Source organism: Kosakonia sp. MUSA4, from assembly GCF_013085925.1.
GTDB lineage: Bacteria > Pseudomonadota > Gammaproteobacteria > Enterobacterales > Enterobacteriaceae > Kosakonia > Kosakonia sacchari_B.
In genome coordinates, this window is the sequence record NZ_CP025697.1 from 2,483,244 (window position 1) to 2,540,914 (window position 57,671).

The window sequence follows — 57,671 nt, forward strand, 5'->3', positions numbered from 1 at the left end:
TCGCGTAATACGACGGCGACGTTAACCAATGACGTTGCGCTGGGTATCAGCTTCGCGCCGCCTAACTTTTATACCGGCACCGGTTTTATGGTGCGCGCCAATAGCGGGGTGAAGAAAATTGAAGATCTCGACGGCGCAACCGTTTGTGTCACGCCGAGCAGCACCGAGCGTAACGTGGCGCAGATTTTCGGTTCGCGCAATTTGCACTACACCCCGGTAGTTATCGAGAACAACAAAGAGTATGTGGCGGCCTATCTTTCCGGGCGCTGTGACGTGATCGCCCGCGATAAAGTGGCGCTGCCGGGTATTCTGGCGTTTGATACCGACAAACCGCAGGATCACGTGATCCTGCCGGGGATGTACTCAAAAGAGCCGCTGGCGATGGCGGTGCGTAAAGGCGACAGCCAGTGGTACGACATTGTGAAATGGGTGGTTTACGCCACTTTTGATGCCGAAGAGATGGACGTCAACCAGGGCAACGTTGATGAAAAACTGAAGTCCACCGATCCGGATGTTCAGGGTCTGCTGGGCGTGACCGGTGGTTTTGGTCAGAAACTCGGCCTCGATGACAAATGGGTGTACAACATCGTCAAACAGGTGGGCAACTACGGTGATATCTACAACCGTCATTTTGGCCCCAACAGCCCCGAACCGCTGGATCGTGATTTAAATAATCAGTGGAACAAAGGCGGCTTGCTCTACGGTTTGCCGATCCGCTAACCGCAAGGCTGCCCTCATCCGGGGGTAGCCCCTTTCACCCCGCTAAGAACAACGTTTAATGATGAAACAGTCTGACAACTCCGGTACGACGGTGATGGTGTCTGCCACGACGCAACCGGTCTCCGCGTTTCGCCTTTTCACCTTTTTCGGCGGCAAAACCGTACGTAGCTGGTGTTATCAGCTGCTGCTGGCGCTGCTGTTAACGGGTTTTAGCTACTGGCTTTACAGTAATGTGGTGGCGAACCTGCATGCGCAGCGCATTGCTACCGGTTTTGGTTTTTTGCACCAGAGCGCGCAGTTCGCCATTGGCGAAACGCTGATTAACTACACGCCGCAGGACAGTTATGCCCGCGCGCTCGCCGTCGGCCTGCTCAATACCCTGTATGTGACGCTGTGCGGCATTGTGCTGGCAACCGTGCTGGGGTTTATCGTCGGCATTGGCCGCGTCTCGAAAAACTGGCTGCTGGTGAAAATCTCGGTTACCTACGTTGAAATGTTGCGTAATGTGCCGGTGATTTTGCATGTGATTTTCTGGTCGATGGTGATCCGCAACCTGCCCGCACCACGTGATGCAATTGCGCTGCCGGGCGGTTTTTTAACCAACCGTGGATTAACCTTTACCGTGCCAGCCGCTCACAGCGGCTGGATGTGGGCTTTTGTTGCGCTGCTGGTAGCCTGTGCGCTCAGTTTGCTGCTTTCGCTGGTAGCCCGCCGCTGGCGCGAGCGCCACGGCAAAATGCTGCCCACCGGGCGCATTCGGCTGGCGCTGATTATCGGCCTGCCGATGCTGGCGTGGTGGTTGTGCGGCGCACCGCATGAACTGAATCGTCCGGCGCTGCGCGGCTTCAATTTCCGCGGCGGGTTTAATATCACCCCGGAGTTTACCGCCCTGCTGCTTGGCATTGCGCTCTACTCATCCTCCTATATTGCCGAGATCGTTCGCGCGGGCATTCAGTCTGTGCCGAAAGGCCAACTGGAAGCGGCGCGCGCCCTGTCGTTTTCGCCGTGGCATGTAATGCGCCATGTGGTGATCCCGCAGGCGATGCGGGTGATGGTGCCGCCGCTGGCGAGTAAGTATGTCAGCCTGGCGAAGAACAGCTCGATTGCCGTGGTTATCGGCTATCCGGAACTGGCGAATATCAGCAACACCATGATGAGCCAGACCGGCCAGGCGCTGGAGGCGATCGCCATTATGATGGTGGTCTATCTCATCATCAGCGGAACGACCTCACTGCTGATGAACCTGTTTAACCGCTACGTCGCCATTAAAGAGCGCTAAGGAACCGTTATGCAAAATGCCGTGGTTTTCTGGCTGCGCCGTAATCTGTTCAGCAGCCTTGCGCAGACGGTACTGACGCTGCTGCTGTTAACCGTAATGTGGCTGGTCGCTTCGACGCTGATCCGCTGGGGCATTATCGACGCCGTCGGTTTTCACGGCACGGCAGAACAGTGCCGGGCCGCCACCGGCGCCTGCTGGGCGGTGATTGGCGAAAAGTATCGCCCGATCCTGTTTGGTCTTTATCCCTATGATGAGCAGTGGCGCGCAGCGCTGGCGATGCTGGTGTGGTTTGTCACCGTCGGTTTATCGCTCTCGCCGATGTGCTGGCACTCGCGCTTATTGTGGCCGCTGTGGCTGGTGTCGATTGCGCTGATGTCGGTGCTGATGAGCGGCGGTATCTTCGGGCTGAAAGCGGTGCCCTCTTCTGACTGGGGCGGTTTGCCGCTCACCCTGCTGCTCTTTTCCGGCACGGTGATCATTGGTATGCCGGTTTCGGTAATCCTCGCGCTCGGACGCCGTTCGCCACTGCCGTTCTTGCGCGGCCTGTCGGTCATTTTTATTGAAGGTCTGCGCGGCGTGCCGCTGATCACCATTCTGTTTGTCGCGGTGAATGTGTTCCCGCTGTTTTTACCGGCGGGAATGGAGGTCAATAAACTGCTGCGCGTAATTATTGGTATCGCGCTGTTCTTTGCCTGTTACCAGGCGGAAGTGATCCGTGGCGGTTTACAGGCAGTGTCGCGCGGCCAGTATGAAGCCGCTGCCGTGCTGAATCTGGGTTACTGGCACACCACCACCAAAATCGTGCTGCCGCAGGCGCTGCGCATCTGCCTGCCAGCGGTGACTAACCATATTATTGCGGCAATGAAAAACTCGTCATTTGTCATCATCATTGGGTTGTTCGATGTGCTGACTGCTACCACCGCGGCGATGCAGGATCCGCAGTGGCGTCGCTACTACATCGAAACCTACATATTCATTGGCAGTCTCTATTTAGTGTTTGGCTTTTTGCTTTCCCGTTATGCCGTGTGGGTAGAAAAACGCATTGATGCCAGCCGTAATCCTGAAGGAGTTTCCTGATGCAAGCCACTTTGCCCGCGCAAGACGCGATTATTCAATTAACCGGTGTCAGTAAATGGTACGGGAAATTTCAGGTGCTGGATGAGGTGTCGCTCAGCGTGAAAAAAGGAGAACGCGTGGTGATCTGCGGCCCTTCCGGTTCCGGGAAATCAACGCTGATCCGCTGCATTAACCGGCTGGAAGAGCATCAGAAAGGCCAGATTCTGGTGAACGGCATCGAAATGAACGACAACGTGCGCAATATCAGTCGTATCCGTCTGAGTATTGGCATGCTGTTTCAGCAGTTTAATCTGTTTCCGCACTTAAGCGTGCTGGATAACCTGATTATCGGGCCGACGCTGGTGCGCAAGATGAGCCGCGCGCAGGCAACGGAACTGGCGATGCATTATCTGGAAAAAGTGCAGATTGCCAATCAGGCGCATAAGTTCCCGCTGCAACTCTCCGGCGGCCAGCAGCAGCGTGTGGCTATCGCCCGCGCACTCTGTATGCAACCTGAGATTATGCTGTTTGATGAACCCACTTCGGCGCTCGATCCGGAGATGATCAAAGAAGTGCTGGACGTGATGCTCGATCTCGCGGAGAGCGGCATGACGATGATTGTGGTCACCCATGAGATGGGGTTTGCCCGTACCGTCGCGGATAACGTGGTGCTGATGGCCGACGGTCGCATTGTCGAATCCGCCCCGCCAGAAACCTTTTTTACCCAGCCTGCGCATCCGCGTACCCGCCAGTTTCTCGACCAAATCCTTAGCCATTAATTATTGCGCGGCGGTGCTTCCGCCGTGCAGTTTCCCTATTCCCCTATTCGCCGTCTGTGTAATCCCCCTGCAAAATATAATGTTTTTTGACTGTTGTTGAGGCAATATTTAACGAATGCTGCTGTTTTGCTGATATTTGGCTGCGCAAAAAATGTAAACACATTAGCCCGCCATGTTAATGTTTCTATTTTTCGTCGCTTAATTTTAAGGCTTTTATGCATGGCTGGCTGGTAATTTAGCTTAAGGATTTACTTATAGCTGGTGAATTTTCACTTCATCATTTTTCTTTCGCAAAATCATAACAATATTTATCAACGGAACGGTAAGCCTGACTTAAAAAATATTTATCACAGCTACTTTCCGTCGGCCTCAGGTTTGTGGAAAATGCATCGGTAATAACAACAAATCGACTGGCCGGTAAATTATAAAAAAAGCCATTACCGCGTCAGCAATACTTTTTGATCGCGGTATATTGTGGGGAATATTCATGAAGCGTAACACTCCTGTTACACAGAAAGAGTTTTTGCTTAACGATGGCACGACACTGTTGTCGACTACCAACACACACAGCCATATTACTTATGCTAACTCCGCTTTTATCGATGCCAGCGGATATAGCGAAGATCAACTTATGGGTGAAGCGCATAATATAATTCGTCACCCTGATATGCCGCCTGCGGCATTTGGCGATATGTGGTCCACTATTCAGCAGGGAGACAGTTGGACCGGGATTGTTAAAAACCGCCGTCTCAATGGTGATCACTACTGGGTTCGCGCCAACGTCACCCCGGTATATCAGCAAGGGCAGCTCACCGGTTATATCTCGGTGCGAAATATCCCAACCCGTGAAGAAATTGACGCCAGCGCTGAACTTTATCAGCAGGCGAATGAAAACAAACTCCGCGGGCATCGTTTTTATAAAGGTCTGGTTGTTCGCCGAGGTTTATTTTCTTTTTTCTCGATCTTCCAGCGAATCAGTGTTTCAAAACGCATAAACCTTGGCACGATTATTACCGCCGCCCTGCTCGTTGCGCTGCAATTTGTTCCTTTCGGTGCCGCAGAAAAAGCCGGAAGTACAATTATTATATTAGGTTTGCTGTCAGTTTTTTTGCACAGCCAAATATCTCGTCCGCTGAAAATTGTGCTGGAACAAATGCAGAAAGTGGTTTCCGGTCGCGAGGGCGATTATGTGCGTTTTAATCGCGTGGATGAAATCGGTTTATTGATGCGTCTGGTTAACCAGGCCGGGTTAAATCTCAGTTCGCTGGTGGGCGATGTCTCGACACAAATCAACGGCATTCGTGTGATCAGCGGACGCATTTCCAGCGAAGGCGAATCCCTGCAACGCCGCACGGAAGAAACCTCCGGCGAGCTGCATCAGACCGCCGCCGCTGTAGAAGAGATCGCCAGTGCCGTGCGCCAGACAGCGGAAACCGCTGCCGAAGCGATGGTCAGAGCGGATGAAGCCAGCACCAGCGCGATGGAAAGCGGTAATGTGATGAAAAAAACGATCGGCATGATGCAGTCTGTTTCTGCGGACAACAGCAAAATCGTCGATATCATTAGCGTCATCGACAGTATCGCCTTCCAGACCAATATCCTGGCGCTCAATGCAGCGGTGGAAGCGGCGCGCGCCGGGGAGTCCGGCCGTGGTTTTGCCGTGGTTGCCGCCGAAGTGCGCAATCTGGCGCAACATTCGGCCTCCGCCGCGCGCGAGATCCAGACGCTGATCGAGCATAATGTGGCGAACGTCAAGAGCGGTGTTGAGATGGTTGCCAATACGGAAACGCACCTGACAGCGATGATTGACAGCGTGATTAACATGTCCACGATGATCAAAGAGATTAGCACTGCGACCAACGAACAGACGCAGGCGCTGGAGCTGATTAACCAGTCCGTTTCCCGTATCGGAACGATGACCCACAACAACACGTCGATGGTGGAACAGGTGACCAGCGCAGCGGAAGATCTTTCGGAACGCGCAGCCCGCCTGCATCGCGCGGTACATGTGTTCGGCGGTAGCTGATCAACACATGCTATAGTCGCTGCGGGCATTTTTGCGCAAAAGGCGAAGCATGATGTTACTCCGAACTGTACTGATTTTTATCCTGACGGCGGCCACCTGTGCCGCCGCTTCTCTGCGTCCTCCCGCCGGATTTATGCAGCCGCCGGAACAAAAGGCTTCAGGCGATAAAGCGGTAAAGTGCCCGGATGTTCCCGCGCCGTTTACCGATGTGCTCGATTTTCCCAGTAAATATGCAGGCTCCGACAGCGCCCGCGCCACGCTCAATCCGCAGGCCGATGCGGCGTTTCGCCAGCAGACGCAGCCCATCACCGATATGGAGCGCTATATCAGCCGTCAGGTCACCGCCTGGGCGCACAGCAGCAATGCGCAACATGTTGCCTGCGCGGTGGCGGCGCTGGATCAATGGGCCAGCGCGGGCGCGTTAACGGAACGCGCCAATAACCATACCGGCAGGTCAATGCGCAAATGGGCGCTGGCTACCTTCTCCTCCGCCTGGCTGCAACTGGAATACGCGCCGCAGCATCCGCTTAACGCTTATCCGGCACAGCAGCAAACGATTCAACACTGGCTGGGGAGCCTGGGGGATTTGGCCGTGAAGGAGTGGCATGATTTGCCGCTGGATAAGGTTAACAACCATAGTTACTGGGCGGCCTGGGCGATTATCACCACTGCCGTGGTAACGCAGCGACAGGATCTGTTTACCGCCGCGCTGGATATCTATCGCACCGCTATGCAGCAGGTGGATGACGAAGGCTTTTTACCCAATGAGCTGCGCCGCCGCCAGCGCGCCCTTTCCTATCATAATTACGCGCTGCAACCGCTGGTGATGATCGCTCTGTTTGCGCGGGCGAACGGCATTGATGCGCCGGCGGAAAATCACGGCGCATTAAAACGCCTCGGCGTGCGGGTGATTGATGGGCTGGATGATGCCAGCGCATTTACGCAACGTACTGGCGCAGCGCAGGATATGGCGTTTTTGCAACATCCGACAAACCTGGCCTGGCTGGAAGCCTGGTGTTCGCTGTACGCCTGTGACAGTGCGCTGAAACAGCGCCTGGCCAGTTTGCGCCCCTGGCAAAATACGCGTCTGGGCGGCGACCTGAGCCGTCTGGCCGGTGCCGCCAGAGCCGAGTGAATCAATTATTGCCCATTTCCGGCAATCGCCAGGTAGTCCGTATAGAGTTGCGGCGCGCCGGAGAAGGAGGCCATCGTGCGCCATTCGTCATACATGCGTTCTGTATCCTGGTGCGCTTTTACGAAGGAAAGCGCTTTTTCCGTGGAAACATCGAGCCCCGGATGAAATGAATTCAGCGAGTCGAGGCTTTCGATTTCCAGCATCACCGCATATTGCTCCTGTCGGTTGCCGCCCTGACCTTTCAGCAGATGGAACTTCCAGCCGGGATAATCTTCCACGCGGTGAATGTTATCGATAATAAATTGCTCAAAAGTTTGCGGTTTCACGCCAGCACGTAAGGCCAGATTATGAATACCTACCACGCGTGAGCGCGGTTTTTGCCCGGCGACAACCTGATAATTTGGCCCTTCCGCCAGTGAACTGTTGGTGTTCTCGGCGACCAACGAATAGGTGGTGAAAAGGGTCGGCAGTTCCGCAAAAGTGGCGTAGGTTTTCCACTCGGCAATCAACGCAAGCGCCTGCGGGTGCTGTTGCCAGAAATTTTGCGCCTCTGCCGTTTGTTCGCCGTTCTCTGCGACATAACGGGCATAAAGCTGCAAATTCGGGGCTTCGTACAGCATCAGATACTGGTTTTCTCTCTCGCCGCGCAACCCTTTCAGTAGCGTCCAGCGCCATCCAGGATAGGCCGGGATCTGCACGCCGCGCTGGCGGACAAACTCTTCAAAATCAGTCTCAGTAACGCCTTTCTTTAAATTCAGGCCGATGTAATGCAGGCTAAAAATAGCCTGAGATGCATGGTTCATAAAGACTCCTTTCTTTGTGTTATCAATCAATTACCGTGTGATGGTGCGCGCAAGCAGGCTTACCGCGAACAGGATCGCCACCCCGGCGCTGAACACGGTAACCAGGCTGGTATGCTGCGCGAAAACGCCAATTAATGCCGGGCCACTTAACAGCCCGGCATAGCCAAACAGCGTCACCGCGGGCAGCGCAAAGTGCGATGGCACCGGCTGATTCCCCGCGATCGAGAAAAGAACGGGCACGATATTCGCCAGGCCCGCGCCTACCAGCGCAAATCCCGCCAGGGAAACGGCTGCACTATCAACCGACACCACCACCAGCAACCCTGCGGCGGCGCTTATTGCGCTGGCAATCAACATTCGCAGATGGCCATAGTGATTAATCAGGCGATCGCCATACAGCCTCGCCAGCGCAACGGCGATGGAATAAAGCGTGAAACCAAACCCTGCCTGGTGCGTTGCCATCCGCCGCTCGCTGTGGAGAAAAACGGCGGACCAGTCGAGCATCGCGCCTTCGATCAGAAAGATAAAAAAGCACACGATGGCGATAAGCCGCAGACCAGGATGCGCCAGCGCCTGGCATGTGCCGCCTGCCGCGCCGCTCTGCTGCGGGCGTTTTGCTAACAAATGCCCCGATGCCGCGAGGACGATAACCGCCATCGCGAATGCCACCAGAACGCTTGCATACCGTGGCGGCACATTGGCCCACAGCAGCAGGCTGATGCTTCCGGCACCGGCAATACAGCCGAAACTAAAAAAGCTGTGAAATCCGGCCATTCTCGCCTGCCCGGCTTCGCGCTCAACCACGACGGCCTGGCTGTTCATTGACACATCCAGCAGGCCGTTTGCCGCGCCAAAAAGCAGTAAAACCCCGCCCATAACGGCGGGGGAAGTGACAGACAGCAGCAGCGACAAGCAGACGCACAGCAGCAACGCGCAGCACAGGATCAACGCCCGGCAGCCAACGCGGTGGATCAGGCGGCCGCTGAACGGCATCGCCAGCATCGATCCTGCGGCCACACAAAACAGCAGCAAACCGAGCGCGCCATCGTCAAGCTGCAGCCCGCGCTTGACCAACGGGATCAGCGGCGCCCAGGCCGACACGCCCAAACCGGCAACCAGGAAAATCGCTCGCGTCGCGCGTTGTTGACACAGATTATCCGTCGGAAAAGCTCCAGAGAAATGACGCGTCATGGCTCAGGCTCCCCTGTTATCTTCGCCGGGCTGACTTTCAGCAACCGCCAGGTAATCGGTGTAGATCTGCGGCGAGCCGGAAAACGAAGCGAGTTGCTTCCACTCTTCGTACATCTGTTTGATATCCCGGTGCGCTCTGGCAAAAATTGCCGCTTCATCGGTGGCGATATCGGGCTCCGGATAGAACTGATCCAGCGCCGCCAGGCTGGCGATCTCCATCATCACCACATATTGATCGAGCCGGTTACCGCGTTCACCTTTCAGCAAACGAAATTTCCAGTCCGGGTAGTCTTCAATGCGGTGATGATTCTCGGCGATGAAGGTCTCGAAGGTATGCGCTTCAACATCCGGACGCAGCGCCAGATTGTGGATGCCAATAACCCGTGCTTCCGCCTCTTCACCGGGACGCTCGCGATAGCGCGGGCCGTCGGGGACGGTGCTTTTTTTATTTTCTGCCAGCAGACGGTAATCGGTGTAGATCGTCGGCAGCGCGCTAAATGTTCCCAGACGCTGCCATTCACGCAGGATCTCTTGCGCCTGCGGACGATCGCGCCAGAACTGGCGCGCCAGCGGCGTGAGATTGCCGTCGGCGCGCTGATAGCGATCGCGACATTCCGCGCTTTCAATTTCGTACAGCATCATAAATTGCCCGGCGCGCTCACCGCGTAAACCGCGCAGCAATGTCCAGCGCCACCCCGGATAACAAGGGATCTTGCAGCCTTTTTCGCGGACAAACGCCTCAAACTGTGCATTGGTAACACCAGCTTCGGTGTCAATCGCAATGTAATAGAGGCTAAAAACCGGTGCCGATACGTCCGTGTTTGTCACAGGCAACCTCCTGATGTCGCCAGAAGAAAATTGAGTGTTGATGAGTGCTTCAACCAGCGTCACGCCGTTTGGCGTGAGCGTGACGACATCATCGCGCACGGTGAACAGAGTTTTCGGGGTTAACGTCTTCAGCGCGCGGCAGATAAACGGGTTGCTGAAAAAGCTGCGCCCGTCAAAGCGTTTTCTGAATTCGTGATTGCATACCGGACGTAAGGTCGACAGTGCCATTTTGAACGCATTCACTTCACGCTGCAGCGGAGAAAAGCCGTGACTGCTGTCGATGGGCAGTTCTCCTTCGTCAAGCGCGGCCTTGTAACGCCGGTAGTCCGTGATATTAATAGCTTCCGCCAGCGAACATTTGGAGCTGCCGCCGAGACCAATGGCCACTTCCGGGTACTGCTTATCCAGATCGGTAATCAGCCCCTTCCATTTTTCTGCGGGCTGCGTGTTGCGGTGGAAATACATGGTGGGATGCTCGCGGTAATCCGCTGCGAGATAGCGTTCAATCAGTTCCCGCATCTGGTACTGCTTGCCCAGCCCCGGAAACGCCTGGCTGTTAGCCCCCTTTTTCTGCCATAAACTTTGCCGCTGCCCGGAGACGCCCGTGCGTCGCTTCATAAACTCCGCGAGGTGCAGTTTGGTGCAGACGACATGAGAAATCGCCAGTTCACGGCATTTTTCCATGTCGTATTTCACATCATCAACGCTTTGCCCCGGCAGACCATAGATCAGGTCGATGCTGATCCAGTCAAAACCCACTTCGCGCGCGTTAGCGATGGTTTGTTCGCAGGTTTCGGCCGTATGCCTGCGCCCGCAGGCGGCGATGATCTCATCGTTGAACGACTGAACGCCGAAACTGATTTTGCTGAACCCCAGCGTTTTAAGCAGCTCCAGATAGGCTCTGGTCAGCGTTGCCGGTTCGCCTTCAAAACGCAGCGTGGCGGCAGAAAGGTTGAAGTGCTGCCGGTAAAACGCCATCAGGCGCTGTAGCTCCGCCGTAGGCAACAGCGACGGTGTGCCGCCGAAAATGTTAAATTCCCCCACTTCCGCCCCGGCAAGCGCGGGCACCTTATCAAGCCACAGCGTGGCTTCCTTGATGTTGTAATCCACCAGTTGCCGAAAAACCGCCTGCGAGGGCGCGCTCTGCGGATTGAGGATAATGGTCGGGAACTGGCAGAAATGGCAGCGGTAGCGGCAGGTTGGGATCGACACCCAGAGGTGGATCTGCTTCGCCTGTGCGATGTCGTGCTCCATGTCCTGGAAATATGCTTCCAGCGGGTAGTCTTTAATGTCGCCAGGAAAAACATGGCAGCCGAAGGGGTCGCGATAAACATACTCAAGGAAATCGCGGTTTTCAGGCGAAGCGAGAAAATCGTACACCTGCGGAACCGGATAGCGCGGATCGAGATCGTTGAGCGAGTCGAACAGAATATCGTTCATCAGAACACCCCCCCGTTGGCAAAGTAGTTGTGCGCCATGCCGGATTCACGATCTTCGCTGAAATAGCGGACAAATCGCTGAAAATCTTCGCTTTTAACGTACTCAAAACAGGCCGGAAGCGGCGGCGGAAAACCGATATCCTCGCCGACCGCGCGGCGCAGCGCGCTGAAAATATCGTCACGAAACTCGAAATACAGCCGGTAGGCTGGCGTTTTGTAGGCATGAATCGGGCTCAGATCGATCAGACGCATCTCGTGGAGAATTTCATAGATACGCCGGAACAGGCGTTCGGCGACTTGTGGGGTAAAAAATTCGCGAACGGCGTGATTGTCCAGCAGGATTTGCGGGTTGAGTAACGCCGGTAGCACAATGTTTTTCGGCACATAATCCTTGATCGAATAGTGCCAGGCCTGCAATGACTGGGCGGCGGTGGTATCCCTTAACGCCGGTTGCTGTGTGTTTTCTGGACGGACATCTTTCATGATGATGACGCCATCCTGCCCGTAGGCGACGCCGGTTATCACCTCTTGCAGGATGGTATCCACGCGGCGACTGTTAATTTCAACCCGGGAATTGTGGGCGTAAACGGGTTTACCGCCCGCCGCGATCACCCGAATACCGAAATCCCAGTCATCCGAAAGATGTTCGACAAACCGGCCTTTATCAAGCTGATAAAAGATTTCGATACCGCCCACTTTGTCATAAAGCGCGCGTTCAACGGCAAACCCCTTGCCATCGGGAAAGCCACCAAACAGCGAAAATGAGACCTCACGGCAACGCAGCGTTTTCTGAATCTCCGCAAACAGATTGGGGCGAAGCCGGAACGCGTTCTCGTTGTAGTAGTAATTACAGGTGCCTAAATCGCCGTTTTCCGCGATCATTTTTTCAATCAGCGAGTGTAGCCACCAGCTATCAACGGTACAGTCGGCATCTGCCGAGACGATGTAGTGTTTGCGGCTAATGCCCAGCCGTTTGTCCCGGGCTTTTGAGCGCAGCGATGCGTAATCCATCCCGCATTTTCTTGCAGAGGAAACACCCTGCGTGGGCTCTTTAATGATATGAATATCCAGCGCCGGATGCAGACGCTGAAATTCGCTGATTTTGGCAACGGAATCATCGGTGGAATTATTATCCACAACGATCAGTTCATACTTTTCATGCGACAATATATTGCTGCATGTTTTTTGATTAAATAACGAAGTGAGAACCGCATCGATACGATCGCTTTCGTTATAGACCGGCAAAACAATTGATATGTAAATGTCCTTACGCATACAACCTCCCTGAGTGATTACTATCTGAATTGCTGCTCTCATCGATAAGCAATTTCTTTCATTAATGATTTATTGGTGATGAGCTTAAAGACGCTGGAAATAAACGCATCGTCCGGGTAACCATCATGTTCGGCAGTGATATTCATTATCGGTGCCTCAAAGCCGTATTGTCCATATACTTCATCGTAATATTCATATCGTGTCGAAATGTAACAACGACGGTGACTAATGGCTTCACCAACAGGATTACCGTAGCTGTCGTAATCCCATGACGTCAGAAAAGAGACAAGGTCACAGGAATAATACAAATCCTCAACGGTGTGTGCGTTATAACCATGCGGCATATAATTGTGCTGCAGCCAACCAATAAAATGAATAAAAGGTTCAACATGTAATTCAACCGACAGATTGACCAGTTGCTGATAACAGGATGGCGCCTCATTAATATCGCCAGCAATGACGAGATGAACACGCTGTGCAGAATTGTTCTGCCGGAAAAGTCGGTTGAGTCGCCAGACGAGGTAAATATCGCGATCCAGCCGTTTTTGCGGAATAATTCGCGTGGTTCGGGCAATAAGAATGTCATCGCTGCCAATGCTAAGACTGTGCCTGATATCGCTGCAATCTCCTGTTTCTGTAAAATCGTATGTGTTCTTTTTTACTTTTACTTCAATGGTATAGTTGCACTACTCCTCAAGCCTGTCTTTTAATTCCTGATTAAGCGTCACATAGCGTATATACGGAGAGTTAACCGGTTTGATGGCATACGGCCAGGGGTGTGTGCCATATTTCTGTACGCTTTTTTCGCTATTCCACATCAGGTCATGGTCACGCCAGGTAACAAAATCGCCCAGGTTATAACGCTTACCATATATATCAATTGCTAAATATATCGCTTTTGTATATATAATGTTTTCCGGCAGTGTGCCATTTTCAACAAAAAGATAACCAATATTCAGACGTTCCCATTGCTGCACCATTTTCTCAGCCAACACTTCAGCCGCGACATCAATTTTCGCCAGAATAGTATTCAACTCCGCTTGTGGGGCAACAGTTTTCTGACTTATCAATACATTGTGCGAATAATTTATAAAATCAACGTTGTAATTCGGTACGCTGGTAATGTCATCTATTCGCACCAATATAAAAGCATCTTTATATATCGATTTCTCCCATTCGTATGGTTTATTGAATTTTCCTTTATCCAGCTTTATATCATAACCAAGATTAAGATAATTTTTAATCCCCTTTTGTGAAAGTAACTGCGCGGTTTTAAATGCCTCAACAGTAATTCCTGAAAAGGCAACGCCATCGAATGATATAAACATTGCTCCATTGAATTCATCCATGAAATTTCCCCTATCATGTGGTTTACGGAATCTTTTAATTATCCTTTTAGTTAAGGAGAATATATATTTTGCAGGCATTAAAGAGACCTGAATCGTATCAATGGATATATTCTCGGAATTTTAAAGGTGTGTCCGTAGCGTTGCAGTTTGCTTATTTTATAGAGAACCATTTTTATTCATTTTTTCTAGGATTTTTCTCCAGATGCACAGCATCGGTGGGTTGAATTAAGACAATCCTGAAATTCCTTTTTCCGATTGCGCTTTACGTCGCAATGATCGAGGATGACAGTTCGGTATGGTTCTTGTACCGATTTGCAATGATGAGATTGAATTTCGCCCGGCACTGTTACCGGGCTTGTCCTTGAAACATTGAACTGGATTAAGGAGTAAGCATGAAATCGAACCGTCAGGCACGCCACATCATGGGGCTGGATTACAAAGTGTCAAACACGCGTAAAATTGTTAACAAAGACAATCACGAAGAGACGGTGGTTGTTCATCGCTCCGGGCGCCATCGCCGCGCGGGTTAAGTTTTCCACCCTGAACCACCCCAACCGGGGTGGTTTTTTGTTTTCCCTCCTTGATAACAATTCATCAACGAAATCCGCGAACAAGAAGTATTTGCTGACAGCTTGTTTTATACTCTCGCCCGTCGCACACCCCCCGCGAAACGCTCTCGCAGGGATCGTTGAACAAGGAGCTGTAAAATGAATGCCAAACATAATAAAAACCGATCGTTATATATTCCTTATGCCGGGCCGGTGCTGCTGGAGTTTCCACTGCTGAACAAAGGCAGCGCCTTCAGCATGGAAGAGCGCAGTAATTTCAACCTGCTGGGCCTGTTACCGGAAGTGGTTGAAACAATTGAAGAACAGGCCGAACGCGCCTGGTTGCAGTACCAGAGCTTTAAAACAGATATTGATAAGCACATCTATTTACGCAATATCCAGGATACCAACGAAACGCTCTTCTACCGCCTGGTGGAAAACCATCTCGATGAGATGATGCCGGTGATCTATACCCCGACTGTTGGCTGGGCCTGCGAACGCTTCTCTGACATCTACCGCCGCGCCCGCGGTGTGTTTATCTCCTGGCAGAACCGCAGCAGTATGGACGACATTCTGCAAAACGTGCCGAACCACAATATCAAAGTGATCGTGGTGACCGATGGCGAACGTATTCTGGGTCTTGGCGACCAGGGGATTGGCGGCATGGGGATTCCGATTGGCAAGCTGTCGCTCTATACCTCCTGTGGCGGCATCAGCCCGGCTTACACCCTGCCAGTGGTACTGGATGTTGGCACCAACAACCAGCAATTAATTAATGACCCGCTCTACATGGGCTCACGCCACCCGCGTATTACCGGCGATGAATATTACGCTTTCGTCGATGAATTCATTCAGGCGGTGAAACAGCGCTGGCCGGATGTGCTGCTGCAATTTGAAGACTTCGCGCAGAAAAACGCGATGCCGCTGCTGAATCGCTATCGCGATGAGATCTGCTGCTTTAACGATGATATTCAGGGTACGGCAGCCGTAACCGTCGGTACGCTGATTGCCGCCAGCCGCGCGGCGGGTAGCCAGTTGAGCAACCAGAAGATCGTCTTCCTCGGCGCGGGTTCTGCCGGTTGCGGTATCGCTGAGCAGATAATCGCCCAGACGCAGCGCGAAGGCCTGAGCGAAGCGGCGGCCCGCCAGAAAGTTTATATGGTCGATCGTTTCGGCCTGCTGACGGACGAAATGCCGAACCTGCTGCCGTTCCAGAGCAAGCTGGTGCAGAAACGCGAAAACCTGCAAAACTGGGATACCGGCGCGCAGAATGAAGCACTCTCTTTGCTGGATGTAGTGCGTAATGTGAAGCCGGACATTCTGATCGGCGTTTCTGGCCAGACCGGTCTGTTCACCGAAGAGATCATCCGTGAAATGCACAAGCACTGCCCGCGCCCGATCGTGATGCCGCTCTCCAACCCGACTTCCCGCGTGGAAGCGACGCCGCAGGACATCATTAGCTGGACCGACGGTATGGCGCTGGTCGCCACCGGCAGTCCGTTCGCGCCGGTACAGTGGAAAGAGAAAACCTACCCGATTGCTCAGTGCAATAACGCCTATATTTTCCCTGGCATTGGTCTTGGGGTGATCTCCTCCGGCGCGTCGCGTATCACCGATGAAATGCTGATGGCGGCCAGTGAAACGCTGGCGGAATACTCGCCGCTGCTGCTGAACGGTGAAGGCCTGGTGCTGCCGGAACTGAAAGATATCCAGTCCGTTTCCCGCGCCATCGCGTTTGCCGTCGGTAAAATGGCGCAGCAGCAAGGTATTGCGGCGAAAACCTCGCCTGAAGCGCTGAAGCAGTCAATCAACGACAACTTCTGGGAACCGAAGTACCGCAGCTATCGCCGTACCTCCATCTGATCCTCCCGCGCCCGGCGCCCTTGTGCGCCGGGCTATTTTCCTTGCTGGTAAAAGATTCATTTCCTCGCTAAACTCCTTTTCACCCATCAACTTACTGAATATAAAAGGAGGCTAATTATGCTGTATTGTGAACTGTTCAATGTTTCACATACATTTGGCGATCGTGCCAGCTCAAGCGTTATCGGTATCGTGCTGCGATAACTTCGGCTTGAGCGAAGCTTAAAACCCCCTTCTCTCGGGCTTACCGGGTTATCGTCAGCGATGTTTGACGAGGCACTCTCGTGCCTGTAACTCTTGAGTAAGCAATGAGCACATTACTATCTGCACAATCACTCCGTGTTGAAACGGCCTTTGGCCCGTTATTCTCCGATCTCTCCTTTACCCTGAGAAAAGGCGATCGCCTTGGACTTATTGGCGATAATGGCTGCGGCAAAAGTACCCTGCTGAAAGTGCTGGACGGCTCGCTGTCTCCGCTTTCCGGCAACGTTACGGTTGCACACCACTGCCTGCTGGCGCGCGTGGAACAACATCTGCCCGACGATTTGCTGGCGATGACGCTGCTTGATGCCGTGCTGGCGCAGTTGCCCGGCAGCGAGCGCGACAACCAGCGCTGGCGCGCGGAATCGCTGCTTGCCAGCATGGGGCTGAGCACGGCGGAAATCGGCCTCACCGCCGCCACCCTCAGCGGCGGCCAGCATACCCGCTTGCTGCTGGCGCGGGCGTTGATCCGCGAACCGGATCTGCTGCTGCTGGATGAGCCGGGTAACCATCTTGATCTGCCGACGTTGCTGTGGCTGGAGCAGTTCCTGCGCGGCTGGAGCGGAAGCTTTGTGATGGTTTCGCATGATGCCGCCTTGCTGGATGCTGTCACCAACGGCAGCTGGATCCTGCGCGACCACACGTTGCACCACTTTGCGTTACCGTGCAGCCAGGCGCGCCAGGCGCTGGAAGAGCGCGATGCAAGCGACGCGCTGCGGCATAAAGCGGAACAAAAAGAGATTGACCGCGTGACGGCGAGTTCTAAGCGGCTGGCTATCTGGGGACGGGTCTACGACAACGAAGATCTGGCGCGCAAGGCAAAGCAGATGGCGCGGCAGGTTGAGCGTCTGAAAGAGAGCCAGACCACATTAACCGATGGCAGCGCCTGGCGGCTTTCGCTGCATGGCGAAGCGCTGCCTGCGGATCGTTTGCTGGAGATGGAACGGCTCGCCGTGCCGCCCGCAGCAGGGTTGCCCGCCCTGTTCCATGTTCCGCTCGCACGGCTGAAAAGCGGCGATCGCGTGGCGGTGATGGGACGCAACGGCTGCGGGAAATCATCGCTGCTGCGGCTGATCTGGCGGGCTTTGCACGGCGAAGTGGCAGCGTTACGGCTGCACCCGCGCCTGCATGCGGGTTATTACGACCAGACGTTACATCAGTTACCGGATGATGCCACGCTATTTGACGCGCTGGAGCCGTTTGCGCCGATGCCCGCGGATCGCAAAATGGCACTGATTAGCGCCGGTTTTGCCTGGGCGCGTCACGGGCAACGGGTGGCGACACTAAGCGGTGGCGAGCGTTCGCGGCTGCTGTTTGTCGGCCTGTCGCTGGCGCGTTTTAACCTGCTGTTACTGGATGAACCCACCAACCATCTCGATATGGCGGGCAAAGAGGCACTGGCCGAAACCCTGCAACAGTTCAGCGGCGGTTTTCTGCTGGTCAGTCACGATCGTCAGTTGATCAATGCCTGCTGCAATCGTTTCTGGCTGGTGGAAAACGGCGAGCTGAACGAATGGCATGATGCTGAAGCGGTTTATGATCGCTTACGGGAAAGCGTCGCGGTTTCTGCCACTCCGCCGCAACCGCGTGTTGTGGCGGCTGATGAAACGGATGACGATGATGCCCTTCTTCTGCGTCTTATCGAACTGGAAACGCGGTTAGAAGAGGATCTGGCGCGGAAGGAAAAACACCAGAAACCGCTGTTGCAGGCGCAGTGGCGCGAGGAGATCGACCGTATCCGCCTTATCCTGTAGAACGGATAAGCGTCAGCGCCATTCGGCGAAGCAATGTGCTTTTGCCGGATGGCGGCTGAGCCTGCAAGACTACCGCTGCTGACTAAACAGCATGGTCACCTAACGCAAACAGGCGCCCTTCGGCGCCTGTTTTTTCCTGACTAACATTATTGTCTTATTTAAAAGACTAATTACTACATCATCTGACTAAAAAAATTAGTATATATTTAATTGCCTATAAGAATGTGATGTATGGCTGATATATTTTATTCAATGGTGGATGTATGGATACTGAAAACCTGGCCAAAATGGCTTTTCAACATGTAAGAAAAATTTACTCAAAAGGGCTTAAGTCGGTAACGAAGGCTTATTACTCTGGCCCCAGATTCGAAAGTGATCACAGTAGGGTTGAATTGGCCCGAATAACCATAAGAAAATTACGAGAGGATTATTTCACTCGGAATTTACTAACTCAGACTGAATTTTATTCTGAAGCAGAACGCCTTAAGGCAGGGAATTGTGGTGAAATGACTCAAATTGCGGTAAGGTTTATTACCCAGCATGGCGGAAACGCTGGTCTTTGCGTCACGAATGATATTTTCACACATATGTTTTGCCTTCTTGCAAAGTCATCATATAAATATCCTGAATATATTACCGCAGGGGAAATGGATAAAGATTTATGGATTATCGATCCATGGTGCGGAATTTGTTGTCCCGCTAATTTATTTATAAGTGAATTTCTAAATAAAATGAGTAAATGGACAGCTCAAAACAAGAGAATACTTTTTAATGGTGACTGGGTAAAAGCGAACGATCCGAAATGGATCGAATGTGTGTTATATAGTTCATTAAGAATATTGCCTGTCGTTATCAAATGATCCTCCTCATTCGATACCCATGCCTGTTTGGCAGCCACATGTATTTTCCCACGAAGGCAAGGTGGTTCCGAAAGTGGTGCTGCGTCCGCTGGAAGATATCAACGCGATCTACAAAGAGATGGAACAGGGCCAGATTCGTGGCCGCATGGTGATCGATTTACGCCATTAATTCTCTTCTGTTGCCTATAATCACGGGGGCGCTGACGCCCCCTTTTTTATGACGCAGAGGTAATGATGACCACGACAATCCCCGGCGTTGCTGGTCGCGAATCGCCTGGAACCCTGGGGGCAAAGTGTCACCCGTCTGCTGGCGCCGGAAGGCGTTCTGGTGGGGCTGACGATCACACCCTGGCTGCGTTAAAACTGATGCCGGACCGGGGCGTCTATAACGCCCGGTTTTGCGCTTTCCTGAAATGCTTATCTCAATTCCTTGGTTCCTTTGTACATGTCTGCGCCGGATGATGAATCCGACATTAAGACAATAGATAACAAAGGAATTCACCATGCACATCCCTTTTCGCTTGCCATTATTGACGGTGCTGATGATGGCCGCGTCCGTTCACGCCTGGGCGGTGGATACGCCGGTAAAAGGCGGCACGCTGATTTATCTTGAACAGCAGGCGCACACCAATTTATATCCTCCTGCGGGCGGTTTTTACCCCAACGGCGGCATTCTGAATCAGATCACCGATAAGCTGACCTGGCAGAACCCAAAAACATTGCAGGTTGAACCGTGGATTGCCGAAAGCTGGACGTCGAATGCCGATAAAACCGAATACACCTTTAAAATTCGTCCCGGCGTGACCTTTTCTGACGGCACACCGCTGGATGCCAATGCGGTGGCAAAAAATTTCGACACGTACGGGCTGGGTAACAAAGCGCAGCGTTTACCGGTATCGGAAGTGATCAATAACTATGATCACAGCGAAGTGGTGGATGCGCAGACGGTGAAGTTCTACTTCAAAAAGCCGTCGCCAGGCTTTTTGCAGGGCACGGCCACCATTGGTTCCGGGCTGGTTTCCCTGAGTGCGTTACAACGTAACTTTGATGAGCTGGGTGATGCCCGGCATATTATCGGTTCCGGGCCGTTTGTCGTCAGTGATGAAAAGCTGGGGCGCGAAGTGACGCTGGAGAAGCGTAAAGATTATCAGTGGGGGCCGAAGAATCTCACCCAGCAAGGCCCGGCCAATCTCGACGGCATCAAAATCATCGTAACCCCGGAAGACAGCGTGCGCATTGGCGCGTTGCTGGCAGGCCAGGCCGGATTTATCCGCCAGGTGCAGGCTTACGATGAAAAGCAGGCCACCGATCAGGGTTTCCAGATCTACGCCGCCCCGACGCGCGGCGTGAATGACAGCCTCAGTTTCCGCCCGGATAACCCGCTGGTTGCCGATCTGCGCGTGCGCCAGGCATTGCTCCATGCGACAAACACCAAACAGGTTGTCGATACCCTCTTCTCGCCCAACTACCCGCAGGCCACCTCGGTTATTGCCCGCTCCGCCGCAGGTTACACCAATCTGAGCGACAAACTGACCTTTGATCCGGCCAAAGCCAACCAGTTACTGGATGACGCAGGCTGGAAAGCAGGCAGCGATGGCATTCGCGCCAAAGAGGGCCAGCGTCTGGCACTGACGGTTTACGAATCCCTGCCACAGCCGCAAAACAAAGAGGTGCTGCAACTGGTGGCGCAACAGTGGCGACAGGTTGGTGTTGCGCTGAGCGTTAAAGCTGGCGACGCCGGAAGCCACACGCTGGATAACCTCGATCCGCTAAAAACGCCGCTGACCGTTTCTGAGGTTGGGCGTGCCGATCCGGATGTCGTGAAAAGCATGTTCTACCCGGAAAACCGCGATGCGTTGCTGCAAAAAGGTGGTTCCAGCGACAAGGTAAAAAGTTTCCGCGACGACAAACTCAACGATCTGCTGGTCTCTATTTCTGCTGAAGTCGATGCACAAAAACGCCTGCAACTGACCGGCGAGGCCCAGCGTTATCTGCTGAACAACGCTTATGTGATCCCGATTTTTGAAGAGCCGCAGGTCTTTGCCGGTGCGCCGTGGCTGAAAGGCGCGGCCTTCGAAGCCGTTGGCCGCCCGTCATTCTATGGCGCGTGGATCGCGAAACACTGAGGAGGCTGCAATGAGCCACTATCTTCTGCGGCGTGCGGGACAAGGCCTGCTGGTGCTATGGGCGGCGTTTACCCTCTCTTTTGTGCTGCTTCAGGTGCTGCCGGGCGATGCGGTATTGATTAAGTTTCAGAACCCCGACCTCGGGCTTAGCCCGGCACAGATTGAGGAAATGCGCATTGCCTATGGGGCGGACAGCCCGCTGTGGCAGCAATATTTTCATACGCTGTTGGCGATGTTGCGCGGTGATTTTGGCTATTCGGTACAGGCCGGAGTGGCGGTGAGCGCGCTGATTGCCAGCAATCTCCCGGACACACTGCAACTGGCCGCACCGGCATTCGTGCTCGCTGTGGTACTGGCTTTTGTGCTGGCATTTGTCTCGCGGTTGCCCGCATTACGCTGGTTGAGTAATGCCATTCAATCTTTGCCGGTCCTGTTTATTTCGCTGCCTACCTTCTGGCTGGGCATTGCACTGATTCAGCTTTTTTCCTTCCAGCTGCGGCTGATCCCGGTCATTAACCCCTCGCCGTTGCAGGGGTTGATCCTGCCGATTATTACCGTGGCGATCCCTATTTCCGCTCCGTTGGCGCAGATCTTGTTACGCAGTATCGATCAGGTATCGGCTCAGCCATTTGTGGGCGTGGCGCGCGCCAAAGGGGTGAGCGAAACCGGCGTGCTGTGGCGGCACGTTATCGGCAATGCCCTGCTGCCGGTGCTGAATATCGCCGGGCTGTTGCTGGGGGAGTTGATTGCCGGCGCGCTGATCACGGAAACCGTCTTTGGTCGTGGCGGGCTGGGACAACTGACGCAGCAGGCGGTGAACAATCAGGATATAGCCGTGTTGCAGGCGGTAGTGATGATCTCCGCGCTGGGGTTTGTCCTGATCAATCTGCTGGTGGATCTGCTGATGCCGTGGTTTGACCCGCGGCTGAAAACCGTTACCGGAGGTGCAGTATGAGTCTGGTCGATTACGCCACCGCCGCGCGTAAACGCGTTCCCTCCTGGCGTACGCGTGCCTGGCAGCCGGGGTTATGGCTGGCCTGGGCAGTGGTTGTGCTGGCGGGACTTGCCGCTTTTTTCCCTGCGCTGCTTACGCATTACAGCGCGGTTGAAGGTATTGCCGGGGCACAACGGCTGGCTCCACAAGCCGGTCACTGGCTGGGTACCGATCAACTGGGGCGCGATCTCTTTGCGCGCATTGTCTACGGTGCTTCACATTCGCTTTCCGCCGCGCTGGCGGCCGTGGCGATGGGACTGTTTGCCGGAACGCTGATCGGCGTGATTGCCGGTGCGCTCGCCGGGCGCGTGGAATCCTTCCTGATGCGGCTGGTGGATGTGTTGCTGTCGATTCCGTCGCTGTTGTTGTCGCTGACGGTGATTATTTTACTCGGCTTTGGCACCGTGAATGCAGCCATTGCCGTGGGGGTGGCTTCGATAGCCAGCTTTGCCCGCCTGGCGCGCGGTGAAGTGGTGCGTATTCGCCACACCGAGTATGTCGAAGCAGCCTGGGGCAGCGGCGGTACTTTCTGGTCGGTGCTGTGGCGGCATATTTTACCCAACTCGCTCACCGCCGTGCTGGCCTTTGCAACGCTGCAATTTGGTCAGGCGATCCTTGCCCTCTCCACCCTGAGCTTTCTCGGTTACGGCACGCCGCCGCCGGTGCCGGAATGGGGATTGTTGATCGCCGAAGGCCGCAATTACTTATCAACCGCCTGGTGGCTGACCACTTTCCCCGGCCTGGTGGTGATCGCCGTGGTACTGGCGGTTAACCGGCTCAGCCGTCAGTTCAGTGGAGGTCGTGTATGAGCGTGTTGTCGGTAGAAAATTTAACCCTCAGCTACCACAGCGGTGGCGTCTGGCGCGAGGTGGTTCATGGCGTGAGTTTTACCCTGCAACGGGGCGAAATGCTGGCCTTTGTCGGCGAATCCGGTTCCGGCAAAACCACCACCGCGCAGGCGATTATTGGGCTGCTGGCCGCCAACGCCCGGCGCGACAGCGGCACGATTGTGCTCAACGGTGAAACAATAAGCGCGTGGTCGGAAAAACGGCTTGATGCACTGCGCGGCGCGCGCATCAGCCTGGTGCCGCAGGATCCCGGTAATTCCCTCAACCCGGTGCAAACCATCGCTACGCAAGTGGGCGAAGTCCTGCAACTGCACAGCCATTTGCGTGGCCGTGAGCGCGATGCTCAGGTGCTGGCGCTGTTAACAAAAGTGGGTTTAAGCCATCCGGAACAGCGCATGAAACAGTACCCGCACCAGCTCTCCGGCGGGATGAAGCAGCGGGTGTTGATCGCGATGGCGATTGCTTTGCAGCCGGATGTGATCATTGCCGACGAGCCGACCAGCGCGCTGGATGTGACGGTGCAAAAGCGCATTCTCGATTTACTCGATGTCCTTCGACGTGAATCTGGCACGGCGGTGCTGTTTGTCACCCACGATCTGGCGCTGGCTGCTGAACGCGCCGATCGGCTACTGGTGTTTCGCCACGGCGAAATTCAGGAGCATGGCGCGACGGCGGATATTCTGCGTGCGCCACAGCATGCTTATACCCGTCAGTTACTGAGCGATCTCCAGGGCACCGCGCTGACGATTGCGCCGGTCTCCGGGCTGCCGCTGGCGTCTCCGGCTATCCGAGCCAGCGGCATCAGTAAGCGTTTCGCGCTGGGTAAAGGTCATCAATTGCAGGCGCTTAATGACGTCAATTTTGCCGTGCAGCGCGGCAGCACGCATGCGCTGGTTGGCGAATCCGACTCGGGCAAAACCACGCTGGCGCGTATTCTGCTTGGCTTTGAGCAGGCCGACAGCGGCCGGGTGACAATTGATGATATCGAGGCCACGCAACTGAGCCAGGAGGCGCGCCGCCAGTTGCGCCGCAAAATCCAGTTTGTCTATCAGAACCCCTTCTCTTCGCTCGATCCTCGCCAGACGCTGTTTGAGATCATCGAAGAGCCGCTGAAGAACTTTGAACGCGTTGAAAAAACCGAACGCAAGGCACGAGTGGAAAACGTCGCCCGGCGTGTTGCGCTGCCGCTGGAGTTACTCGATCGTACGGCACGTGAGCTTTCCGGCGGCCAGCGCCAGCGCGTAGCTATTGCCCGCGCGCTGATCCTCGAACCGGGCATTCTGGTGCTGGATGAAGCCACCTCCGCGCTGGATGTTATCGTGCAGGCGCAGATCCTCGCCCTGCTCCAGCAACTGCAACAGCAACTGGGGTTGACGTACCTGTTTATCACCCACGATCTGGCGACGGTGCGGCGCATCGCGCACAGCGTTACGGTGCTGCGTAATGGCTGCGTGGTTGAGCAAGGTTCCGTGGCGAGCCTCTTTGCCGCGCCGCAAAACGACTATACCCGCGAGTTAATTCACGCTATTCCCCACCTTTCACCTGCTACGGAGGAGTTCGCATGACGCGAAAACGCCTGGGGTTTTTTACCCGTCTGCTTGACGATGCGGCGCCCAAAGAGCGCTACCGGCTGGCCACGGAGCAGATCCGCCATGCGGAACGGTACGGCTTTGACAGCGCGTGGATCGCGCAGCACCACTTTCACGCGCATGAAGGCGGTCTGCCTTCGCCGCTGGTCTTTCTGGCGCATGTTGCGGCGCACACGGAAACGATTCGTCTTGGTACGGCCATCATCACCCTGCCGCTGGAAAACCCGTTGCGCGTGGCCGAAGATGCCGCCGTACTCGATCTGCTGGCCAATGGACGGCTGGAAGTGGGGTTTGGCTCGGGTGGTACGGCGACCTCTTTTCTGCCCTTTGGCCTGACGATTGATGAACGGGCGACGGTATTCGCCGATGCGCTGCACCTGATCCAGAGCGCCTGGCGCGGTGATTCGCTGACACACCCGGATAACCACCTTTACCCTCCGGCGCCGCAGTTGGCGGAACGGGTATGGATCGCCACCTTTTCCGTTGACGGCGCAATCCGTGCAGGCCAGGGCGGACACGGGCTGATGCTGTCCCGAACTCAGCCGCGCCCGGCCGACAACCCTTCGCTCACGCTTGATGCCATCCAGAATCCGATGGTGGATGCTTACCTTGATGCGCTCCCGTCGGGCGTTGCGCCGCGCATACTCGCTTCGCGCACGGCGTTTGTCGCCGACAGCCGCGACTATGCGCTGAAGGTTGCAGCGCCGGGATTGACTCGCCAGGCCGCGCAGCAGGCCATACGGTTTCATGTGACAACGTCACGGATTATATCCGCCAGTTTGATGCGCATATCGGCGATGCGCAAACAGTGCTCGCATCGCTGGCGCAGGACACCATCCTGGCCCGCGCCACCGATATCTCTTTTCAGGTGCATTCCGTCGAACCGTCGCACCGCGACACGTTACGTTCCATTGAACTGATTGCTGAGCATATCGCTCCGCACATTCTATAAGGAGCCTCTATGGCGCTAAGTCTGGATATTCTTGCTGAACTGGCGGAGATCGCCACCGGTTCGGAACTGCAACGTGCGCGTGAAACACGCGATGCGGCCACTCGCCATGCCCAGGGCTGCTATGAAGCACTGTTCGGTGACCAGGAGCATGCCTTTGCGCTGGATGAACGCTTTATTGTGGCGGCGAAAGTGGCGAAATGGCACGAAGCCAACGATCTGGCGGCACACTACGCCAGTTTTGGTCTTGCCGACCCGACTTCTGCCCGTCTGACACCCGCGCTGGAGTTCGCGCGTTTGCTGACTTTTTCCCCGGTAGAAGCGACGCCGCAGGCGCTGAAAACGCTGACGGCGGCAGGCTGGAACAAAGAGAGTATTGTTACGCTGGCGCAACTGGTGGCGTTTGTCAGCTTCCAGAGCCGTCTGCTGGCCGGGTTACGTTTGCTCAATGGCAAGTCTGTTTCTGCCAGCGGAAAACCGGTGGTGGCAGGCATCTGGCATACCACACCGACCACGCAAACCGGGAAACCCGCGCCGGTGCAGTTTACTCAGCAGGAACTGGGTTGGGAGCCGTGGATTGCCGCGAAACCGCTGGCGGAGTTTACGGCGGCTGAACAGGCGATTCTGGCGAAATTCGGCCATAGCGATTCTGACTATTTTCGTCTGTTAGGCCGCAATCTACCAGTACTTGAGCAACGCACATTGACGGATAAGGGCATCTTCTACACCCCTGTCGGTTTGCCGCGCGCCGAGCGTGAGCTGGCGGCGACGGTCACCAGTAAAATTAATGGCTGTATCTATTGCGCTTCAGTCCATGCGCGCAAAACCAGCCAGTTGTCGAAGGACGATAACGCCGTAGAGACGCTGCTTGCCGTGCAACCAGGACACATTCTGAGCGCCGGGCAATCCGCACGCTGGCAGGCTGAAATTGATGCCGCCGCCGCCCTGTCAGTGACACCACCGGCGCTGACAACGCAGCATCTGGCAAAGCTGAAGGAACAGGAGCTGGACACTTTGCAGCAGCTTGATCTGATACAGTCCGCCGCGTTTTTTGCCTGGGCCAACCGTCTGATGCTGACGCTGGGGGAACCCTGGTTGCCCTGAAGGCGTCGCCGCTATTCGGGGCGGGTAAGCATCGTGCTTACCCGTTTTTTATGCCTGTGCGACAGGTTCGGTTTTCAGCTTTGTTTTCAGACGGCCATAGACCAGCAATGCGGTCATGGCGGCAAAGGTTAGCACCGCTGCTGGCAGCGTAAGATAGCGATAAGTCAGGCCGAAAGTGATGATCAGGCCACCGAACCAGGCGCCCACGGCGTTGCCGAGGTTGAAGGCCATTTGCCCCCCTGCAGCACCTAACATTTCGCCACCCTTCGCATTTTGCAGCAGCATAATTTGTAGCGGCGCGGAAAGCGCAAACAGGCCAGCGCAGCAGATAAAGCCGAGCGACAGCGCCCCGACTTTGTTTTCTCCGGCGACAAATAGCGCCAGCATCGCCAGCATAATGAAAAACTCAGTCGCCGCCGCAATGCGCAATGGGCTGAATTTAACGGAGAGCCTGCCGCTGAACATATTTCCCAGCACCATTCCCAGCCCCATCAGCGTCATGATGAAGGTCATCGAGACTTCGGAGAAGCCAGAGACGGTGACCATAAATGGCTTCACGTAGCTGAACCAGGCAAACACACCGGCATTACCAAACATTGTGGCGGCGAAAATCAGCCACGGTTCTGGTTTTTTCAGAAACTGAAACTGTTCGCGCAGGCGGCTTTCGGTGTTATCAAACAGCGCCGGAACCCAGAAGATCACCGAGACAATCACGGCGATGTCGAACAGCGAAATCAGCAAGAAGGTGTAGCGCCAGCTAAAGCTGTGGCCGATCCATGTACCCAGCGGAATACCGATCAGATTCGCGACGGTCATACCGGCTATCATGCCGGCCACTGCCATCGTCACCTTGCCGGGAGGGGCAATTTTCGACAGGATAATTGCCCCGACACCAAAGATTGCCCCATGCGGAAAACCGGAAATTAAGCGGGCGATAATCAGCATCGGATAAGCGCTGGAGAACGTGAACATGGCATTACCGATGACGCACAGCACCACCAGAAACAACAATATGTTTTTCAACGAAAAACGGTTCGAAAAAAGTGCCATGATCGGCGCGCCGATCACCACGCCAGAAGCGTAAGCCGAAATCATATGTCCCGCCGACGGAATCGAGATGCCGACATTGGTGGCGAGTTCTGTCAACACGCCCATAATGCCGAATTCCGCCATTCCCAGACCAAAGGTCGCAAGTGCCAACGAAAAAATCGTTTTTTTCATACCACAAACCACTTGTTAAAAGAGTGCTGCGGGCATTATTGACTATTCAACCGCAGCAGACCAGACGAAAAGCCGCGACTGACACATTAATCCATAAAATCAGGCAGGTTACGGCAAAGATGACATTCACGCGTAATGCAACATCGTTTGCGATTTGTATTCAATACCTGCAAATAAATGATTGCTGAAGTGTGGAAGATGACTCGCAAATTATTTTCCCTGTTACATTTATTTTCTTTATTCAGGAAGCGAGATCTCAGCGTTAAGCAGAGTACGGGAATCACTATTGTTTTTCTTTTTTATCGGTTGATAATTCAGCCATCGACACACACAAAAGGATATTACCGTGGAACGCCAATACCAGGATGAAATAAAGAAACCCGTAACGCGAAAAGCTAACGCAACAGTGTTAACGCCTGAACAGCGGGCAGAAAAAGATCGGCAAACAAAAGAATTTATCCGTGAAATGAATGCGTATGTGGCGGAGCATGGGGTGCTTACGGACTCCCCCTACTTCGGAGTGTTTAAATGATTAAACAATTTGATGTCTACCGTAATACCGATTCGAATCCAGAAGCCAGGAAGCAGTGGCCTTATTATATGATTGTGCAAAATGATTATTATGAGGAGCTTACTACCAGGGTGATTATTCCGCTCAGCAGGAAAATAAATACGGGATGGTATAGCGCTGTTGCACCTAAAGTGAATATTGAATTTGAGACGCTGATGCTTTACTCCCCAATGATAACTCACTGGGAAATAACAACATGCAGGCCGCAGGATTATGTCGGTAATCTGCGCAGAGAAAGGAGCTGTGTTGTTGGTGCCATTGATGCGCTGGTGGCAAATATATAAGAAAACCGCTCCGAACGGGCGTCCGGAGCGGGTTAAGATCACTTGATCCCTTCGGTGCTCTCTTTTTTCGCTTCCAGACGCTCTACGTCGTTATACCAGCGAGGGTGGTGCTTCTGTGCCCAGCGACGGCTCACCTTCCCTTCGATCATGCCTTTAATGGAGCCTTTCACCCAGAAAGCCATATACATATGGATGAGGATGGCATGAATCAAAATAATGGCGGATGTAGCGTGCAGCAGCAGGCTGTAGCGGATCACCTGAATCGGGAAGTACTGTGCAAAATAAGGACGCCAGATGATGACGCCGGTCACCAGAAGCACGGTTATCATGCTCATGATGGTCCAGAACATCATCTTTTGTCCGGCATTGTATTTCCCGACCTTAGCGACCTTGTGCTCATTACCCTTTAACACTTCGACGATGTTTTTCAGCCACGGCAGATCTTTCTTGTCAGGGATGTTGTGATGCACAAAGCGTACAAACATGAACATCAGCGCGAAGAAGATCGCTACACCAAAGAAGGGATGCAGAATGCGCCCCATCTGCGGCGTACCAAAGGTTTCCGTCAGCCACTGTAACGTCGGGAAGAAAAACGAGATGCCGGAGAGCGCAACCAGAAAAAAGCAGATCACCACTGTCCAGTGACAGGCGCGATCGATAAATTTGGTGCGCACAATCATTTTTGACTTACTCATGATGATCCTCTTCGTCGTCATCCACTTCTTTGTTCGGCCCAATCCCGATGTAGTGGTAAATCAAACCGGCGAAGGTGGCGAGGAATCCCGCCGCCGACAGCGGTTTCAGCACCCCTTTCCACAGATTGACCGAGGTATCGATACGCGGATTTTCCGGCAAATTGTGGTAAAGCTGCGGCTGATCAGCGTGGTGCAGCACATACATCACGTGCGTTCCGCCGACGCCCTGCGGGTTATAGATCCCCGCGCTGGCGTAACCGCGCGCTTTCAGCTTCTCTACCCGCTGTTCGCCAAGCGCCAGCATTTCCGCCTTGGTACCGAAATGGATAGCGCCGGTCGGGCAGGTTTTCACGCAGGCAGGCTCCTGGCCGACGCTGACCCGATCGACACAGAGCGTACATTTGTAGACCCGGTTATCCTCTTTATTGAGGCGCGGGACGTTAAACGGACACCCGGCGATACAGTAGCCGCAGCCGATACAGTTATCCTGCTGAAAATCGACAATACCATTGGCGTACTGAATGATCGCGCCCGCAGAAGGACACGCCTTCAGGCAGCCCGGCTCGGCACAATGCATGCAGCCGTCTTTGCGGATCAGCCACTCCAGCTTGCCATTCTGCTCGGTTTCGCTAAAGCGCATCACCGTCCAGGATTTGGCGCTCAAATCGGCCGGGTTGTCGTAAACTCCGACGCAGTGCCCCACTTCATCGCGGATGTCGTTCCATTCTGAACACGCCACCTGGCAGGCTTTGCAGCCCACGCAGGTGGAAACATCGATAAGCTTGGCAACTTCAGCCTTATAATCACGCGCCCGTGGGGGCGGCGTGATCGGGTTGGTCGCGGAGCGCTTAAGAATGTCCTGAGTTTCCATCGCCATAATCTCGCTCCCTTACGCTTTCTCGATATTCACTAAAAACGCCTTATATTCCGGTGTTTGCGAGTTCGCATCGCCCACGTTCGGCGTCAGGGTATTGGCGATGTAGCCCTTTTGCGCAACCCCTTCAAAACCCCAGTGCAGCGGAATACCAATGGTTTCCACCGGCTGACCATGTACCTGCAACGTGCGCAGGCGGCGCGTGACAACCGCCACCGCGCGAATAAAGCCGCGCTTGCTGCTGACCCGAACGCGATCGCCGTTGCTGATACCTTTCGCCGCCGCCAGCGTTTCGCTGATTTCAACAAACTGCTGCGGCTGGGCAATCGCATTCAGGCGCGCATGTTTGGTCCAGGTGTGGAAATGTTCCGTCAGACGATACGTAGTTCCGACATACGGGAACTGCTCCTTTTTCCCCAGCCGTTTCACATCGTCCTGATAGATGCGTACGACCGGGCTGGAGACGACGTTCGGATGCAGCGGGTTGGTACCGAGCGGGGTTTCCATCGGTTCGTAATGTTCCGGGAACGGCCCTTCTGCCAGCTTATCGAGGGCGAACAGACGCCCCAGCCCTTCCTGCTGCATAATAAACGGCCCGGTATTGCTGCCCGGCGGCGCGGTGTTGAAATCCGGAATGTCGTTACCGACCCACTTCGTACCGTTCCACTGAATCAGCATCCTTTTCGCATCCCACGGTTTGCCCTGAACGTCAGCCGACGCGCGGTTGTAGAGCACGCGACGGTTGAGCGGCCAGGCCCATGCCCACCCCAGCGTATTACCCAGGCCGGAAGGATCGGCATTATCGCGGTTGGCCATCTGGTTACCCTGCTCTGTCCAGCTACCGCTGTAGATCCAGCAGGATGATGCCGTTGAGCCGTCGTCACGCAGCAGCGCAAAACTGTTCAGCAGTTGCCCTTTCTTCGCCAGCAGTTGCCCGTTGGCATCATAGAGATCCGCCAGCGCGTAACCGTTGTTCTCTTTCGCCACCTCTTCCGAATGCGGGTTGTGCGGCTGACTGTAGTTCCAGCTCATCTTCAGCAGCGGCTCTGCGCCTTTACCGCCTTCAGTGCGGTACATCTCACGCAGGCGGTGGTAAATCCCGGCGAGAATTTCACCGTCATTCAGCGCTTCACCCGGCGCATCCTGGCCCTTCCAGTGCCACTGTAACCAGCGACCGGAGTTGGCAATTGAGCCATCCTCTTCGGCGAAGCAGGTCGACGGCAAACGGAACACCTCCGTCGCAATGGTCGATGGATCGACATCATTCATCTCGCCGTGGTTCTGCCAGAAGTTAGCGGTTTCGGTCACCAGCGGATCGATTACCACCATGTACTTCAATTTGCCGAGCGTACTGACGACTTTGTTTTTGTCCGGGAACGAGGCCACCGGGTTAAAGCCCTGGCAGAGGTAGCCGGTCACCTCGCCTTTCGCCATCATATTGAAATACTTAATAACGTCGTAAGACTGATCCCACTTCGGCAGCCAGTCAAAGCCCCAGTTGTTCTCCTTCTGCGCCGCGTCGCCGTAGAACGATTTCATCAGGCTGACGAAGAACTTCGGATAATTGCTCCAGTAGTTAACCTGATCCGGCAACAGTGCTTTCGGCGTGTTGGCCGCCAGATACTGTTGCAAATCGACCTGTTTTTCCGAAGGCAGCGTCAGGTAGCCCGGCAGGCTGGTCGAGAGCAGCCCTAAATCCGTCAGCCCCTGAATGTTGGAGTGGCCGCGCAGCGCATTTACCCCGCCGCCCGCCATGCCCATATTGCCGAGCAGCAACTGGATCATCGCCATGGTGCGAATGTTCTGTGCGCCGACCGTATGTTGCGTCCAGCCGAGCGCGTACAGGAACGTGGTGGTTCTGTCTGCCGCGCTGGTTGAGGCCAGCACTTCACACACTTTCAGGAAGTCCGCTTTTGGTGTACCGCAAATGTTTTCGACGGTTTCCGGCGTATAGCGATCGACATGCTGTTTCAGCAGATTCCATACACAGCGCGGATGGCTGAGCGTGTCATCGCGTCTGGCATAGCCGTTCTCATCAAACTGATAGTTCCATGAGGTTTTATCGTACTGACGCTTCTCTTCGTCATAACCGCTGAACAGACCGTCTGCAAAGGCAAAATCGTCGCGCACCAGTAAGGCGGCATTGGTGTAGTGTTTGACGTATTCGGCGTTGATCTTGTTGTTTTCTATCAGGTAGCGCAGCACGCCAGAAAGGAAAGTAATATCCGTCCCGGAGCGTATTGGCGCGTAGATGTCCGCCACCGATGCCGTGCGCGTAAAGCGCGGATCGACAACGATCAGCGTGGCATCATTGTTATTTTTGGCTTCCATCGCCCAGCGGAAACCGACCGGGTGGGCTTCAGCGGCGTTACCGCCCATCACCATCACCACATTCGCGTTTTTGATATCAACCCAGTGGTTGGTCATCGCACCGCGACCAAATGTTGGAGCAAGACTTGCTACCGTTGGTCCGTGTCAGACGCGCGCCTGGTTATCTACCGCCAGCATGCCGAGGGAGCGCACAAATTTCTGTGTCAGCATGCCGGTCTCATTACTGGCCGCCGAAGCGCAAAGCATACCGGTGGAAAGCCAGCGATTGACTTTCACGCCCGCCGCGTTGTTTTCCACGAAATGCGCGTCGCGATCGTCTTTCATTAACCGGGCGATGCGGCTAAAAGCCTCGTCCCACGAGATGCGCTGCCACTTATCGGAGCCTGGCGCGCGGTATTCCGGGTAGCGCAGACGGTTTTCACTGTGTACGTAATCAAGCAGGCCAGCCCCTTTCGGGCATAACGCGCCGCGACTGACCGGATGATCCGGGTCGCCTTCAATGTGATAAATCGCTTCTTTGGCGTTCTTCGCGCCATCGCCCAGGCTATACATTAATAGCCCGCAACCCACGGAGCAGTATGTGCAGGAGTTTCGGATCTCTTTTGCGCGCAGTAATTTATAATTTCGCGCCTGAGCCAGCGCCATTTTCGGGGCGAACCCTAATGCGGCAACTGTGGTTCCGGCCATACCGCCCGCGCAGATTTTGAAAAATTGTCTGCGGCTGACGTCCATTGCTTTCCTCATTATTTGTCTTCGACTGCGGCGGGAAACTAAACATTCCCGCAGGCGAAATAATTGCGGTAAATCAATAACGCCGGATGGCTGACCCCTAATAGTCGCACTTATCGGATTTTATTAAGCCATAAGGAGTAGATGATACGGTGATGAATTCGCGCCAGGTCATTAATCCATGTTATAAGTTGAGGTTTTGTTTTCGCCGATAAAGTGCAGCAATGAACAGAAAACGTGCAACATTAATTGGTTTACTGGCGGTATTATTATGGAGCACCATGGTCGGTTTTATCCGCGCTGTCAGCGAAGGCCTGGGGCCGGTGGGTGGCGCAGCGCTGATCTATACCCTGAGCGGTATCCTGCTGATCTTCACCGTCGGGTTTCCCGATTTGCGCCGCTTCCCGCGCAAATATCTGCTGGTCGGCAGCCTGTTATTTGTCAGCTATGAACTCTGTCTTGCCCTGTCGTTGGGATTTGCCGCAACCCGCCAACAGGCAATCGAAGTGGGAATGGTCAATTATTTATGGCCGAGCCTGACCATTCTTTGCGCCATATTATTTAACGGACAAAAATCGACTTTCTGGGTTATTCCAGGGCTATTACTGGCTTTACTGGGTGTTTGTTGGGTGCTTGGCGGCGAGAACGGCCTGAATATTGCTGATATTCGCGAAAATATTATTTCCAGCCCGCTCAGCTATGCGCTGGCATTTGCCGGGGCATTTATCTGGGCGATTTATTGTACAGTAACGGCCAAATATGCGCGGGGCGCCAATGGTATCACGCTGTTTGTTCTTCTGACGGCGGCGACGCTATGGGTGAAATATAGCTTCTCACCGCAACCGGAAATGGTTTTCAGCCTGTCGGTAACGGTGAAATTAGTCATGACGGCGGTGGCGCTGGGCTTTGGTTATGCGTCATGGAATATCGGTATTCTGCACGGCAATGTCACGGTGCTGGCCGCCGCTTCCTACTTTACTCCGGTGCTCTCTTCGGCGCTGGCCGCCGTGATGCTGAACGCCCCGCTCTCTTTCTCCTTCTGGCAGGGCGCAGTGATGGTGTGCGGCGGGTCGCTGCTCTGCTGGTGGTCGACCCGCCAGATAGCCCGCACGGCGTAAGCGGGCAGCCGCTATTTATGCTTCACCTGCGCAAGGCTAAACCAGATGCCGACCGCCAGCAGCATGAGTAATGCGCCTGCGGTACTCAGCGCAACGCTGTGTGAACCGGTAAAGGCCGTTTTGGCGGCGCTAACGATTTGCTGCGCCAGTAGCGGTTGCGCATCCTGCGCCAGGCGAAACGCCTCGCCAATCGATGAGGACGCCTGAGCGGCCTGCGTGCTGCTCAGCCCTTGCGGTAACTGGATCGACGCGGCGAAACTGCGGCTCAGGATCAGGCCGAACACGGCGATCCCAAGACCTGCACCAAGTTCATAGGCCATCGACTCTATCGCTCCGGCGGCAGCCGCTTTCTCCGGCGGTGCTGCCGCCATAATCGCGGCGGTAGAGGCCAGCAGCGCACTGGCGGCGCTGAAGCCCAGCAGCGCCATCAGGCTTCCGGCCTGCCACGGTTGGGTGGCGAAATCGGTTACCGATAAGCCGAGAAAACTTAGCGCGCTGAGCGCCATGCCGCCGGTCGCCACGCGACGCAGGCCGAGTTTTGACACCAGCGCCCCGGCTATCGGCCCGCTAAATCCGCTGGCCAGCATCAGCGGCAGCATAAACATTCCGGCGGCGAAGGGCGTAAAGCCATGGACAAATTGCAGCTCCTGCGCCATCAGCAGTTCAAAACCGACCAGCGTTACCATGGCGGTAATCGCCATCAACGCGCCGGTCAAAATCACGCGATGGGTAAAGAGCCGCATATCGATCATCGGCGTGGCGGCGGCAAGCTGGATACGCACAAAACCGGTCAGCAGCGCAGTGCCGCTTATCAGCGTACCGGCAATAATCCACAGCGGTAACGTCCCTTTCATCGCCGTTTTGGCGCTCCACACCAGCAACAGGATGGCGACAATCAGCACCAACGCCTGGTTCAGATGCAGCGGCTGTTCGGCGCGCCCGGCCTGGCGCGGCACATAGCGGGCGGTCAGGATCATCACGCCGATCACAATCGGTACGTTGAGCAGAAAAACCGATCCCCAGTAGAAATGTTCCAGCAACATGCCGCCAATCAACGGCCCGAAAGCCGCGCCGCCAGAACCGATCGCCGCCCAGACGCCCAGCGCGGTATTGCGGTGCCGCGCTTGTGAAAAGGTGGTGCGAATACCGGCCAGTGTTGCCGGAACAATCATCGCCGCGCCGACGGCCAGCAGAGCGCGCGCGGCGATCAGTTCACTGGCGCTGGTGACCAGCGCGGCCAGCAGCGATGCGCCGCCAAACAGTGCGCTGCCGATGAGCAGCAAGCGTTTAAAGCCGATTTTGTCGCCCAGTGCACCCATCGGCAGCACCATGCCCGCCATCACCAGCGAGTAGATATCAATAATCCACAGCAGCTCATTCCCGCTGGCATTCAGCTCCGCGCTGAGCGTTGGCGCGGCAACATGCAGCACCGTCGCATCAATCGCTACCGGAATATAAACCAGCACAATAATGACCAACGTTAACCACTGACGAAACATAACTTCTCCGTAATTGTTCAATTCTGGACGCGCGTCCAGAAATGGCGATCCTACGCAATGTTGAACGCATGTCCAGCTTTTTGTTACACTCCGTTTCGCATCCATTGAACCGAGGTTATATGCGCTATTTAAACCGCGACGATCGCCGGGAAGTGATCCTCAAAGCCGCCATGCGCGTCGCGCTAGCGGAGGGATTTTCCGCCATGACAGTGCGCCGCATCGCCACCGAAGCCGGGGTGGCGACCGGGCAAGTTCACCACCATTTCGCGTCGGCAAATGCGTTAAAGGCGCAGGCTTTTATTCGTCTGATTGACGAACTGCTGAATGTGGAGCTGTTGCCTGCCACCGCGCCGTGGCGCGATCAACTGCACGCGATGCTGGGCAGCGATGAAGGCGGTTTTGAACCCTATGTGCATTTGTGGCGCGAGGCGCTGCTGCTGGCCAATAAAGATCCGGAGTTCAAAGGGGCTTATCTGACCACCCTCGAAATGTGGCATGTCAAAGTGGTTCACTTGATCAATCAGGGCCGCGTTGCGGGCGCGTTTTCCGATTGCGACAGCGCCGAAAATATCGCCTGGCGTTTGATTGCGCTGGTCTGCGGCATGGACGGGATTTGCATGCTGGGCATGCCAGATGTCGATGAAGCGGCCTTCAATCGCCATCTGGCGGTAATGATAGAAAAAGAGCTGTGTTAAGCGTGTTCACCGTGTAAGTCGAAACGGCTCATGACCTCTTCGAGTTGCCGGAGGCTGAAGCCATATTGCGGATCGCTGACGCCCAGCCCGAAACGTGTTTGCAAGGTTTCGTACAGCGCCGGAACATCCGCCAGCACTTTATCTTCCTCAACCTGCCCTTTATTCCAGTGCGTGAAGTGGAAATTGGTCAGCGTCAGCTTTTCGCCGTCCGGCAGATGACGGCACATCAACAGATGGTGGCGAAAATGCGATGCGGGCCAGTGGGCGGAGTGGAAATTACCCATCACGAAATCAGCCTGGTATTGCGGCCCGATTTCAAACTGATACATCGATTGCCAGCGCTGATGATGGCGGAACTGCAACACCCAGTCTTCACCTGCGCGTTGCAGCCGATAGAGACCGTGCGGCGTACCCTGCTCCACCTCCGCCAGCAGACGAATCGGCGCGGTCAGGGTTTGTCCGCCAAAACCGACATCTGCAATCCACTGTTCTCCCTCCAGGGTAACCAGCAGAACGCGATGGGTGCGCGGCGGCATCTGCGGCGGATTGGAAATGATCACCCGCCCTAACAGGCTGCGTACCGTAAAACCGATCTCTTTCAGCGCACGTTCAAATAGCCCGTTCTGCTCAAAGCAGTAGCCGCCGCGCCGGGCGACGACCAGCTTTTGAAAGAGGGCTTCATCGCTGAGTTCGATTTCGCGTGGCAAAACAACATCAAGGTTTTCAAAGGGGATGGCACCATTATGCTGCAAATGCAGCGCCCGCAGCGTTTCAAGTGAGACATCGGGCGTCAGATTCCAGCCAATCCTGGCCAGATAAGCGGTCAAAAAAGGGGTCATACAGGCTCCTTGTGCGTGATGTCCCTTTGTTATACCGTATTTTTTTGCGCCGACAGGCGATTTCGTGCCCTCTCAATGCTTTGTGTTGCGCTGCAGGAGCCACAGCGCGGTCAGCATTAACGCCAGCCCGACGATCAGCGTCAGCGTGGCCATTGCCATTCCTTGCCCTACCGAACCCTGCTCAAATTGCCGCCAGATAAACACTGCGACGGTTTGCGTTCCTGCGGGCGACAGCAGCAGCGATGTCACCAGTTCGCGTGAAGCAATGGCGAAGACCATCAGCATTGCTGCCAGCATCGCCGGGAAAATCAGCGGCAGCACAATCAGACGCAGCGCCTGAAATGCGCTGGCACCGTGTACACGCGCCGCCGGTTCGAGGTTACCGCCTAACTGACGCATGGCGCTGCCGATGTAGCGCACCGGCCACGGCAGCAGCAGACAACAATAAGAGATGAGTAAAATCCCCCAGGTGTTGTACGGCGAAACCGGCCAGAAACTGCGGTTCCACAATAAAATCAACCCGACGCCCACCACCACGCCGGGCAGTGCCGCAGGCATCAGCGACAGCGCATCGATCACCGCGCGCCCTTTTATCTTCTGCATCACCACCAGCCAGGCGGCGCACAGCCCGAGTAGCCCGGTGAGCAGCGCGGTTCCCAGCGCCAGCGATAAGCTGGTGCCGAGTGCAGGCAGCGCATCACCGCGCTGGGCGAAAAGCGCCGCAAAGTGTTTAATCGTCAGATTATCCAGCGTCAGCCCGCCGGAAAGCGTCGCGCTAAAACCGCTTAACGCCATCGACAGGCCCGGCAGCACCACGGCCAGAACCCCTACGCTACTCATCACCAGCAGTACCGGCAGCATAAAAAAGCCCAGCTTCGCCCCCACATGTTCGGTGGGTTTGCCGGAGACGCTGGTCACATCTTGATCGCCCGTCAACAAACGTTGCAGCCACCAGCCGCATAGCGCAATAGCGATCAGCATCACCGACAGGATCGCCGCGCCCGGTAAGTCGATCGGCCAGTCTGCCAGCTTCTCTTCGATGCCGACGGTTAACACCACCACGCCCGCACGGGAGCCAAGCGCCGCAGGAACGCCGTACTCTTCCACCGCGAGGGTAAACGCCAGCAACATCCCTGCCGCCAGCGCCGGAGAAAGTAACGGCAGCGTAATATGGCAAAACGCTTTCCACGGTGTGGCGCCATGAACGCGGGCGACTTGCGCCAGCCGCTGCCCGCTGGCCAGTAAACTGCGCGATACGGCAAAATAGACCACCGGGAAAATGTTCAGCGTCATGACCAGCACGATACCGGTTTTACTGAACAACACATTATTGAGATCGATCCCGGTAAGCTGCATCAGATAGCCCTGCGTTTGCAGGACCAGCATCCACGATAAGGCGGCAATATAAGGCGGCGTTAAAAACGGGATCAGAAACAGCAGATCCCAGGCTTTTGGCCACGGCAGATCAAACAGCCCGCGCGCCACGCCGAGCGGCAAGCCAATCACCACACTCAGCAGTGCTACGCCAGTGGCGATTTGCAGCGTGCCACCAAGCATCATTGGCAGCTGCGGTTCCGCCAGCAGGAGCGGAATACCGGAGAACGCGCCGCTAAAGATCCCGGCGCTAAACTGCGGAAACACCGCCTGCAAAAGAATAAACAGTAACGGTAGCGCAACCAGTATCACCAGCAGCCCTATCGTCACCCGCGCAATCAGTTTCTGGTTCACAGCAGGTATCCTGAAAGCGGGGTTGCCCCCGCTATAAATGGCGTGGATTACTTCGCAAACAGGGCGTTAAAACGCTTCAGAATATCGCCGCGCTCGCTGGTGCCGCTGCTTTGTGTCGGCAGAACCTTCAGTTCGGTAAACAGCGGGCGTTTTGCTTCCACGTCCGTACGCGCTGGCATCAACCAGGCATCGGCAACCATGGTCTGCCCTTCCGGCGACAGGACGTAATCGATAAATGCTTTTGCGTCATCGGCATGCTGGGTGGTTTTGAGGATCATCATCGGGCGCGGCGCAATCACCGTGCCGCTGGCCGGGAAGATCACTTTCAGCGATTCGCCCTGCGCGATATTGCCGTAAGTGACGTAATCAACCGCGCCGAAGACGGCGGCTTTTGCCCCCTGCATTACCGGCGTTACCGCCTGCGCGTTCGGGCCGCTGACCACCATGCCGTTGCTTTTCAGTTCATCAAACAGTTTCCAGGCTTTCTCACCCATGCCGTTTTGCAGACCGATCAGCAAATCCAGCGAGGCACCGGACAGCGCCGGATCGGGCGTGGTGACTTTATCTTTGAAGGCTGCTGATGTCAGATCCTGCCACTCTTTCGGTTCTGGCGTGCCGCTTTTGGTGTTCCAGACAATGCCCAACGCCGAGACACCCTGCGCCACATAATCTGCGCTTTTCAGCGCGGGCGGAACCTTATCCGCATTGGCGCTGGCAAACGGCAGCAACCAGCCACGATGATGCAGATCTTCCGCTGTGTCCCAGGAGGCTGAAATCAGAATATCGGCCTGTGGATTGGCCTGTTCAGCTTCCAGGCGCGCTATCACTTTGCCGGTGGTGGCCTGGAAAATGTTGACCTTCACGCCGGTTTTTTGCTCGAACCCGGTGGCCAGGCTTTTCGCCAGCGAGCCGGGGCCTGCGGTATAAACGGTCAGCGCGTGCGCGCTGGACATCATCATGGATGACAGCACCATGGCTAAAGCGACTCCTTTTTTCACGGACAGTAAGGCTTTCATGCGATTTCCCCTGAGGATGAAGTGATATTTCTGACGGATTCCACCTTTCCGGATGCTAAATGCACGATGCGATCGGCGAGCCATTCGGCTTCGCGGCGATCGTGCGTGACATAAACGGCCGTTGTTCCGAGCTGGCGCAGCAGGCGCGCCATTTCATGACACAGCGATTCGCGCAGTGCACTATCGAGATTGGAGAGCGGCTCATCGAACAGCAGCACGCCAGGTTCGGCGACTATCGCTCGCGCCAGCGCTACGCGCTGCTGCTGGCCGCCAGAAAGCCCAGCCGGTTTGCGCTGGGCTAACTCCGCCAGCCCGACCATACTGAGCACCTGCATGACGCGCTGTTCGCGTTCGCCACGCGGTACGTTGCGCATCTTCAGCGGAAAGGCGACGTTTTGCACCACGCTCATATGCGGCCACAGGGCGTAATCCTGGAAAACCATGCCGATATCGCGCGCTTCCGGCGGTAGCGACCAGCCTGCTTTCGCGACCAGGCGATCGCCAAACCAGATTTCACCTTCCGCCGGTTCACTCAACCCTGCCAGCAATCGCAACAGCGTGCTTTTGCCGCAGCCGGAAGGACCAAGTAGCGCAACGATGCTGCCAGGCTGGATATGCAAATCGATGTGATTAAGAACGGTATGTGTGCCGAAGGCGTAGGAAACACCTTGCAGCCGAATGTCAGTGAATGCGAACATCAGCGCCCTCCGCAGCGGGAAGCCGTGATCCACCCGTGGTTTTCAGCCAACGGGGCGCATCCACCTGCACAAAAGTCAGGGGAGCAAACATCTTGTTATCCTCTTTGGGATTTGATGCGGCTGACTATAGGCAGGGATTATGACGAAGAAATGACGTCATTATTGCGCGTTGATTTTTAACCGAATGTCTAAACTGAAAGGCATAACATCTACACTGTCTTTAAAAAGGGTTTCTCGTGCGTATCGCAACGATCACTAATTATGCTTACATCGCGACAGTGGTACTGACATTAACCTCCGGCGTTGCGCTGTTTATGGCTTCAGGCGCCGAACACAGCGAGCGCGACACCGTGGCGCAAAGCCGGACGTTTGATACCTTGATCGACGATCTGGAGAGAGAAGCTTTTGCACTCAGTGATATGGCGCGCGATGCGGTAATCAAGTTTACACCGGAAACGGTACAGAGCTGGAAAACCCGACGTGAACAGGATATTGACCTGGAAAACCGCCTGGTTGCCCTGCGTGACAGCGGCGCATCCGATGAAGAAATTCTGATTCTGCGGGACGGGCTTACCACCCTTGACCAGCTTGAAGAGGAACAGAATATTGCCATTGAGAATGTGCAGGCGGGCAAAAATACAGAGGGTGTGAATCTGTTGTTCAGCGGCGGCTACGAAGAAAAGCTCGAAGAGGCCGAATACCGTTTTGCCCATTTTCGCAGCCTGGTGGATCAGCGCACACAGGCTGCCATCAAAGAAGCGACAACACTCTCGCTGCGTCTGCGTACCTTATCAGAAGTGATGGTCGGTGTGACCGCGTTGCTGTTCTTGTTTGTGCTCGGTTTTATTATCAAACACCGTATTCTGCGCCCGGTGGTGACGCTCAGTGATGTGGTGAACCGTCTGGCGACACAGGATTACAACGTTGAAGCGCCGGTGCTGGCGCAGGTTGATGAGATTGGCGATATGGCGCAGGCGATCCGCATTTTCCGTGAAAATGGCCTTGCCAGACAGCGGCTTGAGCAGGAACGCGACAAGGAATGGGCTACGCGCACCCTGCTGGCGCGCATGACTCAACGTTTGCAGGGTTGCGATACACACAGCGCCATTTTCCGTGTGGTTGACCGTTTTGCGCCGCAAATCATCCCGGAAATGGGCGGCCGGCTTTATGTGCTGAATACGCGGACTAACCGTATGAAATGCGTGGTGCGCTGGGGGCTGCCGCCCGGCGAGGATGCTCCCTTCTCGCCGGAATATTGCTGGGCGCTGAAACGCGGGCAACTGCACAGCCCTGCCAAAGATACCGTGGATATGCCGTGCGAACATGTTTTGCCGGAATTGGCGTCGCGGGCGATCTGCGTGCCGCTCAATGCGCAAAATAAGAGCATTGGCTTACTGACCTTTGATAACTACACACCGGGTAAAGAGCCGCCATACGCTTATCTGGAGTTGCTGGCGGAAACGCTGGCGCTGGCGTTAGCTAACCAGATCCTGCGCGATACACTGACAGAAAGAGCGACGTATGATCCGCTGACTGGCCTGCGCAACCGCTACAGCCTGGAAGAGACGTTGCGGAACATGATCGATCAGGCGATGGTGGAGAACAGTGCGCTCAGTTGCCTGATGCTCGATGTGGATTACTTCAAAAAGCTCAACGATCAGTACGGTCACGAAGCGGGTGATAAAGTGTTGCGCGAAATGGCGAAACTGATTACCGAAACGCTGGATGAGAACAGTATCGCGTTCCGCTATGGCGGCGAGGAATTTCTGATTATTTTGCCGGGCATCGATGAAGCGCACGCGAAAATTGTTGCCGAAGCGCTGCTGCATAATGTGTTAAACCACCACATGCTGTATGAATCGCAGGATATTGGCCCGGTTTCAGTCTCTATTGGGCTGGCCACCTGGCCGCGCCATGCACGGGCCGATAACCTGGTGCGCGCCGCCGATCTGGCGCTCTATATGGCGAAAGAACAAGGGCGCGGGAAGATTGTCGTGGCCAAAAGTGCCGGATAGTCCTTTTCCCTTGCTCTGCGCTTGCTTTGGGTGGCAGAACAGTCATTTAATGCTGGAAAATCATGCACAAAGGAGCTGCTTATGAGCTATTTTCGTCCGGTGGCATTAGAACACGCCAGCCGCCTGTTAAATCATGGTCCGACGATTTTGATTACCAGCCGTGATGAGCAGATCGATCGTCGTAATGTGATGGCGGCAGCCTGGTCGATGCCGGTGGAGTTTTCCCCGCCGCGTATCGCGATTGTGGTGGATAAAAGCGCCTGGTCACGCGAGTTGATTGAGCGTAGCGGCATGTTCGGCATTGTGGTGCCCAGTGTAGCTGCGACTAACTGGAGTTACGCGGTCGGCAGTATTACCGGGCGCGATGAAGATAAATTCAACTGCTATGGGATCCCGGCGTTTGCCGGCCCGGTGCTCGGGCTGCCGGTGATTGAGGAGAAATGTCTGGCGTGGATGGAGTGTCGTCTGTTGCCGCCCACCGCTGCGCAAGAGAAATATGACACGCTGTTTGGCGAAGTGGTTTCTGCGGCTGCTGACGAACGGACTTTTATCAACGGACGCTGGCAGTTTGATGACGACAAACTGAATACCATTCATCATCTGGGCGGCGGTAATTTTGTCGCCAGCGGCAAACGCATTACCGTCGGCGAATAAGCTGGCGGTTACTGCGGTAGCGCTTCGCTCCAGTTTATTGCCAGTTGCGGCCACGCGGCATTTCATCGGTTGGCCAGATCGGGAAATCTATTGTGGAAGCAAATGCGATATGAGTGATAAAGAAGATGGCGAGTGCAGCAGTTTTGGGGGATCCGGAACATAAGTCTCTCCTTGAGGAAAAGGTTTATGTACCATTGCGCTATCGAGATGCACCACAAAACAGCGCTTTATTTTTCTCAAAAAAGTGGCATTTATCATCAATGCCACTTAAATAAATCAATATAAAAGCGAAGACGGATTGCTAATGATTACTTCTTGGAACCAAAATCGGCGTTCAATTGATTGCCAATAAACTCAACAACCTTTGCCAGCATGCCACCCACGCCTTGTGCAACAGCATTCAGTACTGGCGTAATGATCGGAGATAATACGTTATAAATGGTGCCGCCAATCGCGTTGCGCACCGGTTCAAACATGTTTCCCACTACGCCCAGAACAGAGCCGAACAGACCCGCACCGGAAACAGCCTGCATTTCATTTTTAGTTAATTCTTTCACAAAAATTCCTTACATTCTAAAACAAGCTGGAGCGCTAGCCCCAGCCTGGACGGCCGTCAGTGATATTTCAGAGAAATGCCACCGACAGTCAGTTAATTAAAAATGGAGATACTTTTCTGTCAGAAACTATTGGCAGATTAATTACGCTTTGGAGCCAAACAGGCCGCTGAACAGGTTTTTAACAACGTTAAAACCGGATTCAACGAAACCAGCAACAGCCTGGCAAGTCTTACGGCCCATATCAGCAAAAGTGGTTTTGTCGCCACCCATGATGGCGTCAACAATACCGCCCAGAGCGCCACCGATCATACCAGCGGTATTAGACAGTAAACCTGCGCCAGAAACAGCCATCATTTCATTAGTGTTCAGTACTTTCATGATATTTCCTTATATTTAAAAAAACGGAGCATTCACCCCGGGGTTATTTCCCATCGGTGGTTTTCCTGTTGGAATTCCACCGATGGGAGAATGACTACAGATGGAGTTACGTATTCGTTAATTACGCTTTGGAGCCAAACAGGCCGCCGAACAAATTTTTAACGATACCAAAGCCAGATTCGATAAAGCCGGCAACAGCCTGGCAAGTTTTACGGCTCAGATCGGCAAAAGTGGTTTTATCGCTGCCCAGGATAGCGTCAACAACACCACCCAGAGCGCCACCGATCATGCCAGCAGTATTAGACAGAAAACCCGCGCCGGAAACGGCCATCATTTCGTTATTGTTAAGCTCTTTCATAAAAATTCCTTTTTGTTTAAGGAGGCAGAATAATCACTCTACCCATGAAAACCAGTAGTGTTATCCCGGCAGGAATATCACTCTCAGTCAGTAAATAAAAAATAGAATCCGTTATCTTTCAGGAATGCCTGACAGATTACTGATCTTTCGAACCAAACATCCCGAGAATCCCGCCGAACAGACCGTTAACAGCGTTTTTTACCATGCCGAAACCAGATTCAACGACGCCAGCGACGCTTTCGCAAATGCTACGGCCGGCATCAGAGAACGTGGTTTTTTTACCACCCAGGAAAAGGTCAACGATACCGCCCAGGCCACCACCAAATGCACCTGCGGCATTTGATAAGAAGCCAGCACCAGAAACGGCCATCATTTCGTTATTGTTAAGCTCTTTCATAAATACTCCTTGGTATTGTAATAAATCGAAGGGAAACTCCGATTCAGAGATCAAAAGTGTTACTCGACATGTGTTAACACCCGATCGGTTAATCAAAAATATTTTAGAATTATTATCCGTTATTTCGGCTTAATAAATTACCCAGTACAACACCAAATATTCCCAGAGGGTTTTCAGCTATTGCACCGATAAATCGACCAATAGTACGACAAGCGTCAGTCACGAGTGTGCTTTCACCAGGGATAATAGCATCAAGGATACTACCGATACCTGCGCCGACCATGCTACCTGCAGTCGATAAAATGCCAGAGCCTGAAACCTCTTGCATTTCAATTACGTTGAGTTCTTTCATGATTATCATCCTTAATCTTACTGCACTTTATAATATGCAACAGGAATTTATAGAATTAATTCCATGCTGCGCATGAAAGTTATTTATAAAAATGTTTTAAACTCTGTTTTATTCGTTGAGTAAAGTATCTCCTAAAACACTTCGCTCTGTCTATAAAGAGCGAGAGATATTATTCCTAAAACAGCACGCCGAAATTATAGTGAGAATTGAAAATCAGGCTCGACTGGTAAATATCGTTAGTCATATTGTATGGAAAAAGAAAAATTAACATGATGCACACAGCGAGCGCAGATAGCGCGTTATTTAGGTTGATCAGAGAAGAGGCTGTACGGTCAGATAAAAAATAAGTGATATTCCGGCTGGAATATCACTTATGAGAAGAGCTACCAGAGTATTAATAAATGATACTTAGCGGAGATTAGTCGCTTTTTTTACCGAACAGACCGCCGAAGAAAGAGGTAACTGCATTGATGCCGGCTTCAACAATACCGCCAATGCCTTTACCAATGTTACGGCCTGCATCAGCTGCTGCGGTGTTTTTGCTACCCAGAGCCAGATCAACGATAGCACCGATACCGCGACCGAGCATGCCAGCGGTATCAGCTAAAAAACCAGCGCCAGAAACTTCTTTCATTTCTACAGTATTGAGTTCTTTCATGACTATTATCCTTAATATTTACTTATTGATTGCAAAACGGTAATCAAAATAATTACCGCCCCATCTCTTACGTTATTATTTCTAATAACGAAAACGTTATACTGACTTGTTAAGTAGAATTATCTGCTGAAGTCATTTTTCTGTCCAGAGATCGTAAGCGATAAATTTCCTAAAAAATATCATCAAAAAATCACAGATTTATTTATAAGAGAAAAGATGTTTTGCACTTCATAAATAAAAAAGTGGCATCCCATAAGGAATGCCACTAAACATAACAATCAAATAATAACTAATGGCGCTTAGCTATCAAAGGGTATTAATAACTTATTTTTTCTTGCCGAACAGGCCGCCGAAGATGCTGTTGAAGATAGAGTTAATAACACCGAAACCAGATTCAACGATACCAGCGATGCCTTCAGCCATAGAACGACCTGCATCCGCTGCTGCTGTACTTTTACCGCCCAGAGCCATATCAACAATAGCGCCGATACCGCTGCCGAGCAGACCAGCCGCATCTGACAGCAGACCAGCACCAGAAACTTCACGCATTTCAATAGAGTTAAGTTCTTTCATGAATATTATCCTTAATATTTTACTGCATTTTAGTTAATTGCATTTTTAACTTGTTGTCTCTTGAACAGGTACTCTTTATAACCTGTGAAGAAATTATCTATTATATGCCGCTTTATCGTCCAGAAATAATTTGGAATATTATTCCTAAAGTAAAAAAGCGGCATACAGGACGTTCATGAAATTACAAATTGATAACGCGATCCGCTGTTGCAATAGTTGTTGCACGGTGTGCGATAATAACGCGAGTAATATTCAACTGTTTAATAGCGGTATTTACGCAGGCTTCGCTTTCATGATCCAGCGCACTGGTCGCTTCATCCATAAAGAGCAACCCAGGCTTGCGATAAAGCGCGCGCGCAATAAATACGCGCTGCTTCTGGCCGCCGGATAGCCCCTCGCCCAGCTCGCCAATTAGCGTTTCATAACCCATTGGCATAGCGAGGATAACATCATGGATATGGCTTGCTTTGGCGCACTCCACCATCCACTCCTCATCCGCATGTTCAGCAAATCCGCAGATATTTTCCCGCAAAGAACCGGCGAACAGCTTGTCATCCTGTAGCACGCAGCCAATCATTTTGTGGTAGTTATTTATGCCGAGTTGTTTGATATCCATACCATCAACCAGCACTTTACCCGCATCGGGTTCAAACAGGCCGCAAAGCACTTTCATTAATGTCGTCTTTCCGGCACCGGAAGCGCCGACCAGCGCGACGCTTTCACCCGGCTCAATTCGCAGCGCCAGATCATTAAATATCGGCGCCGACTGGCTGTCGTAACGGTAACTAAGCCCGGTGGTTTCAAGGCCAAGAGGACGCATTTCCGCAGCTGCCGGTAAATCCGGTTTTCTCGGCTCACGTTCGTGCAAAGCGATATCGGAAATACGTTCGTTATGCAAACTCATCATTCGCAGTTGCAGTAAGAAATCAACCAGCGAACCGACACGATCCGAGAACTGGCTACGGAAGGCGCCAAAAGCGACAAACATACCGATGGTCATCTGATTGTCGATCACCAGACTGGTGCCGAGCCACAAAATCGCGACCTGATCGCAGGCGGCAATAAACGTATTCAGGCCGTTAAAAAAGAGATCCAGACGGGTAAGTTTAATCCCGGTGTTGATGGTATCGACCTGCAAATTTAGCCAGTGAGTACCACGACGCTCGCTCATATCCTGCATTTTTACCGTCGCGATACCGTACAGCGTCTCCATAAAATAGGAGCTGGCGCGCGCGCCTCTGACCAGGCGTTCTTCAGAGAGTTGGCGATAGTAGTTATACGTCAACAGACGGATCAGCACATAAACCGCGGTAAACCCAAGCACCACCCACGTCAGCCAGCCGCCGTACAACACCAGCATTATCAATACGCCAACCACCATGATGCCGTCCATGATGGCGCCGACGACGCTGCTGGTAAAGGTTTCACGCAGTGTATCCAGCGAGCCGAAACGGGATTGAATATCCCCCATTTTGCGCCGTTCAAAATAGCCCAGCGGCAGTTTAATCAGATGCCGGAATAAGCCCGATTGCCACTGCACATTAATGAGCGTTGACATCACCAGCGATGTCCAGGCGCGCAGCATGCTGACAGAGGCCCGCAACAGAATAAAGAAAAACAGCCCGATGCAGATGAGCGACAGCAAACCGCGATCGCCCGCCGGAATAGCATGGTCCATGACCAGCTGCGTGCCCACCGGCAGTACAAGGTTGATCGCTTCAATGACGATAGAAAGACAAAAGATCTTTGCCAGCGTGGCTTTAATCCCGTGAACGCTACCAATCAGCGAGCGCAGACGTACGCGATTTTTTACTTTTTCCTGGGTAAATTCACTGCCCGGCATGGCTTCCAGCGCGACGCCGGTAAAGTATTGCGACATCTCAGCCTGGCCGACGGTTCTGCGTCCGCGCGCCGGATCGTTAATCACATACTTGTTGCCTTTGACGGCGACCAGCACCACAAAGTGGTTGAAATCCCAGTGCAGGACGCAAGGGGTTTTCAGCAACTTCAACTCATGCATATCCAGCGATAACGCGCGGGTCGCAAGGCCAAGCTGGCCTGCAATTTCATTCAACCCAATCAGCGTGGTTCCCCTTGCTGAGAGGTTAAATTGCTGGCGCAGGCTTATTAGGTCAATATTTTTGCCATAGTGGCCACAGATCATGGCCAGGCTCGCCAGACCACACTCCGAGGATTCGGTCTGGTGTACCATCGGAACGCGTCGGAACCAGCTTAAATCCAGCTTGCCGAGCAGCGCGGTAAATAGGCTTTTATTACTCATTTACAGGTCCTGTTGCGCTGTGCTTCATGTCGTAGAACGGGGAAAGCATCCATTGATAAATTCTTCTTTTTTCGAGAAACAGCGTGCTCTGCGCCTTCATACCATTTTCCAGAGAAATACGTTTTCCGTCGTACTCCACCACTTCGCGATCGGGTTTAATAACGACTTTGTAATAAGGGATCGAGGTGCCCTGGAGGTTTTTCGGCGCGCCAGGATAAGTCATCATTTCCTGCGTTGAAGCCGGTGTTTTAGATATCTGACTGATGGTTGCCGAGAACTGGCCGAATTTTTCGGCAGGAAACGCTTCATAACGGAGATTGACCTTGTCGCCGACGGCGATATACGGCGTCGCATCGTTTGGCACCCAGGCCACCAATAAATAGTGATCGATAGATTCGGGGATAATCTGCAACAGGCTGTCGCCAGTATTCACCATTTGCCCGGCGGTGACGCTCAGGGAGTCGATTTTGCCGTCAGACGTTGCGCGTACAATCACATCGCCGCTGATATCGGCGTTCAGACGCTCTTTCTGCAGGTCGTAACGCTGAAGTTCCATCTGGTAAATACGGTTGTCGAAATCTGCCGCCTGCGTCTGAATTTCACTCTCGAGGCTGGTCACTTGCAGCGCATTTTGTTCACTCTGGCTGCGCAGACCTAACAGATCATTCTGCTGTTGATAATAAAGCGTCACATGGTTCGTCAGTTGATCCTTGGTGATAAGACCTCGGGCCTGATAACGACGATAATTTTCCATGTTCTCTTTCATCAACTTAACGCCCTCTTCTGCCCGGCGAATAACGTCGGTCGAAAATTTAAGCGCTTCGCTATATTGCTGCCTTTGCTTCTCAAGCGTTTTCAGCGTGGCGTTTTTACTCTCCTGCAACCCGGCGATAATATTTTCTACGCGGGTGATTTGTTGCTCGATGTCATTGCGCTGATTGTCACTGACCACGCCGCTATGAGTGCTTCGGCTGACATCAATCAGGTAGACCGGATCGCCTTTTTTTATTTTTTGCCCTTCGGTAACGTAGGATTTAACAATAAACCCCTGAGCATTTGAATAAATATTGACCGGGCGCGGCCAGGTGGTTATTTCTCCACTGACATTTACCCTGCGCATATATGTGCCATCAATTACAAAGGTCAGAAAAGCGGCCAAAAAGCAGACGCAGAACATAATAATTAACCAGAGCGGGACGCCAGGCAGTAGAATTGCGCGTCCGCGCCATCTCATTTTTCGGTTTTCAAGTGCTTCCTTTCTAAACATTACCCCCCTCCTTAGTGGGATATTTTATCGGGTCTTATTTAGCGGCTGTTTATCACTAAATAAAAATACATTCACAAAGAAAATAATTACGTGACATTGTTTTAACAAAAACAATCACATGCAATATTCGACATTAATAATATTGAAGGTGGCAAACACAATTTAAATGATAACAGATATTGGTCGAATTTTATTGGCCGGTAAAGTATGTGAACAGCAAATACAAATGCTCAATATATGTTTTGCGCCATAGTCATTATAAAGTTAATCAACCAGGCATAGATTCAGGGGAACTTTATATTTTTGATGGAAAACTTGCAAATATGAAAGTTCCTAAATTACTGAAAGGCGTAATAAAATAAAGGCGAGGTGTATAATGAAAATGGGTATTAATAAAAAACGTGAATACATATAAATAATGCGCCAGCACGGGCATATTTTCATCAGGAATGAGGAGTATGTAGATATCCCGCGGGTTATCATCGGTGGAGTATTATACAAAAATGCAATAATCGAAATGGAGATAACTCGCTGATGGTTACTAAAAAAGCCCACACCGAGGTGTGGGCAGCCGGGGATTTACATACTGTAGCCCGGTTTTTTGATCAGTTGCTCCATTTGCGGCGCAATTTCCGTATCCCAGACCTGCGCTTTCCACTCTTCCGGTGCGAACTCATTCAGCGCAACGCTGATTGAACTCTCTTTGCTGTTCAGATGACGAATAATCACTCCGGCGATATCCTCCGCCAGCGCAGTTTTCTGCTCATCGCTCAGATCGCGGGGAAAACATTTGATATCAACGTGCGGCATAGCAAACTCCTTGTTTTCAAGAGAGTGTCACAGTAGCACAACGCGTTCGCACTGACTTATCAAAGTGTGACCAGTCTGGCGGTCACCCGGGTGCGCCTGAGCAGCCTACAGAGGCCGTAGGAAAGAAGAAAAGCCAGTAACGAATAGAGCAAAATATAGAGATATGTGTCCGTTATCCCTGTCATACGCAACAGCTTTTCATGAATAAATGCATTATGTATCTCGATAACAAAAATATTATGCACGAGGTAAATTCCCAGCACGTTTTCACTGAGGCTATTCACCCAGGTTGGTGCGGTATTGATGTTTAAATTGGTCATAAAAACAAACAGACCTACAGCCGCCGCGAGTAACAACAGGTTGTAAAACTTTCCGTAGAAAATAGCAATCCCGGCGTGGGATGAAATAAGTGAGAGAGCAATTAAAGCAGCGATAGCCGCGAACAATGCCGCTAAATGTGCGATGCCGAATGGTCTGAGGCTGGGTTTTACCAATCCGAGATAACCGCCAATCAAAAAACAGATTAACCCTTCAGGTTGAAACGGTATCAGCAAGTTGAACGGAAAAATGGCAAAGGAAAAGTATGCCCCGGTCAATGCGTTCACTAACGTCAGGTTAGAAATCACCACCATCAAAATGAGGATTTTCAGGATCTCTGCGGCGTGCTCCTTTTTAAATGAATATCGAAATAGCGGCGTAAACACGTAGAGCGGAATGACGGCAAAGATAAACCACAGCGGTGTGGCTTCTGTGTTTGCATTACTGACATTGAGATAGTTGAGGAAACCAATGTCCGGAATATTGGTAAATCGACTGATAAACTCATTGTCATAAACGTAATAAAAAACCAGCCAAAAAACCAGAACCCCAACAATGCCTTTGATTTTGCCAATGACATAGTTCGCCTGGTTTTCATGTTTGTTATTTAATAAGAAGTAACCACTGCACACGAAAAATAGCGATACGCCAAGTAATCCTGCCTGCCTTAAAAAACATAATATGACATCATTACCACTGCGATTGAGAAAATAGAGGGTGGTGTGTGCCATAACCACGAAGAAAATCGACAATATCTTCAGAATATCAATGGTTGCAATCCGCATTGCTGGCTCTCCTAAAGCGATAAGATAAAATGCGTGATTTTACTCGCTAACCTTTCCATGCCTAATTTTGAGGGGTGCAACCCGTCGGAAACCGTTCCAGCGGTGTTGCTGGTCATAATATTCATGTTGAGTTCGTTAAAGCCGGAATTCTTTTGTAAATCCAGATAAGGGATGGAGTATTGCTCGCACATCTCACGGCAAACCTGGCAGTAATCGGTAAGATAATATCCTTTGGCATTTTTTTGATCTCTGCCTCGTGCAAAGGAAACCGGCGTGGTAACGACGAATCCGACGCGTGCCAACGGATATTTCTTGATAACGCCAGCGAGTAATAAATTCATCGCACCATAAAATGTCAATGGCGTATTATCTTTGCTTTTTCCTATTTCTGTGCCGCCCTCAGAACCGAAGTTAAAACCAAAGTCATTTCCTCCGCCCCAGATGGTAATCAGATCGGGGTTCTCCCCCATATTGCTATACCGTAAACACATCGCGGTATTATCATGCTCGTTTTTCTGTGTAATACAGGTTCCACCAATACCATAGTTTGTCCACTCAGCAAGCCCCAGATTTTTGGCGACAATAGGTTGATACCATCCGCGCTCTGTTATGCTATCACCCAGCGTAAACCAGGAACCACCGATTAAATACGAATGAATATATTCCATTATCATCATCTCGTTAACGTTAATATGATATTTTCATCTTTTATTGTCACTCGACAATATTACCTGCGGACGTCGTCCTGGTAAGAGTTGTCTCATAGAAAAGAGGCGATATCAAATTATTTCTCGCCCCTTATTTTATATACCTTTTCAATTTATATGATGCTCTAAGAATATTTAAATACCCGGCAATAACCGTTACGTCAGGACTTTATTATTTCGCAATACCTCCTGAAGGACTGGCACACGACAAACCGCATCGGCAATGGCGCTGAATTTCGGCGTATGTTCCTTAAACCACGCATGGCGCGGTCCCCAGGTTCGCATCACGCAGATATAGATATCGAGCAGCGTTAATGCTTCGCCAAACGCGTACGGCGCGGCTTTTAGCTGACTCTCCAGCCACAAATAGAGCGATTTACGGTATGCCTTGCAGTTCTCCTGTAGTTGTTCCGGCGCGGCGCTGGCCCAGCGTTCCGGGTAATCAGCATAGGTAAATGTGGGATAAACATTGGCGACCAGCCATACCAGTAATCGCCAGAACTGTTGCCTTTCCGGCGTGCCGACGGGCGGCGCTAAATCCGGGCGCTGGTCGAGGATCATCAACGCCACAGCGGCCGATTCGGTCATAATGCTGCCGTCGTCAAGCTGCAGCGTCGGCACCTGGCCCAGCGGGTTAAGTTTTTTCAACATCTCTTGCTGTGCGCCAGGCTGGTCAAAGCCGTCGACGTTGACAAAGCGATAAGGGATTTCCGCCAGCGTCAACATCACTTCACTTAGCGCCGATCCCCAGCCGGGGACACCATAAACAGTGATCATAAGGGCTCCTTACAGAGGATAAGCCCTAATTTTAGGTCAGAGTGGCGAGAAATTCGTCAGCCTGCTGCGGGCTGGTAAGACGCACAAAACGCAGATGCTGGTAGCGCGGGTCAGCCATATCCTGCGCATAACGCAGGCGATTCGCGCGCCAGGTTTTTATCGTCCAGATAATAATCGACTCGCGGCTGAAGAATGAACGGCGGAAACTTTCACAGTTTCCGGTGCCTGGCCATAGCTCCTGTTTGTGCCAGGCCCGGCGTGCGGCGCGCAGCACGGCCTGACGCAACGTGCGCCAGAAACCGTAATCAACCCACACAACAAGATCGACATGCCGCCATTTTATATCCCGGCTGCGATTGTAGTTGCCATCGAGTACCCAGCCCGGTTGCGCCAGTAACTGTTCAAGGCGGGAATACAGCTCCTCATCCGGCGTTCCCTGCCAGTTGGCCCGCCAGTAAAGTTTGTCCATTTCGATATAGGGTAAATTAAGCTTTGCGGCAAGACGTTTCGCCAGCGTTGATTTTCCGCTGCCGCTGGTACCGATGACATTAATTTTCATGGAGTTATGCAGATTCCCGTTCCACAAAATGGAAGCCAATATCAACAATCGTATCGTCAACCTCGCTGCCTTCGATACGATCGGCCAGCATCGTTGCCGCCCGCTGACCAATAATTTGCCGATCGACGCTGACAGTGGTAATGGCAGGCTGATTTCCGGCGGCAAAATCGAGATCGCCAAAGCCAATTACCGCCAGATCGCGCGGCACCTGTAAACCGCGCGACTGCGCTTCAATGATTGCGCCCTGCGCCAGCGTGTCGGAGCTGCAAACAATCACATCAAAATCGCCCTGCTCCAGTAGCTGTGCCAGCCCCTGGCGACCCGAGGTGAATCGCGCCGGTAAAGCCACATCGACGCTGCCCGGTTCGCTGATGCCGTTACGCTCCAGCACTTCGCGCAGCCCGGCTTTACGCTGCGCGGCGCGTTTGTCCACCGTCCACAGCAAACCCGGACGGCGATAGCCTTTACGCAGCAGATACTCGGCCGTCGCCTGGCCGACTTTCTCGTGGGAGAAGCCCACCAGCATATCCAGCGGCGTCGGGGTTAAATCCCAGATTTCCACTACCGGTACGTTGGCATTGAGGATCACTTTTTTCAGATCGGTCGAGTGATGGATCCCGGTCAGAACGATACCATCCGGGCGGCGCGAAAGCAGCGCGGCAACCAGATCGGCTTCGGTTTGTTGCGTGTATCCGGCAACGCAGAGCAACATATGGTAACCGCGCACCGCCAGCTCATCGCTGATGGCCTGAATCGTGTCGACAAACATATTGTTGTTAATTTGCGGCACCACCACGGCAATCAATTTACTGCGGCGCGAGGCCAGCCCACCGGCTAACGCATTAGGGATATACCCCGTTGCTTTGACCGCCGCGATGACTTTTTCTACCGTTTTGGGCCGTACCAGTTGCGGTGTGTTAAGCGCCCGACTTACGGTCATGGATGATAAGCCGGCTGTGCGGGCAACATCTTCCAGCGTGGGCGCACGCGGTGGGACAGAACGAGATGTTTTCGACATGTTCACTCACAGAGCATTCAGCGTTTTTATGATTCTCGCGTTGTATTATACGCATTTCTCCCCTCATTGCCGCCGCTCCTCAAAAATCAGTGCGTTAGCAGGTATTTTATCTCTTTTATGTTAACGCTATCATTAATGAGGCTGTCACGCTGCATCGGACTATTAACTGCGATACCATTCACAAAAGCTCTCTCTTTGACGCCATAATTTGTGATCGATTGTACATAATTACACCCTTTCTCTGGTCATGGATTTATTGTGGATCTACAAATGTTAGCGCAAACATTATGTTGTTCACAGGAGCTAATCATGACCGTAAGTGCGAATTCCGATGCCGTGACCTATGCCAAATCTGCGGGGGCAAAAACTGCCGCTGAAACCGGCGATCGTATTGCGTGGGTAAAACTCTCCCTCGCCTTCCTGCCGCTGGCTACGCCGGTAAGCGATGCGAAAGTGCTGACTGGCCGCCAGAAGCCGCTCACTGAAGTGGCGATTATCATTGCGGAGATCCGTAGCCGTGATGGCTTTGAGGGCGTCGGCTTCAGCTACTCCAAACGCGCCGGGGGTCAGGGGATCTATGCGCACGCCAAAGAGATTGCCGATAACCTGCTGGGCGAAGATCCGAACGATATCGACAAAATTTATACCAAACTGCTGTGGGCCGGTGCGTCGGTTGGCCGCAGCGGCATGGCCGTGCAGGCCATCTCCCCTATCGATATTGCGCTGTGGGATATGAAAGCCAAACGTGCAGGCCTGCCGCTGGCGAAACTGCTGGGCGCGCACCGCGACTCGGTGCAGTGCTACAACACTTCCGGCGGCTTCCTGCATACGCCGCTGGATCAAGTGCTGAAAAATGTGATTATTTCCCGTGAAAACGGCATCGGCGGCATCAAAATTAAGGTCGGCCAACCGGACACGAAAGAAGATATCCGCCGTCTGACCGCCGTGCGTGAAGCGCTGGGCGATGATTTCCCGCTGATGGTCGATGCCAATCAGCAGTGGGATCGCGAAACGGCGATTCGCATGGGCCGCCAGATGGAAAAATTCAATTTGATCTGGATTGAGGAGCCGCTGGATGCGTATGACGTCGAAGGCCACGCCCAGCTCGCTGCCGCGCTGGATACGCCCATCGCGACAGGTGAAATGCTGACCAGCTTCCGCGAGCACGAACAGCTGATTCTCGGCAACGCCAGCGACTTCGTGCAGCCCGATGCGCCGCGTGTCGGCGGGATTTCACCGTTCCTGAAGATCATGGATCTGGCCGCCAAACATGGCCGCAAACTGGCGCCGCACTTTGCCATGGAGGTTCACCTGCACCTCTCTGCCGCTTACCCGCTGGAGCCGTGGCTGGAACATTTCGAATGGCTGAACCCGCTGTTTAACGAACAGCTAGAACTGCGCGATGGGCGTATGTACGTCTCTGACCGCCACGGTCTTGGTTTCAGCATCAGCGAACAGGCCCGCGCGTGGACGCAAACCAGCTGCGAATTCGGTAAACGCCCATAATAATGACATCCTGACGGGAGAATCCTCCCGTTTTTTTCTGTTCCCTACACCACATTCAACCCTGTTTCGAGGAGTTGCGATGAATACAATAATTAAACGCACCAATGTGCGTTACAGCATTCTTGTTTTCTTATTTCTTGCCACCGTATTTAATTATGCTGACCACGCGACCCTTTCGGTCGTCGCGCCCATCATGAGCAAAGAATTAGGTTTTGATCCGGAAGCACTTGGCCTCGCCTTTTCGGTATTTGGTATTTCTTATGTGATCCTGCAAATTCCCGGTGGCTGGTTGCTGGATAAATATGGTTCACGGCTGGTCTATGGCTGCGCGCTGATTGGCTGGTCGGTGGTCACCATGTTTCAGGGCACCATTTACCTCTACGCCAGCCCGCTCATTGTGCTGGTGGTGCTGCGTCTGCTGATGGGCGCGATTGAAGCGCCCGCCTTTCCGGCCAACAGCCGCTTAAGCGTGCAGTGGTTTCCGAATAAAGAACGCGGATTTGTTACTGCCGTATATCAGGCGGCGCAATATATTTCGCTGGGCATTATTACGCCGCTGATGACCATTATTCTGCACAATCTTAGCTGGCATTATGTCTTTTATTATATTGGCGCGATCGGTGTCGTACT

The 57,671-nt window shown here is 53.3% G+C and carries 53 protein-coding genes and 4 pseudogenes (2 of these 57 cut by a window edge); 26 read left to right on the top strand and 31 right to left on the bottom strand.

The features are described 5' to 3' along the window. From C0557_RS11770 to C0557_RS11795, 6 genes are all read left to right on the top strand, one after another. A protein-coding gene (locus C0557_RS11770; RefSeq protein ID WP_074776428.1) for an amino acid ABC transporter substrate-binding protein crosses the window boundary here: on the top strand, nt 1–720 show its 3' portion. 327 nt of this gene lie to the left of the window's left edge; the window shows 720 of its 1,047 coding nt (coding positions 328–1,047); its start codon lies off the left edge, out of view; the stop codon is at nt 718–720. A 58-nt stretch (nt 721–778) separates the two neighbouring features. Next, nucleotides 779–1,999 (top strand): amino acid ABC transporter permease, encoded by a 1,221-nt coding sequence (locus tag C0557_RS11775; RefSeq protein WP_208658571.1) that lies wholly within the window; start codon nt 779–781, stop codon nt 1,997–1,999. A 9-nt stretch (nt 2,000–2,008) separates the two neighbouring features. After that, on the top strand, nt 2,009–3,076 hold the full coding sequence (locus C0557_RS11780; RefSeq protein ID WP_208658572.1) for an amino acid ABC transporter permease: 1,068 nt from the start codon (nt 2,009–2,011) through the stop codon (nt 3,074–3,076). Continuing rightward, nucleotides 3,073–3,834, top strand: coding sequence for an amino acid ABC transporter ATP-binding protein (locus tag C0557_RS11785; RefSeq protein WP_227123108.1), 762 nt, complete (start codon nt 3,073–3,075; stop codon nt 3,832–3,834). Before C0557_RS11780 ends, C0557_RS11785 begins: the two co-directional genes overlap by 4 nt. Nucleotides 3,835–4,321: 487 nt before the next feature. Beyond that, nucleotides 4,322–5,860, top strand: a complete 1,539-nt coding sequence (locus C0557_RS11790; RefSeq protein ID WP_208658573.1) for a PAS domain-containing methyl-accepting chemotaxis protein — start codon at nt 4,322–4,324, stop codon at nt 5,858–5,860. Nucleotides 5,861–5,909: 49 nt separating this feature from the next. Continuing rightward, nucleotides 5,910–6,995, top strand: coding sequence for a mannuronate-specific alginate lyase (locus tag C0557_RS11795; RefSeq protein ID WP_208658574.1), 1,086 nt, complete (start codon nt 5,910–5,912; stop codon nt 6,993–6,995). 5 nt (nt 6,996–7,000) lie between these two features. Here the strand turns inward: C0557_RS11795 and C0557_RS11800 are convergent, their stop codons facing one another. The 7 genes and pseudogenes from C0557_RS11800 to C0557_RS11830 all read right to left on the bottom strand — a co-directional run bounded on the left by C0557_RS11800 (nt 7,001) and on the right by C0557_RS11830 (nt 13,880). After that, entirely contained in the window at nt 7,001–7,798 is a 798-nt protein-coding gene (locus tag C0557_RS11800; RefSeq protein WP_208658575.1) for a hypothetical protein, read from the bottom strand. Nucleotides 7,799–7,828: 30 nt separating this feature from the next. Next, complete coding sequence (locus tag C0557_RS11805; protein ID WP_208658576.1) at nt 7,829–8,989, bottom strand: MFS transporter; 1,161 nt, start codon at nt 8,987–8,989, stop codon at nt 7,829–7,831. Between the two features lie 3 nt (nt 8,990–8,992). Further along, a complete protein-coding gene (locus C0557_RS11810) occupies nt 8,993–9,817 on the bottom strand; it encodes a hypothetical protein (RefSeq protein ID WP_208662919.1) in 825 nt (274 codons plus the stop codon). Nucleotides 9,818–10,555: 738 nt separating this feature from the next. Next, a pseudogene (locus C0557_RS27435) lies at nt 10,556–11,257 on the bottom strand (radical SAM protein); the annotation flags it as partial. Further along, on the bottom strand, nt 11,257–12,531 hold the full coding sequence (locus C0557_RS11820) for a glycosyltransferase family 2 protein (protein ID WP_208658577.1): 1,275 nt from the start codon (nt 12,529–12,531) through the stop codon (nt 11,257–11,259). The pseudogene C0557_RS27435 and the gene C0557_RS11820, both read right to left, overlap by 1 nt. A 38-nt stretch (nt 12,532–12,569) precedes the next feature. Then, on the bottom strand, nt 12,570–12,875 hold the full coding sequence (locus C0557_RS11825; RefSeq protein WP_208658578.1) for a hypothetical protein: 306 nt from the start codon (nt 12,873–12,875) through the stop codon (nt 12,570–12,572). 342 nt (nt 12,876–13,217) lie between these two features. Further along, the gene (locus tag C0557_RS11830; protein ID WP_208658579.1) at nt 13,218–13,880 is read right to left on the bottom strand and encodes a hypothetical protein; all 663 of its coding nucleotides are present in this window, start codon (nt 13,878–13,880) and stop codon (nt 13,218–13,220) included. A 392-nt stretch (nt 13,881–14,272) separates the two neighbouring features. On the opposite strand from C0557_RS11830, the gene sra reads away from it, so the two are divergent. The 12 genes and pseudogenes from sra to C0557_RS11890 all read left to right on the top strand — a co-directional run bounded on the left by sra (nt 14,273) and on the right by C0557_RS11890 (nt 26,773). Next, nucleotides 14,273–14,410, top strand: a complete 138-nt coding sequence (gene sra, locus C0557_RS11835; RefSeq protein WP_074776438.1) for a stationary-phase-induced ribosome-associated protein — start codon at nt 14,273–14,275, stop codon at nt 14,408–14,410. Nucleotides 14,411–14,587: 177 nt separating this feature from the next. Then, on the top strand, nt 14,588–16,291 hold the full coding sequence (locus C0557_RS11840) for an NAD-dependent malic enzyme (protein ID WP_208658580.1): 1,704 nt from the start codon (nt 14,588–14,590) through the stop codon (nt 16,289–16,291). 305 nt (nt 16,292–16,596) lie between these two features. Next, nucleotides 16,597–18,303 carry an ABC-F family ATP-binding cassette domain-containing protein gene (locus C0557_RS11845; protein ID WP_208658581.1) on the top strand — a complete coding sequence of 569 codons (1,707 nt, stop codon included), beginning with the start codon at nt 16,597–16,599 and terminating at the stop codon, nt 18,301–18,303. Nucleotides 18,304–18,566: 263 nt separating this feature from the next. After that, entirely contained in the window at nt 18,567–19,163 is a 597-nt protein-coding gene (locus C0557_RS11850) for a hypothetical protein (RefSeq protein WP_208658582.1), read from the top strand. A gap of 43 nt (nt 19,164–19,206) precedes the next feature. Next, nucleotides 19,207–19,332 (top strand): annotated as a pseudogene (adhP, locus tag C0557_RS11855) (alcohol dehydrogenase AdhP); the annotation flags it as partial. 87 nt (nt 19,333–19,419) lie between these two features. Then, nucleotides 19,420–19,524 (top strand): annotated as a pseudogene (locus C0557_RS11860) (glyoxalase); the annotation flags it as partial. Between the two features lie 142 nt (nt 19,525–19,666). Beyond that, nucleotides 19,667–21,289, top strand: coding sequence for a TIGR04028 family ABC transporter substrate-binding protein (locus tag C0557_RS11865; protein ID WP_208658583.1), 1,623 nt, complete (start codon nt 19,667–19,669; stop codon nt 21,287–21,289). 10 nt (nt 21,290–21,299) lie between these two features. Continuing rightward, complete coding sequence (locus C0557_RS11870) at nt 21,300–22,244, top strand: ABC transporter permease (protein ID WP_208658584.1); 945 nt, start codon at nt 21,300–21,302, stop codon at nt 22,242–22,244. Beyond that, the gene (locus tag C0557_RS11875; protein WP_208658585.1) at nt 22,241–23,092 is read left to right on the top strand and encodes an ABC transporter permease; all 852 of its coding nucleotides are present in this window, start codon (nt 22,241–22,243) and stop codon (nt 23,090–23,092) included. The genes C0557_RS11870 and C0557_RS11875 overlap by 4 nt, the downstream gene beginning before the upstream one ends. After that, nucleotides 23,089–24,696, top strand: a complete 1,608-nt coding sequence (locus C0557_RS11880) for an ABC transporter ATP-binding protein (protein WP_208658586.1) — start codon at nt 23,089–23,091, stop codon at nt 24,694–24,696. Before C0557_RS11875 ends, C0557_RS11880 begins: the two co-directional genes overlap by 4 nt. Then, nucleotides 24,693–25,672: pseudogene (locus tag C0557_RS11885) on the top strand (putative FMN-dependent luciferase-like monooxygenase). Before C0557_RS11880 ends, C0557_RS11885 begins: the two are co-directional and overlap by 4 nt. Nucleotides 25,673–25,681: 9 nt before the next feature. After that, entirely contained in the window at nt 25,682–26,773 is a 1,092-nt protein-coding gene (locus tag C0557_RS11890; RefSeq protein ID WP_208658587.1) for an alkylhydroperoxidase domain protein, read from the top strand. Nucleotides 26,774–26,821: 48 nt separating this feature from the next. On the opposite strand, the gene araJ is transcribed toward C0557_RS11890, so the two are convergent. Then, a complete protein-coding gene (araJ, locus tag C0557_RS11895) occupies nt 26,822–27,994 on the bottom strand; it encodes an MFS transporter AraJ (RefSeq protein WP_208658588.1) in 1,173 nt (390 codons plus the stop codon). A gap of 346 nt (nt 27,995–28,340) precedes the next feature. Here araJ and C0557_RS11900 point away from each other — a divergent pair, with 346 nt between their 5' ends. Together C0557_RS11900 and C0557_RS11905 are read left to right on the top strand one after the other, a co-directional pair. Further along, entirely contained in the window at nt 28,341–28,526 is a 186-nt protein-coding gene (locus C0557_RS11900; protein ID WP_208658589.1) for a hypothetical protein, read from the top strand. After that, on the top strand, nt 28,523–28,849 hold the full coding sequence (locus C0557_RS11905) for a CcdB family protein (RefSeq protein ID WP_208658590.1): 327 nt from the start codon (nt 28,523–28,525) through the stop codon (nt 28,847–28,849). The genes C0557_RS11900 and C0557_RS11905 overlap by 4 nt, the downstream gene beginning before the upstream one ends. A 38-nt stretch (nt 28,850–28,887) precedes the next feature. Here C0557_RS11905 and fdnI read toward each other — a convergent pair whose 3' ends face one another. From fdnI to fdnG, 3 genes are read right to left on the bottom strand one after another with little or no spacing between them, the layout of a single operon-like run. Then, nucleotides 28,888–29,544 carry a formate dehydrogenase-N subunit gamma gene (gene fdnI, locus C0557_RS11910; RefSeq protein ID WP_208658591.1) on the bottom strand — a complete coding sequence of 219 codons (657 nt, stop codon included), beginning with the start codon at nt 29,542–29,544 and terminating at the stop codon, nt 28,888–28,890. Then, nucleotides 29,537–30,421 carry a formate dehydrogenase subunit beta gene (fdxH, locus tag C0557_RS11915; RefSeq protein ID WP_007375093.1) on the bottom strand — a complete coding sequence of 295 codons (885 nt, stop codon included), beginning with the start codon at nt 30,419–30,421 and terminating at the stop codon, nt 29,537–29,539. Before fdxH ends, fdnI begins: the two co-directional genes overlap by 8 nt. 12 nt (nt 30,422–30,433) lie before the next feature. Then, nucleotides 30,434–33,481, bottom strand: coding sequence for a formate dehydrogenase-N subunit alpha (fdnG, locus tag C0557_RS11920; protein ID WP_208658592.1), 3,048 nt, complete (start codon nt 33,479–33,481; stop codon nt 30,434–30,436). 221 nt (nt 33,482–33,702) lie between these two features. Between fdnG and yddG the strand changes: the two genes are divergently transcribed. Continuing rightward, nucleotides 33,703–34,596, top strand: coding sequence for an aromatic amino acid DMT transporter YddG (gene yddG, locus C0557_RS11925; protein ID WP_208658593.1), 894 nt, complete (start codon nt 33,703–33,705; stop codon nt 34,594–34,596). Nucleotides 34,597–34,607: 11 nt separating this feature from the next. Here yddG and C0557_RS11930 read toward each other — a convergent pair whose 3' ends face one another. Next, nucleotides 34,608–36,095 carry a SmvA family efflux MFS transporter gene (locus C0557_RS11930; RefSeq protein WP_208658594.1) on the bottom strand — a complete coding sequence of 496 codons (1,488 nt, stop codon included), beginning with the start codon at nt 36,093–36,095 and terminating at the stop codon, nt 34,608–34,610. A gap of 119 nt (nt 36,096–36,214) precedes the next feature. Between C0557_RS11930 and C0557_RS11935 the strand changes: the two genes are divergently transcribed. Beyond that, complete coding sequence (locus tag C0557_RS11935; protein WP_208658595.1) at nt 36,215–36,790, top strand: TetR family transcriptional regulator; 576 nt, start codon at nt 36,215–36,217, stop codon at nt 36,788–36,790. Here C0557_RS11935 and C0557_RS11940 read toward each other — a convergent pair. The 4 genes from C0557_RS11940 to C0557_RS11955 all read right to left on the bottom strand — a co-directional run bounded on the left by C0557_RS11940 (nt 36,787) and on the right by C0557_RS11955 (nt 41,071). Next, nucleotides 36,787–37,629, bottom strand: coding sequence for an arylamine N-acetyltransferase (locus C0557_RS11940; RefSeq protein WP_074776456.1), 843 nt, complete (start codon nt 37,627–37,629; stop codon nt 36,787–36,789). The two genes, C0557_RS11935 and C0557_RS11940, sit on opposite strands and share 4 nt — an antisense overlap. A 72-nt stretch (nt 37,630–37,701) precedes the next feature. Beyond that, nucleotides 37,702–39,357, bottom strand: coding sequence for an iron ABC transporter permease (locus C0557_RS11945; RefSeq protein ID WP_208658596.1), 1,656 nt, complete (start codon nt 39,355–39,357; stop codon nt 37,702–37,704). Between the two features lie 47 nt (nt 39,358–39,404). Further along, on the bottom strand, nt 39,405–40,373 hold the full coding sequence (locus C0557_RS11950) for an ABC transporter substrate-binding protein (protein ID WP_208658597.1): 969 nt from the start codon (nt 40,371–40,373) through the stop codon (nt 39,405–39,407). Further along, nucleotides 40,370–41,071 carry an ABC transporter ATP-binding protein gene (locus C0557_RS11955; protein ID WP_208658598.1) on the bottom strand — a complete coding sequence of 234 codons (702 nt, stop codon included), beginning with the start codon at nt 41,069–41,071 and terminating at the stop codon, nt 40,370–40,372. The genes C0557_RS11950 and C0557_RS11955 overlap by 4 nt, the downstream gene beginning before the upstream one ends. Nucleotides 41,072–41,307: 236 nt before the next feature. Between C0557_RS11955 and C0557_RS11960 the strand changes: the two genes are divergently transcribed. Next, nucleotides 41,308–43,086, top strand: coding sequence for a sensor domain-containing diguanylate cyclase (locus tag C0557_RS11960; protein WP_208658599.1), 1,779 nt, complete (start codon nt 41,308–41,310; stop codon nt 43,084–43,086). Nucleotides 43,087–43,167: 81 nt separating this feature from the next. Next, a complete protein-coding gene (locus C0557_RS11965; protein ID WP_208658600.1) occupies nt 43,168–43,740 on the top strand; it encodes a flavin reductase family protein in 573 nt (190 codons plus the stop codon). Nucleotides 43,741–44,048: 308 nt separating this feature from the next. On the opposite strand, the gene C0557_RS11970 is transcribed toward C0557_RS11965, so the two are convergent. The 15 genes from C0557_RS11970 to C0557_RS12040 form a co-directional block, all read right to left on the bottom strand. Then, nucleotides 44,049–44,297, bottom strand: a complete 249-nt coding sequence (locus C0557_RS11970) for a bacteriocin (protein WP_208658601.1) — start codon at nt 44,295–44,297, stop codon at nt 44,049–44,051. Nucleotides 44,298–44,438: 141 nt separating this feature from the next. Continuing rightward, nucleotides 44,439–44,675 carry a hypothetical protein gene (locus tag C0557_RS11975; protein ID WP_208658602.1) on the bottom strand — a complete coding sequence of 79 codons (237 nt, stop codon included), beginning with the start codon at nt 44,673–44,675 and terminating at the stop codon, nt 44,439–44,441. Nucleotides 44,676–44,796: 121 nt separating this feature from the next. Further along, nucleotides 44,797–45,033: a hypothetical protein gene (locus tag C0557_RS11980; RefSeq protein WP_208658603.1), complete on the bottom strand. Its 237-nt coding sequence runs from the start codon at nt 45,031–45,033 to the stop codon at nt 44,797–44,799. A 136-nt stretch (nt 45,034–45,169) separates the two neighbouring features. Then, nucleotides 45,170–45,430: a hypothetical protein gene (locus C0557_RS11985; protein WP_074776465.1), complete on the bottom strand. Its 261-nt coding sequence runs from the start codon at nt 45,428–45,430 to the stop codon at nt 45,170–45,172. Nucleotides 45,431–45,542: 112 nt separating this feature from the next. Next, the gene (locus tag C0557_RS11990; protein ID WP_208658604.1) at nt 45,543–45,782 is read right to left on the bottom strand and encodes a hypothetical protein; all 240 of its coding nucleotides are present in this window, start codon (nt 45,780–45,782) and stop codon (nt 45,543–45,545) included. Between the two features lie 418 nt (nt 45,783–46,200). After that, nucleotides 46,201–46,440 carry a hypothetical protein gene (locus tag C0557_RS11995; protein ID WP_074776467.1) on the bottom strand — a complete coding sequence of 80 codons (240 nt, stop codon included), beginning with the start codon at nt 46,438–46,440 and terminating at the stop codon, nt 46,201–46,203. Between the two features lie 324 nt (nt 46,441–46,764). Continuing rightward, complete coding sequence (locus C0557_RS12000; protein WP_074776468.1) at nt 46,765–47,013, bottom strand: hypothetical protein; 249 nt, start codon at nt 47,011–47,013, stop codon at nt 46,765–46,767. A 181-nt stretch (nt 47,014–47,194) separates the two neighbouring features. Then, entirely contained in the window at nt 47,195–49,294 is a 2,100-nt protein-coding gene (locus tag C0557_RS12005) for a peptidase domain-containing ABC transporter (RefSeq protein ID WP_208658605.1), read from the bottom strand. Further along, entirely contained in the window at nt 49,287–50,561 is a 1,275-nt protein-coding gene (locus tag C0557_RS12010) for an HlyD family secretion protein (RefSeq protein WP_074776470.1), read from the bottom strand. Before C0557_RS12010 ends, C0557_RS12005 begins: the two co-directional genes overlap by 8 nt. Before the next feature lie 579 nt (nt 50,562–51,140). Then, nucleotides 51,141–51,371 carry a tautomerase PptA gene (pptA, locus tag C0557_RS12015; protein WP_064566344.1) on the bottom strand — a complete coding sequence of 77 codons (231 nt, stop codon included), beginning with the start codon at nt 51,369–51,371 and terminating at the stop codon, nt 51,141–51,143. 59 nt (nt 51,372–51,430) lie between these two features. Next, nucleotides 51,431–52,474: an acyltransferase gene (locus C0557_RS12020; protein ID WP_208658606.1), complete on the bottom strand. Its 1,044-nt coding sequence runs from the start codon at nt 52,472–52,474 to the stop codon at nt 51,431–51,433. 11 nt (nt 52,475–52,485) lie between these two features. Then, nucleotides 52,486–53,142 carry an SGNH/GDSL hydrolase family protein gene (locus C0557_RS12025; protein ID WP_208658607.1) on the bottom strand — a complete coding sequence of 219 codons (657 nt, stop codon included), beginning with the start codon at nt 53,140–53,142 and terminating at the stop codon, nt 52,486–52,488. A 195-nt stretch (nt 53,143–53,337) separates the two neighbouring features. Beyond that, complete coding sequence (locus tag C0557_RS12030) at nt 53,338–53,958, bottom strand: glutathione S-transferase family protein (RefSeq protein WP_208658608.1); 621 nt, start codon at nt 53,956–53,958, stop codon at nt 53,338–53,340. A gap of 31 nt (nt 53,959–53,989) precedes the next feature. After that, on the bottom strand, nt 53,990–54,517 hold the full coding sequence (locus C0557_RS12035) for a shikimate kinase (protein WP_208658609.1): 528 nt from the start codon (nt 54,515–54,517) through the stop codon (nt 53,990–53,992). A 4-nt stretch (nt 54,518–54,521) separates the two neighbouring features. Beyond that, the gene (locus C0557_RS12040; RefSeq protein ID WP_074776475.1) at nt 54,522–55,535 is read right to left on the bottom strand and encodes a LacI family DNA-binding transcriptional regulator; all 1,014 of its coding nucleotides are present in this window, start codon (nt 55,533–55,535) and stop codon (nt 54,522–54,524) included. Nucleotides 55,536–55,844: 309 nt separating this feature from the next. Between C0557_RS12040 and C0557_RS12045 the strand changes: the two genes are divergently transcribed. Both C0557_RS12045 and C0557_RS12050 read left to right on the top strand, forming a co-directional pair. Continuing rightward, on the top strand, nt 55,845–57,041 hold the full coding sequence (locus tag C0557_RS12045; protein WP_208658610.1) for a mandelate racemase/muconate lactonizing enzyme family protein: 1,197 nt from the start codon (nt 55,845–55,847) through the stop codon (nt 57,039–57,041). 79 nt (nt 57,042–57,120) lie between these two features. Continuing rightward, nucleotides 57,121–57,671, top strand: the start of a protein-coding gene (locus C0557_RS12050) for an MFS transporter (protein ID WP_208658611.1). It continues 760 nt past the right edge of the window; 551 of the gene's 1,311 nt are visible here — the first part of the coding sequence; it begins with the start codon at nt 57,121–57,123; its stop codon lies beyond the right edge, outside the window.

Bases quoted from the DNA above. Each gene is read 5' to 3' on its own strand.
- C0557_RS12020 (WP_208658606.1), bottom strand. From the start codon at position 52,474: ATGCGGATTGCAACCATTGATATTCTGAAGATATTGTCGATTTTCTTC.
- C0557_RS11870 (WP_208658584.1), top strand. From the start codon at position 21,300: ATGAGCCACTATCTTCTGCGGCGTGCGGGACAAGGCCTGCTGGTGCTA.
- C0557_RS11825 (WP_208658578.1), bottom strand. From the start codon at position 12,875: ATGCCGCATGGTTATAACGCACACACCGTTGAGGATTTGTATTATTCC.
- C0557_RS11820 (WP_208658577.1), bottom strand. From the start codon at position 12,531: ATGCGTAAGGACATTTACATATCAATTGTTTTGCCGGTCTATAACGAA.
- C0557_RS11775 (WP_208658571.1), top strand. From the start codon at position 779: ATGATGAAACAGTCTGACAACTCCGGTACGACGGTGATGGTGTCTGCC.
- C0557_RS11965 (WP_208658600.1), top strand. From the start codon at position 43,168: ATGAGCTATTTTCGTCCGGTGGCATTAGAACACGCCAGCCGCCTGTTA.
- yddG (WP_208658593.1), top strand. From the start codon at position 33,703: ATGAACAGAAAACGTGCAACATTAATTGGTTTACTGGCGGTATTATTA.
- fdxH (WP_007375093.1), bottom strand. From the start codon at position 30,421: ATGGCGATGGAAACTCAGGACATTCTTAAGCGCTCCGCGACCAACCCG.
- C0557_RS12030 (WP_208658608.1), bottom strand. From the start codon at position 53,958: ATGATCACTGTTTATGGTGTCCCCGGCTGGGGATCGGCGCTAAGTGAA.
- C0557_RS11840 (WP_208658580.1), top strand. From the start codon at position 14,588: ATGAATGCCAAACATAATAAAAACCGATCGTTATATATTCCTTATGCC.
- C0557_RS11980 (WP_208658603.1), bottom strand. From the start codon at position 45,033: ATGAAAGAGCTTAACAATAACGAAATGATGGCCGTTTCCGGCGCGGGT.
- C0557_RS11930 (WP_208658594.1), bottom strand. From the start codon at position 36,095: ATGTTTCGTCAGTGGTTAACGTTGGTCATTATTGTGCTGGTTTATATT.
- C0557_RS12005 (WP_208658605.1), bottom strand. From the start codon at position 49,294: ATGAGTAATAAAAGCCTATTTACCGCGCTGCTCGGCAAGCTGGATTTA.
- sra (WP_074776438.1), top strand. From the start codon at position 14,273: ATGAAATCGAACCGTCAGGCACGCCACATCATGGGGCTGGATTACAAA.
- C0557_RS12035 (WP_208658609.1), bottom strand. From the start codon at position 54,517: ATGAAAATTAATGTCATCGGTACCAGCGGCAGCGGAAAATCAACGCTG.
- C0557_RS11955 (WP_208658598.1), bottom strand. From the start codon at position 41,071: ATGTTCGCATTCACTGACATTCGGCTGCAAGGTGTTTCCTACGCCTTC.
- C0557_RS11985 (WP_074776465.1), bottom strand. From the start codon at position 45,430: ATGAAAGAGCTTAACAATAACGAAATGATGGCCGTTTCTGGTGCTGGC.
- C0557_RS11890 (WP_208658587.1), top strand. From the start codon at position 25,682: ATGGCGCTAAGTCTGGATATTCTTGCTGAACTGGCGGAGATCGCCACC.
- C0557_RS11790 (WP_208658573.1), top strand. From the start codon at position 4,322: ATGAAGCGTAACACTCCTGTTACACAGAAAGAGTTTTTGCTTAACGAT.
- C0557_RS11905 (WP_208658590.1), top strand. From the start codon at position 28,523: ATGATTAAACAATTTGATGTCTACCGTAATACCGATTCGAATCCAGAA.
- C0557_RS11940 (WP_074776456.1), bottom strand. From the start codon at position 37,629: ATGACCCCTTTTTTGACCGCTTATCTGGCCAGGATTGGCTGGAATCTG.
- pptA (WP_064566344.1), bottom strand. From the start codon at position 51,371: ATGCCGCACGTTGATATCAAATGTTTTCCCCGCGATCTGAGCGATGAG.
- C0557_RS11830 (WP_208658579.1), bottom strand. From the start codon at position 13,880: ATGGATGAATTCAATGGAGCAATGTTTATATCATTCGATGGCGTTGCC.
- araJ (WP_208658588.1), bottom strand. From the start codon at position 27,994: ATGAAAAAAACGATTTTTTCGTTGGCACTTGCGACCTTTGGTCTGGGA.
- C0557_RS11935 (WP_208658595.1), top strand. From the start codon at position 36,215: ATGCGCTATTTAAACCGCGACGATCGCCGGGAAGTGATCCTCAAAGCC.
- C0557_RS11875 (WP_208658585.1), top strand. From the start codon at position 22,241: ATGAGTCTGGTCGATTACGCCACCGCCGCGCGTAAACGCGTTCCCTCC.
- C0557_RS11850 (WP_208658582.1), top strand. From the start codon at position 18,567: ATGGATACTGAAAACCTGGCCAAAATGGCTTTTCAACATGTAAGAAAA.
- C0557_RS12040 (WP_074776475.1), bottom strand. From the start codon at position 55,535: ATGTCGAAAACATCTCGTTCTGTCCCACCGCGTGCGCCCACGCTGGAA.
- C0557_RS12045 (WP_208658610.1), top strand. From the start codon at position 55,845: ATGACCGTAAGTGCGAATTCCGATGCCGTGACCTATGCCAAATCTGCG.
- C0557_RS11865 (WP_208658583.1), top strand. From the start codon at position 19,667: ATGCACATCCCTTTTCGCTTGCCATTATTGACGGTGCTGATGATGGCC.
- C0557_RS11880 (WP_208658586.1), top strand. From the start codon at position 23,089: ATGAGCGTGTTGTCGGTAGAAAATTTAACCCTCAGCTACCACAGCGGT.
- C0557_RS11805 (WP_208658576.1), bottom strand. From the start codon at position 8,989: ATGACGCGTCATTTCTCTGGAGCTTTTCCGACGGATAATCTGTGTCAA.
- C0557_RS11990 (WP_208658604.1), bottom strand. From the start codon at position 45,782: ATGAAAGAACTCAACGTAATTGAAATGCAAGAGGTTTCAGGCTCTGGC.
- C0557_RS11995 (WP_074776467.1), bottom strand. From the start codon at position 46,440: ATGAAAGAACTCAATACTGTAGAAATGAAAGAAGTTTCTGGCGCTGGT.
- C0557_RS12000 (WP_074776468.1), bottom strand. From the start codon at position 47,013: ATGAAAGAACTTAACTCTATTGAAATGCGTGAAGTTTCTGGTGCTGGT.
- fdnI (WP_208658591.1), bottom strand. From the start codon at position 29,544: ATGAGTAAGTCAAAAATGATTGTGCGCACCAAATTTATCGATCGCGCC.
- C0557_RS12010 (WP_074776470.1), bottom strand. From the start codon at position 50,561: ATGTTTAGAAAGGAAGCACTTGAAAACCGAAAAATGAGATGGCGCGGA.
- C0557_RS11975 (WP_208658602.1), bottom strand. From the start codon at position 44,675: ATGAAAGTACTGAACACTAATGAAATGATGGCTGTTTCTGGCGCAGGT.
- C0557_RS11800 (WP_208658575.1), bottom strand. From the start codon at position 7,798: ATGAACCATGCATCTCAGGCTATTTTTAGCCTGCATTACATCGGCCTG.
- C0557_RS11845 (WP_208658581.1), top strand. From the start codon at position 16,597: ATGAGCACATTACTATCTGCACAATCACTCCGTGTTGAAACGGCCTTT.
- C0557_RS12025 (WP_208658607.1), bottom strand. From the start codon at position 53,142: ATGGAATATATTCATTCGTATTTAATCGGTGGTTCCTGGTTTACGCTG.
- C0557_RS11950 (WP_208658597.1), bottom strand. From the start codon at position 40,373: ATGAAAGCCTTACTGTCCGTGAAAAAAGGAGTCGCTTTAGCCATGGTG.
- C0557_RS11780 (WP_208658572.1), top strand. From the start codon at position 2,009: ATGCAAAATGCCGTGGTTTTCTGGCTGCGCCGTAATCTGTTCAGCAGC.
- C0557_RS11795 (WP_208658574.1), top strand. From the start codon at position 5,910: ATGATGTTACTCCGAACTGTACTGATTTTTATCCTGACGGCGGCCACC.